40 protein-coding genes and 2 pseudogenes (1 of these 42 cut by a window edge) are annotated in these 43,076 nt (G+C 67.2%); 19 read left to right on the plus strand and 23 right to left on the minus strand.

Annotation, left to right across the window (positions count from 1 at the left end):
• The 3 genes in view from AB0L60_RS14925 to AB0L60_RS14935 are tightly spaced (each overlapping or abutting the next) and all read left to right on the plus strand, a layout consistent with a single transcriptional unit that may run on beyond the window.
• On the plus strand, positions 1–49 hold the end of the coding sequence (locus AB0L60_RS14925) for a gamma-glutamylcyclotransferase (protein WP_364612957.1). The gene continues 335 nt to the left of window position 1, outside the view; only the last 49 of its 384 coding nucleotides appear in the window; its start codon lies beyond the left edge, outside the window; the stop codon is at positions 47–49.
• Complete coding sequence (locus AB0L60_RS14930) at positions 46–843, plus strand: TIM barrel protein (protein ID WP_364612960.1); 798 nt, start codon at positions 46–48, stop codon at positions 841–843. Before AB0L60_RS14925 ends, AB0L60_RS14930 begins: the two co-directional genes overlap by 4 nt.
• Positions 840–1,010 carry a hypothetical protein gene (locus AB0L60_RS14935; RefSeq protein ID WP_364612963.1) on the plus strand — a complete coding sequence of 57 codons (171 nt, stop codon included), beginning with the start codon at positions 840–842 and terminating at the stop codon, positions 1,008–1,010. The genes AB0L60_RS14930 and AB0L60_RS14935 overlap by 4 nt, the downstream gene beginning before the upstream one ends.
• A gap of 57 nt (positions 1,011–1,067) precedes the next feature.
• Here the strand turns inward: AB0L60_RS14935 and AB0L60_RS14940 are convergent, their stop codons facing one another.
• Together AB0L60_RS14940 and AB0L60_RS14945 are read right to left on the minus strand one after the other, a co-directional pair.
• A complete protein-coding gene (locus tag AB0L60_RS14940; RefSeq protein WP_364612966.1) occupies positions 1,068–1,358 on the minus strand; it encodes a hypothetical protein in 291 nt (96 codons plus the stop codon).
• Positions 1,359–1,661: 303 nt separating this feature from the next.
• Positions 1,662–2,819, minus strand: coding sequence for a lycopene cyclase family protein (locus AB0L60_RS14945; RefSeq protein ID WP_364612969.1), 1,158 nt, complete (start codon positions 2,817–2,819; stop codon positions 1,662–1,664).
• A gap of 91 nt (positions 2,820–2,910) precedes the next feature.
• Between AB0L60_RS14945 and AB0L60_RS14950 the strand changes: the two genes are divergently transcribed.
• Positions 2,911–3,879, plus strand: coding sequence for a hypothetical protein (locus AB0L60_RS14950; protein WP_364612972.1), 969 nt, complete (start codon positions 2,911–2,913; stop codon positions 3,877–3,879).
• Positions 3,880–3,936: 57 nt separating this feature from the next.
• On the opposite strand, the gene AB0L60_RS14955 is transcribed toward AB0L60_RS14950, so the two are convergent.
• On the minus strand, positions 3,937–4,701 hold the full coding sequence (locus tag AB0L60_RS14955; protein ID WP_364612975.1) for an SDR family oxidoreductase: 765 nt from the start codon (positions 4,699–4,701) through the stop codon (positions 3,937–3,939).
• Positions 4,702–5,799: 1,098 nt separating this feature from the next.
• Between AB0L60_RS14955 and AB0L60_RS14960 the strand changes: the two genes are divergently transcribed.
• From AB0L60_RS14960 to AB0L60_RS14985, 6 genes are all read left to right on the plus strand, one after another.
• Complete coding sequence (locus AB0L60_RS14960; protein WP_364612978.1) at positions 5,800–8,703, plus strand: BTAD domain-containing putative transcriptional regulator; 2,904 nt, start codon at positions 5,800–5,802, stop codon at positions 8,701–8,703.
• Between the two features lie 53 nt (positions 8,704–8,756).
• A complete protein-coding gene (locus AB0L60_RS14965; protein ID WP_364612981.1) occupies positions 8,757–10,193 on the plus strand; it encodes an FAD-binding oxidoreductase in 1,437 nt (478 codons plus the stop codon).
• 120 nt (positions 10,194–10,313) lie between these two features.
• Positions 10,314–10,463 (plus strand): hypothetical protein, encoded by a 150-nt coding sequence (locus AB0L60_RS14970; RefSeq protein WP_364612984.1) that lies wholly within the window; start codon positions 10,314–10,316, stop codon positions 10,461–10,463.
• Between the two features lie 141 nt (positions 10,464–10,604).
• Positions 10,605–11,192, plus strand: a complete 588-nt coding sequence (locus AB0L60_RS14975; protein ID WP_364612987.1) for a TetR/AcrR family transcriptional regulator — start codon at positions 10,605–10,607, stop codon at positions 11,190–11,192.
• 40 nt (positions 11,193–11,232) lie between these two features.
• A complete protein-coding gene (locus AB0L60_RS14980; protein WP_364612990.1) occupies positions 11,233–12,123 on the plus strand; it encodes an alpha/beta hydrolase in 891 nt (296 codons plus the stop codon).
• 347 nt (positions 12,124–12,470) lie between these two features.
• Positions 12,471–13,391: a class I SAM-dependent methyltransferase gene (locus tag AB0L60_RS14985; protein WP_364612993.1), complete on the plus strand. Its 921-nt coding sequence runs from the start codon at positions 12,471–12,473 to the stop codon at positions 13,389–13,391.
• Positions 13,392–13,559: 168 nt separating this feature from the next.
• Here the strand turns inward: AB0L60_RS14985 and AB0L60_RS14990 are convergent, their stop codons facing one another.
• Positions 13,560–14,423, minus strand: coding sequence for an Lrp/AsnC family transcriptional regulator (locus AB0L60_RS14990; RefSeq protein WP_364612996.1), 864 nt, complete (start codon positions 14,421–14,423; stop codon positions 13,560–13,562).
• A gap of 120 nt (positions 14,424–14,543) precedes the next feature.
• Entirely contained in the window at positions 14,544–14,858 is a 315-nt protein-coding gene (locus tag AB0L60_RS14995) for a DUF1330 domain-containing protein (RefSeq protein ID WP_364612999.1), read from the minus strand.
• 72 nt (positions 14,859–14,930) lie between these two features.
• On the opposite strand from AB0L60_RS14995, the gene AB0L60_RS15000 reads away from it, so the two are divergent.
• Entirely contained in the window at positions 14,931–15,653 is a 723-nt protein-coding gene (locus tag AB0L60_RS15000) for a TetR/AcrR family transcriptional regulator (protein WP_364613002.1), read from the plus strand.
• 177 nt (positions 15,654–15,830) lie between these two features.
• On the opposite strand, the pseudogene AB0L60_RS15005 reads toward AB0L60_RS15000, so the two are convergent.
• Positions 15,831–16,079 (minus strand): annotated as a pseudogene (locus tag AB0L60_RS15005) (hypothetical protein); the annotation flags it as partial.
• Positions 16,080–16,585: 506 nt separating this feature from the next.
• Here AB0L60_RS15005 and AB0L60_RS15010 point away from each other — a divergent pair.
• Positions 16,586–16,978 (plus strand): response regulator, encoded by a 393-nt coding sequence (locus tag AB0L60_RS15010; protein WP_364613114.1) that lies wholly within the window; start codon positions 16,586–16,588, stop codon positions 16,976–16,978.
• A 181-nt stretch (positions 16,979–17,159) separates the two neighbouring features.
• Here the strand turns inward: AB0L60_RS15010 and AB0L60_RS15015 are convergent, their stop codons facing one another.
• Both AB0L60_RS15015 and AB0L60_RS15020 read right to left on the minus strand, forming a co-directional pair.
• Positions 17,160–17,366 (minus strand): hypothetical protein, encoded by a 207-nt coding sequence (locus tag AB0L60_RS15015; protein ID WP_364613005.1) that lies wholly within the window; start codon positions 17,364–17,366, stop codon positions 17,160–17,162.
• 311 nt (positions 17,367–17,677) lie between these two features.
• Entirely contained in the window at positions 17,678–18,817 is a 1,140-nt protein-coding gene (locus AB0L60_RS15020; protein ID WP_364613008.1) for a lipase family protein, read from the minus strand.
• 708 nt (positions 18,818–19,525) lie between these two features.
• On the opposite strand from AB0L60_RS15020, the gene AB0L60_RS15025 reads away from it, so the two are divergent.
• Positions 19,526–20,974: an alpha/beta hydrolase gene (locus tag AB0L60_RS15025; RefSeq protein WP_364613011.1), complete on the plus strand. Its 1,449-nt coding sequence runs from the start codon at positions 19,526–19,528 to the stop codon at positions 20,972–20,974.
• Positions 20,975–21,172: 198 nt separating this feature from the next.
• Complete coding sequence (locus tag AB0L60_RS15030) at positions 21,173–21,910, plus strand: SDR family oxidoreductase (protein WP_364613014.1); 738 nt, start codon at positions 21,173–21,175, stop codon at positions 21,908–21,910.
• A 94-nt stretch (positions 21,911–22,004) separates the two neighbouring features.
• Here the strand turns inward: AB0L60_RS15030 and AB0L60_RS15035 are convergent, their stop codons facing one another.
• On the minus strand, positions 22,005–22,553 hold the full coding sequence (locus AB0L60_RS15035) for a DUF4240 domain-containing protein (protein WP_364613017.1): 549 nt from the start codon (positions 22,551–22,553) through the stop codon (positions 22,005–22,007).
• On the opposite strand from AB0L60_RS15035, the gene AB0L60_RS15040 reads away from it, so the two are divergent.
• Complete coding sequence (locus tag AB0L60_RS15040) at positions 22,446–22,784, plus strand: hypothetical protein (protein WP_364613120.1); 339 nt, start codon at positions 22,446–22,448, stop codon at positions 22,782–22,784. The two genes, AB0L60_RS15035 and AB0L60_RS15040, sit on opposite strands and share 108 nt — an antisense overlap.
• A gap of 126 nt (positions 22,785–22,910) precedes the next feature.
• On the opposite strand, the gene AB0L60_RS15045 is transcribed toward AB0L60_RS15040, so the two are convergent.
• The 11 genes from AB0L60_RS15045 to AB0L60_RS15095 all read right to left on the minus strand — a co-directional run bounded on the left by AB0L60_RS15045 (position 22,911) and on the right by AB0L60_RS15095 (position 33,390).
• The gene (locus AB0L60_RS15045; protein ID WP_364613020.1) at positions 22,911–23,291 is read right to left on the minus strand and encodes an SLOG family protein; all 381 of its coding nucleotides are present in this window, start codon (positions 23,289–23,291) and stop codon (positions 22,911–22,913) included.
• 135 nt (positions 23,292–23,426) lie between these two features.
• Positions 23,427–23,570, minus strand: coding sequence for a hypothetical protein (locus AB0L60_RS15050; protein ID WP_364613023.1), 144 nt, complete (start codon positions 23,568–23,570; stop codon positions 23,427–23,429).
• An 11-nt stretch (positions 23,571–23,581) separates the two neighbouring features.
• Positions 23,582–24,706, minus strand: coding sequence for an MSMEG_0565 family glycosyltransferase (locus AB0L60_RS15055; RefSeq protein ID WP_364613026.1), 1,125 nt, complete (start codon positions 24,704–24,706; stop codon positions 23,582–23,584).
• Entirely contained in the window at positions 24,706–25,557 is an 852-nt protein-coding gene (locus tag AB0L60_RS15060) for a carbon-nitrogen hydrolase family protein (RefSeq protein WP_364613028.1), read from the minus strand. Before AB0L60_RS15060 ends, AB0L60_RS15055 begins: the two co-directional genes overlap by 1 nt.
• Positions 25,558–25,567: 10 nt before the next feature.
• Positions 25,568–26,839, minus strand: coding sequence for an MSMEG_0569 family flavin-dependent oxidoreductase (locus AB0L60_RS15065; protein WP_364613031.1), 1,272 nt, complete (start codon positions 26,837–26,839; stop codon positions 25,568–25,570).
• Positions 26,836–27,156 (minus strand): MSMEG_0570 family nitrogen starvation response protein, encoded by a 321-nt coding sequence (locus AB0L60_RS15070; RefSeq protein ID WP_364613034.1) that lies wholly within the window; start codon positions 27,154–27,156, stop codon positions 26,836–26,838. The genes AB0L60_RS15065 and AB0L60_RS15070 overlap by 4 nt, the downstream gene beginning before the upstream one ends.
• Positions 27,149–28,072: a carbon-nitrogen hydrolase family protein gene (locus AB0L60_RS15075; protein ID WP_364613037.1), complete on the minus strand. Its 924-nt coding sequence runs from the start codon at positions 28,070–28,072 to the stop codon at positions 27,149–27,151. The genes AB0L60_RS15070 and AB0L60_RS15075 overlap by 8 nt, the downstream gene beginning before the upstream one ends.
• Entirely contained in the window at positions 28,069–29,535 is a 1,467-nt protein-coding gene (locus AB0L60_RS15080) for an MSMEG_0567/sll0787 family protein (RefSeq protein WP_364613040.1), read from the minus strand. Before AB0L60_RS15080 ends, AB0L60_RS15075 begins: the two co-directional genes overlap by 4 nt.
• 1 nt (position 29,536) lies before the next feature.
• Positions 29,537–30,595: an MSMEG_0568 family radical SAM protein gene (locus AB0L60_RS15085; RefSeq protein WP_364613043.1), complete on the minus strand. Its 1,059-nt coding sequence runs from the start codon at positions 30,593–30,595 to the stop codon at positions 29,537–29,539.
• Between the two features lie 10 nt (positions 30,596–30,605).
• Positions 30,606–31,151 (minus strand): MSMEG_0572/Sll0783 family nitrogen starvation response protein, encoded by a 546-nt coding sequence (locus tag AB0L60_RS15090; protein ID WP_364613046.1) that lies wholly within the window; start codon positions 31,149–31,151, stop codon positions 30,606–30,608.
• Between the two features lie 826 nt (positions 31,152–31,977).
• Positions 31,978–33,390, minus strand: a complete 1,413-nt coding sequence (locus tag AB0L60_RS15095) for a wax ester/triacylglycerol synthase family O-acyltransferase (RefSeq protein WP_364613049.1) — start codon at positions 33,388–33,390, stop codon at positions 31,978–31,980.
• A 649-nt stretch (positions 33,391–34,039) separates the two neighbouring features.
• On the opposite strand from AB0L60_RS15095, the gene AB0L60_RS15100 reads away from it, so the two are divergent.
• Entirely contained in the window at positions 34,040–34,348 is a 309-nt protein-coding gene (locus AB0L60_RS15100) for a hypothetical protein (protein WP_364613052.1), read from the plus strand.
• An 82-nt stretch (positions 34,349–34,430) separates the two neighbouring features.
• Here the strand turns inward: AB0L60_RS15100 and AB0L60_RS15105 are convergent.
• A pseudogene (locus tag AB0L60_RS15105) lies at positions 34,431–34,700 on the minus strand (elongation factor Ts); the annotation flags it as partial.
• Positions 34,701–34,971: 271 nt separating this feature from the next.
• Here AB0L60_RS15105 and AB0L60_RS15110 point away from each other — a divergent pair.
• Together AB0L60_RS15110 and AB0L60_RS15115 are read left to right on the plus strand one after the other, a co-directional pair.
• Entirely contained in the window at positions 34,972–35,247 is a 276-nt protein-coding gene (locus tag AB0L60_RS15110) for a hypothetical protein (protein WP_364613055.1), read from the plus strand.
• A gap of 119 nt (positions 35,248–35,366) precedes the next feature.
• Positions 35,367–39,749, plus strand: a complete 4,383-nt coding sequence (locus AB0L60_RS15115) for a cation-translocating P-type ATPase (RefSeq protein ID WP_364613058.1) — start codon at positions 35,367–35,369, stop codon at positions 39,747–39,749.
• Positions 39,750–40,413: 664 nt separating this feature from the next.
• On the opposite strand, the gene AB0L60_RS15120 is transcribed toward AB0L60_RS15115, so the two are convergent.
• Both AB0L60_RS15120 and AB0L60_RS15125 read right to left on the minus strand, forming a co-directional pair.
• Entirely contained in the window at positions 40,414–40,668 is a 255-nt protein-coding gene (locus AB0L60_RS15120) for a hypothetical protein (RefSeq protein WP_364613061.1), read from the minus strand.
• Between the two features lie 379 nt (positions 40,669–41,047).
• Entirely contained in the window at positions 41,048–41,362 is a 315-nt protein-coding gene (locus tag AB0L60_RS15125; protein ID WP_364613117.1) for an STAS domain-containing protein, read from the minus strand.
• 1,365 nt (positions 41,363–42,727) lie between these two features.
• Here AB0L60_RS15125 and AB0L60_RS15130 point away from each other — a divergent pair.
• Positions 42,728–42,907: a hypothetical protein gene (locus AB0L60_RS15130; protein WP_364613064.1), complete on the plus strand. Its 180-nt coding sequence runs from the start codon at positions 42,728–42,730 to the stop codon at positions 42,905–42,907.
• The last annotated feature ends 169 nt before the right edge of the window (positions 42,908–43,076 follow it).

Here is a 43,076-nt window from a genome sequence, read left to right on the forward strand (position 1 = left end):
CACCGATTTCGGTAGCTGGCACACCTACAGGGAGGAAACGACCCGATGAAGTACACCGCCGACGGTGCTCTGCGGAAGTTCGACGTGCACTGCTCGATCCTGTTCACCGATCTGCCGCTGCTCGAGCGTCCGGCGGCGGCGAAGGCCGCCGGGTTCGACGCGGTCGAGTTCTGGTGGCCGTTCGGCGAGAACCCGGTGCCCGGGGACAAGGAGGTCGACGCGTTCGTCTCCGCGGTATCCGACGCCGGGGTGCAGCTGGTCGGGTTGAACTTCATCGACCTGGTGCCCGCCGGGCGGGGACTGGTGTCCGTGCCCGGGCGCGAGGCCGAATTCCGGGACAATATCGACGTCACCGTGGGGATCGCCGAGCGGCTGGGATGCCGGTCGTTGAATGCCCTGTACGGGAACCGGATTCCCGGTGTGGACCCGGCGGTGCAGGACGAGCTGGCGCTGGAGAACCTGCGACTGGCCGCGCGCGCCGCGGCGGGCATCGAGGCGCAGGTGGTGCTCGAGGCACTGAATTCCATCGAGTCGCCGGACTATCCGATCGTCTCGGCGGCGCGCGCCGTACAGGTGATCGATGCGGTCGGCGAACCCAATCTCCGGTTCCTCTGCGACCTCTACCATCTCGCGCGCATGGGGGCGGATCTGTTCGGCGTGATCGCCGAGTACACGCCCCGGATCGGGCACGTGCAGATCGCGGATGCGCCCGCGCGCAGCCGGCCCGGCACCGGAACCCTCGATTTCGAGGCACTCTTCGCCGCCCTGGACGCCGCCGGATACGACGGCTGGATCGGGCTGGAATACCAGGACCCCGACCGTGATTGGAGCTGGATCGAATGAGCGTCGTACTGAGCCGGCCGGGATCGTGGACACCGCAGGGGCACTGTGCGTCGGCGCTGCCGCCGGGCTGGGTGGTGGAGCGGTTCACCGTGCAGCTGCCGGTAGTCGGACGCGCGCGACATCGCCACGAGCGAGTGGGACTGACGGCCACGAGCGAGTGGGGCTGACCCCCGCTTCACGGCCCGGGAGCCGCTGACCGATGAGGGGCCGGCGGCTCCCGTGCTTCACTGCGTCAACGCCCGATCGACGACCGCGGCGTACATCGCTGTCTCCCAGGGCTCCGGCTCGGCACCCAGGAGGATCTCGTCCAGAAGTGGCGCTCGCGCCAGGCTTCCCGCGCCGTAGTGGCCGGAGGCGCGCGCGCTGGCGATGACCGCGTAGATGACGGTGGCATACACCTCGGACCGCTCCGCGAGCACGACACCGTCCTTCGCCTCGAAACGCCGCAATCGATCCTCGACCGCGTCTATCACATCCTGCAGCGCTCGAATCTCGATGTCACTCTGGTCGTCCACGTCCCACCCCATTCGGTCTGCGGTGCGATTCACCGAAAAGAAATGTCCTGGCCTGCAATTTGATCGGGCAGATTGTGATCGGGCATTCGGCGTGTGCTTTCTGCGCGGCGAGCGCATCAGAAACGGTCATCCTCGGCAGTGCACGGTGACTGGATCGTGGAAGGTCGAACATCGTTGGAACCTCCCCTATTCGGGATTGCGACCCCACCAGCAGACCATCAGCGACTGCTTTGGACCGGCAATTCGGGAGAATTCGTGTAGATCAATACCGAACGCGCTCCCGATAACCGTCGACCTACTGCGCTACGCGGGGCCCTCAGCGGATACGGGTGTGACTCGGGAGGCGTCGGGTATGTGGCGAGGCGGCCGGGCCACGGCAATGGCGAGTGTGCGCTGTATTCGCCACGGGAGCGCCGCGAACAGTGACATCATGGCGGCGGCGGTGCCGCGGAGGTCGTCGCGGCCGGAGAGGTAGGCGCGCTGGGATTCGACGGGCAGTGCGAAGAAAGCCTCGAAGAAGAGGGGCAGGTCGGCGGGCGGCAGCGCCAGCAGGGCGCGTAATCCGGCCTGGCGCAGCAGGTGCACGGCGCGCGCCGGACCCGGCCAGAGGGGGTCCCCGGCTACGACGGCATCGGCCATCCGCAGGGAGGTCGCGACGCTGTATCCCGTTGCCGGATGGGTGAAAGCGCCCGCGGAGCCGAACGTGCGGGCGTTCGGCCGGCCGCCGTGCACCGGGAACCGGACGCGTTCGACCGGTTCGGTGCCGGTGAGAGTGATTCCCCGGGAACGCAATCGGTGCGTCAGCCGGTCGTGCAGCGTCCGCTGATCCAGCGCCGGGAGCCCGGCCAGGCACGTCTCCTCCAGCAGGACCCGCTCATCGTCCAGTGGCACCGCGTACAGAAACGACCGCGGCGCATCGGTTTCCGCGCCGTTGTCCGCACGCCAGTCCATGAAATACGTCTCCGGCTCCGGCAGGCGGGCCCGGTCCACGATCACCCCGAATGCCGTCTGCTCGGCCAGCCCGGGGGAGCGGGCCACTCCGCGCGCGTCGATGACGCGTCCGGCCGCGAGCACCGAACCCGACGCGAGCCGCACCGACGGCAGATCCAGTCCGTCGTGCCGGTGGCGGGCCGCGGGCGCGATGTCGGTCACGCTGTCCTGCAGGACCCGCGCCCCCGGGACGTCCAGCGAATCCTGTAGGCGCGCGGTATCGAAGACGATGTAGCGGCGATCCAATTCGATGCGGTGCTGCGCCCACACGATCGGGCGGTCGACCGTCGCCCCCGTCGCCGCCGGGGCGATCCACTGCGGCAGCTCATCCGCCCAGGCCGCATAGGTGGCCGTCCATCGCCGCCAGGGGTGCGGATCGACGATCGTGACCGAGAGTCCGTGCGCCAGCGCGCGGTGGGCGAGGGCTCGCCCCGCCGGGCCCGCACCGCAGATGAGGAGATCATCGGTCACCACGTGATTGGATCATGCCGGGTCGCCCGCCTACGCTTCGGGAATGATGCCGGGCCGGGGAGGGCTCGGGCAGGCCGCGAAAGGTGAGCAGATGACGTATCCACCCGCCGGATTCGGCGGCGACCCCACCGTGCACGGGCAGCCGCCGCAGGATCCGGATCCGGCGTGGTGGGACCACCCCGCTCAGCAGACCGGCAGCCAGCAGCAGGCGCCGCAGGCCGGCTGGCCGGGACAGCAGCAGGCCGACCCGGCGGGTTGGCAGCCGACGCAGACGAATTGGATTGGGCAGCAGGGATATCCACAGCAGCCCGGGTATCCGCAGGACGCGGGTTACGCGCAGCAGCCGGGCTTCCAGCAGAGCCCGGGCTTTCCGCAGCAGCCGGGCTTCCCACCGCCGCAGCCGCCGAAGTCGAACACCGGCGTGATCATCGGCGTGGTGCTGGGCGCGATCGTGGTGCTCGCGGTCGCCGTCGGCGCGATCGTCCTGGTCTCGAAGAAGGACGACTCCTCGCAGGCCGACGCCACCACGACGACCACCACGTCGTTCCCCACCAGCGCCCCGGCCACCACCCGCGGTGCGCCCACCACCTCCAAGTCCGCGCCCGGCGGCAGCCGCTTCAGCTACACCGAATACGGCAAGGACTGGAACTTCAAACTGGGCGACGTCGCGCTACAGGCCACCTACGTGTCCGGCCGCGACTACGACTCTTGTGCTCCGATCGAGGAGTCGGGCGCGCTGACCGGCCTCGGGTGCACGCGCGCCTCGGAGATGGCGTGGAAATCCGAGAACGGCGCACTCATGCTGACTCAGCTGGTGCTCACCATGTCCGACGCCGGCAAGGCCTCCAGCGCCGACGGCCAGTTCGATGACCAGGACGTGGTGCTCCCCGACGGCAGCTACATCAAGAACTTCGAAACCGGCAAATGGAAGGACGGCAACGAGGGCAAGTTCCTGGTCATCACCGTCGGCACCGCCACCCCGGCCGTCGACGAGGCGACGGTCGAGAAGTACGTGAAGTACCGCCACAGCGACACCCTGGGCGCGCTCGCCTTCCGCTGAGCACTGCGCCCGGCACCCATTCCTGGTGCCGGGCGCGAGTTTTCGGTGTGGTCGGTGTCAGATGCCGCCGGTGGCCAGCAGGCCGCCATCCACCCGCACGGTCGTGCCGGTGATCCACGACGACTCGTTCGAGGCCAGGAATCCGATCAGCGCCGCCACATCCTCCGGCGACCCCAGCCGCTTCATCGGATAGATGCCCGCCGCGGCCTCCTCGTCGGCCGAGTACAGCGCGTCCGCGAACTTGGTCTTGATCACGCCCGGCGCCACCGCGTTCACCCGGATCTTCGGACCCAGCTGCCACGACAGCTCCTCGGTGAGCCGGATGAGCGCCGCCTTGGACGCTCCGTACGCGGCGATCACGCCGGTCGACCGTAGCCCCGCGACGCTGGCCACATTCACCACCGCGCCCCCGTGCTCACCCATCCACGCCCGGTACGCCTCCTGCACATACCCCAGCGCCGCAACGACATTCACATCGAAGATCTTGCGCACGGCATCCAGATCGGCATCCATCAGCGCCCCGTACACCGGATTGATCCCGGTGTTGTTGATCAGCACATCCAGCGACCCGAACTGCGCCACGGCGGTGGCGACCTGCTCGGCCCGAGCCGCCGCATCGCCCGAATTACCGGCGACCGCGACCACCTTCCCCGGATGCCCCAGCCCGCGCAGCCGCTCGGCCGCCTCCTCCAGCGGGTCCGGCTTCCGAGCCGAAATCACCACGTTGGCGCCTCGCCGCAGCAGCTCCGCAGCCACCGCGAACCCGATACCCCGGCTGGCCCCGGTGACCAGCGCGCTCTTACCCGACAAGTCATCACTCATGTGATGGCACGTTACTCAGTCACGCGTTCGTGCCAGATCTGCCCCATATTGGGGTTCATGCCGTTACACCGGACCGGCCCTGTCCCGAGAGGCCGAACCGGTTTTCGGCACTGCGGATGACAGCCGTCTCGGGCCAGAGGGTGGGGGTGGGGTTCGCGGGTTATGGCAGTCAAGGCTTCGGCAACTGCTGTGGGCGTCGCGCGGACGTAGGTGAACGTGGCACCGCTGTCGCGGCCGGGCTCGCTGTGGCCGGCATACGCGCGGGCGACGGCATGCCCGGACTCCCTCTCGACGAAGGTGAGTGTGGTGTGCCGGATCCAGTGTGCGCTGACCTGTGGGCGGCGGCCCGGGGGAGGTGTTCTCGTACTCTCGCGAACAGGTACTCATTGCGCCGTCGGCCGATCGGTCTTCCGTTGCGGTAGCGCAAGATTCGTCGCGTTGGTGGTTCTCCGCCGCGTCGGGCGATGTGTTCGACAAGCTTGGACATCAGCGTCGGTGATATCGGCTGCCACCGCTCCGTTTCCATTTCGGGGAACCTCATGTGACCGTACGGATCTGGCTGCATGGCGTCGCTGGCACGAGGAACGCAAGTCCGCGATTGTGTCTGGGTCGGCCTCTACGCTCGGTCCAGCAGACCAGTTCGACAACTCAAACTTGCGTTGATAATTGGGAGGGACGGGCAATTGAGCGACGTTCGCGGGCAGGTCACGGAATTGCCGACAAGAACTGACCCTGGATCCCGAAACCTGCTCGCAGACAACTCCTCCACCGCGTCCACCGATCCGGCGCACTGGCCTCCTTCTCTGCGGCCGCCCTTGGCGGGAAGATCACGCGCACGACATCGGACTCAGTGATCTGCGAGTGCAGCGGGATTTCGGTCGATGGCCACGTCGTGGGCCCCTTCCGGCAGTCGATCGTCATGGCGAAGCAGTCCACGATCGTGGACTGCTGCGGCTGCGGCATAGGGCGATCCTCGTATCGGTAGCAGCGGAGACCCCACCTATCAGGTTCGAGACGTCTGGCCGAATCCACGTCGATGCGCGGTGCGGATCCCGCGCCGGGTTAGATTGCTGGGCGAGAGCTGTAGTGAGGTGATCCGTGGGTGACACGCGGGGTGAAGTCGATGACGATGCCGTGCGGCCGCAGGTGCGGTTGCGGGTGCTGGGCGGTCTGGCGGCCACCGTCGCCGGGCGACCGGTCGATCTCGGCGGTGTGCGGCAACGAACATTGCTGGCGGCGTTGATCGCCGCGTTCCCGCGCGAAGTCTCGGCCGATAGGTTGCTGGAGCAGGTGTGGCACGATGCCCCGGATCCGTCGGTGAGTTCCTTGCATTTCGGGATCTCGAAACTACGCGATCGGCTCGAACCCGACCGCCGCCGCGGCGCCGAGGGTGTGATCGCCCGCTGCGGTACCCGCTATCTGCTGGATCTGACTGCGGATCGGATCGATGCGCACCGATTCGCCGAGCAGATCGCGGTCGCCGAGTCCGCCTGCGCAGCGGGTGATCTCGATTCCGGGCTGCGGGCGTACGAGGCGGCGCTCGGCGAATGGCAGGGCGCACCGTACGCGGATGTGGCCGACGCCGATTTCGTGCAGCCCGAGATCGCGCGGCTGGGCGCGCTGGAACTGCGGGCGCGCAAGGCACTGGTGGAATTGCGACTCGACGCCGGCCTCGTCGATGCTGCATCGGCCGACGCGGAGAATCTGGTGTCCGCGCATCCGCTCGACGAACGCGCCTGGGAGCTGGCGGTGCTGGCCCGCTACCGGGCCGGGCGGCAATCCGATGCCCTTGCGGCCCTGCGGAATATCCGCCGCCTGCTCGACGCCGAGCTCGGCATCGAACCCGGTGCCCGCTTACGCGAACTGGAGACCGCGATCCTGCGCCACGACGAGGATCTGCTGCTCGGTGCCGCGAAGCCGGCGACGGCCGTCTCGCCCGCAATTGCACCGGTCATGCCCATGCCGGCACCCCGCACCCAGTTGATCGGCCGCACAGGCGAACTCGACGACATCGGCCGGGCCGTGCGCACCGCACGGCTGGTGACACTGGTCGGCACCGGCGGCGTCGGCAAGACCCGGCTGGCCCTGGAGACCTGCCGCCGGCTGCCCGCCGGGGACGGCCCGTGGTGGGTCGATCTGGCTCCGATCGAATCCGATGAGCTGGTCACCGCCACGGTGGCCGCGGCCATGCAGGTCCAGGGGGCGAGCTCGCCGGATCGGCTCGCGGACATCCTCGCGGACAGGGAATGCACGCTACTGCTGGACAATTGCGAGCATGTCCTCGACGGAGTCGCGGCCGTGGTGAATGCGCTGTTGAGCCACTGCGCTCGGGTCCGGATCCTGGCCACCAGCAGGGAGCCACTCGAGCTCGACGGTGAGCGCGTCATCGAGGTCTCGCCCCTGGACGAGGCCGACGCCGTCGAGCTGTTCGCCGCCCGGGCCGCCGGTGTGGTCGACGGCTGGGCGCTCGATGAACGGGTGCGCGAACCGGTGCGGCGGATCTGCGCCGACCTCGACGGCATTCCGCTCGCGGTGGAGCTGGCCGCCGCACAGCTGCGGGTGCTGTCCGAACAGCAGATCGCCGACGGCCTCGCCGACCGATTCACCCTGCTGGCCGGGGGCGCGCGTACCGCACCCGCACGCCAGCGCCGGTTGGCCGACACCATCGACTGGAGTTACCGTCTGCTCGATCCCGGCGAGGCGCGGCTGCTGCGTGATATCGCCGTCTTCGCCGGAAGTTTCGATATCGACGCCGCGGCCGCGGTGCACGGTGCGTCCGCACCGATGGCGGTCCTCGAACCGCTGACCGGTCTGGTGCGCCGATCGCTACTGCGAGTTCAGCCCGCGTCGTCGCCGCGGCGCTATCGGATGCTGCAGTCCATCCGCGAATTCGCGCTGGCCCGTTGCGAACCCGACGAGATCGCCCGGGTGCGGGCCGCGCACCGGCGCACCGTGCTGGACCGGTCCCGGACCGCGGCGGCGCATCTGCGCGACGCGCGGTCGGCGCAAATGCTGGACGCGCTGAGCGCCGATATCGCCGAACAGCGCAGTGCGATCGCGTCCGCGTTCGCGGCGGGCGACCCCGGCTATGTGCTGCGGCTGGCGGCGGCCCTGTACTGGTTCTGGTACCGGCGCGGGTTCATCGGCGAAGGCATCGCGGCGATCACGGGCGCACTCGCCGCGACCGCGCCGCCAGGACACGAGGTCGACGGTCCGACATTGTCGGCCGCGCTGGGCGGTCTCGGCGGGCTGTACTACCTGTCGGGTGATCCGGTCCGGGGTGCGGAGGCGACCGAGCGGGCCGCACGGGTCGCGGCCGAGGCCGATGATCGGGCCACGGCCGCGTGGATGCGGTCGTGGACAACGTATTTGCACGCGATCGTCGCGCCCTCGCCCGCGTCGGCGGACGAGGCCCGGGTTGCGGTCGCCGAGACCGGTGCGGCCGGCCGGCCGTGGCAGCTGGCCGAGGCCCTGATGATCGAGGGCATGATCCTGCGCTTCACCGAGCGGCCGGATGCGGCGAGAGACGCACTGCGCGAGGCGGTTTCGGTCGCCGAGCGGTGCGGGCACCGCTGGCCGGTCGCGTCCGCATCGTGGACCCTGGCCCGCTGTGCGATGGACGCCGGCGACGCCGCCGACGCCCGCACGGCATTGCGCACCATGCAGACCGCGCTGGAGCTGGACGGGGATGTCACCTCATGGCTGGTGATGGTGCACACGGCCGCGGCGCTCGCCGCCCGCTGGGGCCGCCCTGCCGACGGCGCCCGCCTGCTCGGGGCGGTGCGGGCGCTGGGAAGGCGGATCGGGTTCCTGCCGGAGGTGATGGATCCGCTGGATGCGCCGCGCGAGGCCGACGCGGTCCGGTCGGCGTTGCCCCCGGCCGATTTCGACGCGGGCCTGGCGGCGGGTGCGAGCATGACGCGCGCCGAGGTGAATGCGCTGGTGAGCGCGATCGGCGTGGCACCCGCCGGTGTTACTGGGCGGGAGCTAAGTTCGCGCTAAGCGCGCCGCGGTCTCCTGGAAATCGATCAGCACCATCGACTTCCAGGAGCCCCATGTCCAGCGTCTTCGATCTGCCCGCACCGACCGCCACCGGGCGGCGGCCGATGCCGAGTTCCGTGCTCGCCGAACGCCTGCGAGCGGCGGTCGCCGGTGAGGTCCACACGCCCGGCCAGGATGGTTACCGGTTGTCGGCGACCGGATTCAATGTCGCGACCGAGCATCGGGCCGCGGCCATCGTGGTGGCCAGCAGCGCCGCCGATGTCGTGGCCGCCGTGAGCATCGCGAACGCGACCGGCTACACGGTCGCGGTGCAGGCCACCGGCCACGGGGCCGCTCCTACGACGCCGGAGAGCATCCTCATCGACACGGCATTGCTGGACGCGGTGTCGATCGATCGGGATCAGCACACCGCGACCGTCGGCGCGGGTGTGCGCTGGCAGCGTGTCCTGGACGCGGCCACCCCGTTCGGCCTCGCCGCGCTCGCCGGATCGTCCACTAGTGTCGGCGTGGTGGGTTACACCCTGGGCGGCGGTCTGGGTCCGATTGCCCGAACCTACGGTTTCGCCGCAGACCACGTCATCGGCATGGAGGTGGTGACCGCGGACGCCACCCTGCGCCGAGTCTCCCCCGATACCGATCCCGAGCTGTTCCGGGCGCTGCTCGGCGGCGGTGCGGCCTTCGGGATCGTCACACAGATGACCTTCCGGCTGTTCCCGATCCGCACCGTGTACGCGGGCGGCCTGACCTACCGGATCGAGGACGCGGCGCAACTGTTGCGGGCCTGGCGGAATTGGATGGCGACCGCGCCGGAGAGCGTGACCAGTTCGGTGGCGATCCTCAATCTGCCTCCGCTGCCAGAGATTCCGGAGCCGCTGCGCGGGGCCACGGTGTTGCACCTACGCTACGCCCATGTCGGCGACCCGGCCGAGGGCGCCGCGCTGCTGGCGCCGCTGCGTCCCGTGGCGGCCCCGTTGCTGGACACGGTCGCCGAAATGCCCTACGCGGCACTGGCTTCCATCCACAACGACCCGGTCGACCCGATGCCGGCAGCCGATCGCTCGACCCTCCTGCGCGAACTGCCCGACGCCGCCATCGATGCGCTGCTGGCGGCTGCCGGGCCTGCGGGCGGCCTGCCGATCACCATGGCCGAGATCCGTGCCCTCGGCGGCGCGCTCGCGCGAGAGTCGCTGGCCCCCACCATGGTCGCGGGCCGGCAGGCGGCCTTCAACCTCCTCACCGTCGGTGTCCTGGCGCCGCCGATCGCAGCGGCGGTTCCCGCGGCGTTGGATACCGTGATCGGCGCCTTGTCCTCGTGGAGTCTCGGTGCGGCGACACCGAACTTCGCCACGGATCCACACGGCCGACCCGCAACCGAAACCATGGCCGCGTGGACCGCTGCTCAGCGCGAGCGCCTGGTCGACGTGCGACGCCGCTACGACCCCGCCGGCCTGTTCGGCCCGGCCGCCCGCTGGAACGCGCCCGAGCACTGAAACCCCGACGCCCGGCGGGGACCTGTCGGCGGCCTGCGGAGGCAACGGCGTGAGCGGACCGCTCTCGGCATTTCTGTGCCTGCGGATCTGCCAGACGGCTCTCGTCTACGTCAAGTCCTGATGGTCCAGGGCATCCTCGCCGACCCCGAATGGGACGGCGTGCTCACCGCCGAGGACGAACGCGTCCTGACCCCACTGTTCTGGTCTCATGTACTGCCCTACGGCGAGGTCGAACTGAATATGAACTCCCGGCTCGCGCTCGGCGGATAGGTAACCACGTGTCCTTTCGGCATGACCACCGACCGATGGACGTCGAGTCTGCGCCCTGTTACGGTACAGAACGTGTCGTTTCGTAATGAGCACTCCCGGGACGCGGCCACTGGGGTGCGTACTGGACGGCCTCGGGATCGAGTGCGCGAGGTCGAGATTCTCGCATGCGTGTTGGAACTGCTTGGCGAGGTCGGTTACGACGCGTTGACGTTCGAGGCGGTCGCGCGTCGTGCCCGGGCGTCGAAGGCGACGCTGTATAGGCGCTGGGAGACCAAGCGTGACATGGTGGTCGCCGCGGTCAAGGCCGGCCCTGCGTCCGGCAACTCCGCCGACGCGGTGGATACCGGCTCCCTGCGGGGAGACTTGATCGCTTTGTGCGAACGGCTCGACACCACTATGCGCTCGGCCGACGCGACAATGAGCTTGATGCTGCTCCAAGCGGGCCTGGAAGACCCCGACTTGTGCCGCCATATCGAAGAGGTGACGGGGCCGACCGGGGCCAAATTGCCGGCATCGGTGATGTCTGGGGCGATCGGCCGTGGAGAGCTACCAGCGGGCGCGAAACCGTTCCCCTACGAGGAGATCGCCGGGTCAGTGCTGCTTCTGCGCAGGCTCAACGGGCTTCCGGCAGGACCTGAATACCTGGCGCACCTGGTCGACACCATCCTGATTCCCGCTCTGCGAGCAAGCGTGAGACCTGAACCGCCGCTGCCGGCCATCTTCTCCTGACGACACATTTCTCAACCCAACCAACGAAAGGTGCGCGCCGATGACGGGCACGACGATCGACGGCTTCGAATACCGACAGCTCCCCGGGGAGGGTAGCGTCCATCTGAATGTCGCCATCGCCGGTGACGGCCACCCCATCGTCTTGTTGCACGGCTTCCCGCAAACTCACCTCATGTGGCGGCATGTCGCACGTGAACTTGCCGAGCGGTACACGGTTATCGTGCCCGACCTTCGTGGCTACGGCGCGAGCGACAAACCCGAGGAAACGACCCCGGACACCTACTCGAAGCGGACCATGGCGCACGACATCGTCGCCATCGCACGCGAAATCGGATACGAACAGTTCAGCCTGATCGGCCATGACCGCGGCGCTTTGGTCGGGGTCCGGGCCGCGCTCGACCACCCGGAGAAGATCACGCACTTGGGGATCCTGGATGTCTTGCCGACCATGGATACCTGGGACGTGCTCCACGGCGTCGATGCAGCGGTCGCCTGGCACCTGTACCTGATGGCGCAACCAAAAGGCTTGCCCGAGAGGATGATCGGAGCTGTCGCCGAAGACTTCTTCAGCTCGTTCCTCGACGCCTGGGACCCCAGCGGAACCACCTTCCCACCACACGTACGCCAGCACTACATCGACAGTTCCACGCGCGCTGTACCGTCCATCGTCGCCGACTACCGCGCCACCGCCGGTATCGACCTCGAGATGGACCGAGCCGACCGAAAAGCGGGCATCCAGTTGGCCATGCCCGTGGGAGTGATCTCCCAGGATTGGGGGGCTCGCCTCGGATTCGACGCAGCTGCCCTGTGGCAGCAATGGGCCCCGACCGCCACTTACAAGCCGATCGATGCCGGCCACTTCATGGCAGAAGAAAAGCCCGTGGATGTCACCGCCTTCATCCAGGAATTGGTACAACACACGCCCGCATGAGTCGACAAGCCTCGAAGAACCTTCGAGGGTTGTCGATGGGCCTCACCATCCACATGGTGCTGCCCTGGCTGCTGGGCCTGGGGTGATCCCGGCCCAGCGGACCTTCTCGCGTGCGTCGGTTGTCGGTGGCCGCACATACTCTGCCGCCCACGGGCGATGCGAGGTCGGTGAAGGAATCGATCGGGTTCGTCGGCACCTCGGCTCGGTTTCGGGTCGAGGAGCAACGGCAAACGAAAGCCACGCTCGGGCCAGAGACCTCTCACAACCCGACACATCGACTTGAAGCTTGAAAAGCGTTATGCCACTTGCCGAATACGCACTGAGCCTGGAGAAGGATGGGACAGAACATGACTTCGACCAGGTACGACGGAGACAGCTGGGACTTGGCATCCAGCGTCGGCTCTACCGCCACCATGGCGGCGGTGGCCCGGGCGATCGCGACCCGCGCCGATGATGCGCTCATCGACGACCCGTTCGCCGAACCACTCGTCCGGGCGGTCGGCATCGACCTGCTCACCCGGCTGGCGGCCGGCGAAGCGGCCCCCGACGAGATGGTGGAGCAGATGTGGATCGACCTGGCCAAGGTGCGTACCCAGTTCTACGACGCGTTCTTCCGCGACGCAACGAACACGGGCATCACGCAGGTCGTAATCCTGGCCGCAGGGCTGGATTCGCGCGCATACCGGTTGTCCTGGCCGACCGGGACCGTGGTGTATGAGGTCGACCAGCCGCAGGTCATCGAATTCAAGACCCGCACGCTGGCCGACTTGGGCGCTGTGCCCACTGCCGACCGTCGAGTGGCTGCGGTCGATCTGCGCGATGATTGGCCCGCCATACTGCGCACCGCCGGATTCGACCCGTCCCGCCCGACCGCGTGGAGTGCCGAAGGACTGCTGGGCTACCTGCCGCCCGAGGCGCAGGATCGCCTGCTGGACACCATCACTCACCTCAGCGCGCCTGGAAGCAGAGTGGCAACCGAGAGCAGGCCCAACCCGCAACAAGGCCAGGAGGACACGACGAAGGAACGCCTGCACCGCATCTCCGAACGCTTCCGTACCGACGGTTTCGATCCCGACATGGCAAGTCTGCGATATTTCGGTGACCGCAACGAAGCGGCTCCCTACCTGACCGACCGCGGCTGGATCCTGAACGGAATCAGCGTCCGAGACCTGCTGGCCGCCAACGACCTTCCGCCTCTGAAGGACGACGACCTGCGGATGGGCGACATGCTCTATGTCAGTGGCACCCTCGACGAGACCACGAAGTAGCAACATACCGCGCTGACCGACCGGCCAACGCGGGGCATCGGAAGATCAACTGGCCGCGCCGATCCAAGGCTGGCGGAGTCCGCTACTGCCGATTTTCGGGCTTGTTCCAGAGCTGCTCGTCTGGTTCGGTCCGCGCCAGTGTCCAGACTCCGGGGTTCTGCCCGATGGTCAGTGTCTGCGACGTCGCGTGGGTGTGGGTTGCGCGAGTCGATCACTGTTCATGAGCGCACCCGCTGGCTTCAGCTGCCGCAGCACCGGCGATATTTCGGCAGTATGGATACCGGTCAGAGCGGCCAGTTCGGTGGTCATGTGCCGGTACAGGTCGTTGGTGTTGCCGAAGGACAGCGTCGCGATCAGGTTGAACGGTCCGGTGATCGCGGCCGCGTAGGTCGTGTTCTCGTGTTCGGCGATGGCCTGCGCGACTGGTTCCAGTTGTGCTGGAGTGACAGTGAGCCACAGCAGTGCCGCGAGCCGGGTGCCCAGTGCGGCGGGGGCAATGTCGAGGTCGAAGTAGAGAAGCCCGGAGGCTTGCAATGCTTCGATGCGACGCATGACTCGTCCTGGACTCAGGCCCGTCGAGCGGGCCAGCATCGCATAGCTTGTTCGTCCGTCGCGGGCAAGGAGATCCAGTAGTGGACGATCGGCGTCCTCGATTCGGGTATCGCCCGGGGTGACGGGCGTGGCGGCCGGATCTGCGAGCCGACGACCACGCGAATCGACCGGACTCGCGCCGACGAAGCGATGCAGAATCATCGACGCCGAGACGTCCAGGACCGGTGCACTCCGCTGCAGTCGTTGCGCCAGAAGGTCTTCGCGCGTGTGCTGGGCACGTGGATGCAGCGAAAACACGACCTCGGCGCCGCCGCCGGCGAGGCTGACCCACGCCGTGTCGTCGCGACGCGCGAGCGCCTCGGCCACTTGCAGCGCTCCCTCGGGATGCCCCGTTTCAGACAGTGGAAAGCTGCGGTGCATAGGTTGTTTCACCGACGAGATAGGTTCCGTATCCCGATACGCGGCCAGTTGGCGCACCATGACGTATCGCCGGGCAACCGTGCTGGAGGTTCTGGATTGCCGAGGCGGGCCCGTTCGGGCCGACGGTTGAAAACATCGGAGTGTCCAACGACGCTCTCGGTCTCGGTATGGAGATGGTCGTCAGGCCGGGAGGGTGAAGCCTTCGGGCGGTGAGCCCTCAACGAACAGCATCTGCACCCGAGCTTTGCCTTCCCGTATCTGCCGGGCTTGCCGGTACTCGGGGGATTCGTACCACTGGTGAACCCGATCCATGTCCGGGAATTCGATGACCAGGATTCGGGGTGAGTCCCAGGTGCCTTCCACAGGTTCGGGTGTGGGGCCCGCGACCAGGTAGCGACCGCCGTGACTGAGGATCGACTTCTGGGCCACGGGGGCATAGGCCCAGCCTGCCTCCTCATCGAGTACCTCGACAGTGACGATGACGTAAGCGGACATCCGACCCCATTCCAGGACACGGCGTGTAGTAATGACACGCATAAGAGTATTGAAACGCTGTATCTTGTCAAGGTGGGTGATGTCGACAACGAGTCCGGTGTGAGTGTGCCGAGCCGCAGGGAGCGGCTGCGTGCGGAGGCCAGTCGGGAGATCATGGCGATCGCGCTACAGCAGATGGCCGACGCAGGGCCCGGGGCGATTTCGCTGCGCGGCATCGCTCGTGAGATGGGAATGACTCCCCGCGCCATATACAGCTATTTCCCCACCCGAGATGACCTGATCACAGCACTGATCAGCGGAATCGGTACATCGCTGGCGGATGCCCTGGATGCTGCCGTCGACGCCGTGCCTGACACCGACCCCAGCGGCAGGCTGGTCGCGTGGGGTCAGGGCCTGAGGGAATGGGCGCTGGCTCACCCGGAAAGTTTCCGGCTCTTCTACGGGCACCCGGTTCCTGGATATCAGCCGCCTGAAGATGGGCCGGTGGACCGGACCGCCCGCCGCGTGTGCAGGGGACTGACCCGATTGGTGGCCGATGTATGGCTCGATGCTCACAGCGGCCAGGTCGAGGAGAACTCCTGGTCCGATCTGCAGCCGGACTATGCCGCGAAGGTCCGGCAAGACCTCCCGGACGTACCCGCCGACGCGGCGGTGCTCGCACTGCGGGTGTGGGGCCGGATGCACGGCTGGGTGGCCTTGGAGGTAGACGGTCATATCGATCCCGTTGCACGCAACTCTGCTGCACTGCACCACGCCGAAATGATCGACCTGGTCAGATCGCTGGGCCTGCCCTGAACCTCGATCCGGAACGACCGCCCGACCGCCTGGGGGCATGCACACCACACGACCGGAGGACGCGGCGACCCACTCGGCCGATGGCCACTGACACCTGCACCGAATGATGATCTTGGTCAACAAGAGGTTCCGGACCGCGCGAAACAACGAAGTTGGCTTGACCGGCGGCGATGGCACTCAGTCCCGGCCCTCGTGTACCAGGTGACACTGACCGCGAGAGGCCTCTGTTTCACAGCAGGGCCCTCGTCGGGTCGTGATCTGCTGGGCCAATTCGACATCTCGCTTGGTCAGCCCGGTGTAATCGTCGGCGAGCGTGATGACCCGCACGTAGACAGCGTCGCCGCGGATGTCGATGTCGGGTCGGCCGTCGTCGGTGCCGGGCAACGCGGCGATGGCCTGCGCCAGTTCGACACCGGCGGCCAGAGAGCCGGTGCGATATCACATGCAGCCCCCATGTACTCGCGACGCCAGTCCTGCAGGCCGGTGGCTCCGAAGAACTCGCCGTCCTCGATCCGATCGTCTGTCATACACGAAATCTATCGGGGCCCTTACCATTTCGCATACGCCCAGCTGCGGAGGAGAGTTCGAGACGAGCGCGACGATCGGGATCGTTGCGGGTGGCGAGTGTGCGGGAACCCGTGCTGCCTCGGCCGGAGCGGGCCCGTTCTCCGAATGCCGGACATCGGCGCGGCGAGCCATGGGATGCCGGAGGAAAGCCCTGGTCATGTGAACGCCATGAAAACAGTTCACAGATTCATTGCTGAAAGATAGCGGGTTGGCATAATTTCGAAGGCACGTCGATCGCGTTGGCGACATTGCGATCACAGGGCCACCCCCATCCAGCTCCATGACGCTGCGGATTCAACGGCCGGTGACCCGTCTACGAAGGATCCACCATGAGCCAATTCCCGCGCTCTGCAACAGAATCCACGATGCCGCCGACCCCTGCGGTTCGGCCGAGCAAGGTCCTCGTCGTCGAGAGCAACCCGGCGATGGCAGAGATCGAGGCACTCGTGCTGGCCAACGCCGGCCACGAGGTGATGTCCGCCCCCGACGCGCAGCGCGCCTTGACCCTGGCTCAGCGATGGAATCCGGATCTGGTGCTGCTCGAGCTGGACCTGCCCGACCTGCCAGGCGCGAACCTGTGCCGACAACTGCGGAAACGTGCACCGATTCCCATCATCGCGGTCTGCCTCGACGGCGATCCCGATGCCATCGATGACGCCTACGCGGCCGGTGCGTGTGACTACCTGCCCAAACCGCTCAGAAACGGTGAACTGCTCGACCACATCCGTGTCCATCTCACAGCACCGCAGGCGGCTTGAAACATCTCCAATTCGGCCGCGGCGCCGTGGCCTGCACCCGTACACGGTAGAAGGCCGCGAGGGCGGGCACCGACATGTCGGTCACGATCGAGGTCCTCCCCGCGATCTTCACCGCCGCCCCCCGCGGTCATCCGCGGGACACCGCATGTGGGTCCATGCCGGAAAACGATGGCCCGACCGTCTACGGGATATGCATCAGCTGTCGAGCAGCACCGAACAGACGGTTGGCGAGCTTGATGACAGGAAGTCCCAGCGGGATCAGCAGGACCGTCGCGCACAACACCGCACCCAGAATCCACACAACGGTCGCGAGCAACCCGACTACCGTGCCGAGCACGGCCGTCACGATCCCCAACACCACATTGAGCAGGCCCTGTATCGCTCGCATGACGACCTCCCTGGTAACCAGTCTGCTCCTGCTCCACGCACTCCGCTCCCCTCTGCCCCTCAGCCAATCCGACGAAGACGATCCATGTCGGTGCGCAGATGCCGCAGGACAGCACCGGAGCGCTCGTCGGGAAGGGTGACATGCGGATGTGGGTCCTTTTGGGACGAAGTACGGGACAGCCGCCGCAGCAGCACAGACAGCGGCGCTGCGCGTTCTCCCTACCGCGACGGCACCGGCGGCGACTCCGAGGTTGAACGTCGTGAAGGTGAGTCCGGCCAACGGCCCGGCGAGGGTACCGGGTGAGCCGGCGCTTACTCCACCACACACCCCGCGGCTTGTGGGGCGCCTGCGAAGCGGTCGGCGAGGAAATTCATGCCGCCGAGTGCTTCGCCCGCGGCGGCTCCGATGTGCGTCGGGAACAGCGAGTGGATCGCGGTGAGGGTGGCGCCCTGCGCGCAGTAGGTATCGACGAGGGCGGTGTAGCCGGCAACGGGGATCTTCTCGTCGGCGACGCTGTGGTACAGGTACAGCGGGGTGTCGGGGGTGGTGCGGCCGAGTTCATTGGGCAGGGCGGCGTTGCGGAAAGCAGGCTGCGCCAACAGGTTCGGGACTGTGGCGAAATCGTCGACGTGGATGTCGGAGTATTCCTGAGACAGATCCGCACCACAGCCGGAGGTGTCCGCGGCGAGCAGCGCGCGGCGGCCCCGGTCGTTCAACAAGTCGGCCAATCGGGAGGCGGGTTCATTGCGGGCCAGCCCGAGCAGGATCAGTATCGCCCCCGCGGCGCTGTCGGCGCGTTGTGCTACGGCCGGGATATCGGTGGGGATTCCGCCGGCGCTGGTGCCGACCAATTGCACGTCTGGCGCGTATTCCCGACGCAACTGTGTGGCCCACAGGGTGGCGAAGGCTCCGCTCGAGTATCCCCAGGCGCCGATTGGGCTCGAGGCATCGATGCCGGCCGGCGAGAACGACCGTGCGGCCCGGATTCCGTCCAGAACTCCACGCCCGGATGTCACGCCGTCGAAGAGCCGGGACTGCGGCCCTTCGTAATCGCTGACCACGACGGCCCATCCCCGCAGCAGTGCGTCCGCGATGAACGGCGCATCCTGCATGGCGCTCGCCATGTCGTTGTCGCTTCCGCCGCGCAGCGTGACCGACGGCGCGCACCGGGCGTCGAGACTGTTCTCGGGTACCTGGTACGACAACACCGGCCGCGGCCCGTTCCAGGGCACCGGTGGCACCAGCACCGTGGTCACGTTCAGCTGCGGATGCTCTTCGGAATCGGTTGTGCGATAACGCAATTGCCATGCAGTCACCGGTACCGGCAGACCGAGCAGTGGGATCGTCCGCGCTCCGAGTACCGCGCCGTTCGGATGTGACGCGAGATCGGGGGGTGCGGCATAGAAGGGATCGTCGCCAGGGGACAGCGAAGCGGCTCGCGCGACCGGCATCGACAATCCTGCCGGCAGCACGATCATGGCGAGTATGAGGGCCGCAAGCCATTGCAGGCCGATCCGCCACCACATCACTGGTTGCCCGGGCGTGCCGCCAACCAGCAGGCCGGGCGTATCGGTTGCCGAATACGCTGTGCGGCAAGCATTTTTTCGATATGTCGACAACATGTGCCGGAATTCCATCACGCCTCCCGCGTCCAACCATCCGACGCGCAGGCACTCGGGGCCCGCACAACCAGTCGTACCAATTCGAGATCTAGGTCACGGTAACATAACGATCCCGCATCTGCAGCTGCAATTTTCCGACGACGGGCGAGGCCGCCCAATGCAGCGGAGAAGGCTCGCCGGACCGAGCGGATGCGAGCGCAGGTACCCGGTCTCGACGCGGCGGGCTATTGCTCGGCATACGCCGCTATCGCGCCGGCCTGTGAGCCGTGCACGTCGCGCGCCCGGCAAAACCAGATGTCAGAGGCGCAACCATGATGTGACCGGGCAAGCATGTGTGACGCTCCCGAGAATTTCTGCCTCGCCAAGCCGGTTTCAGCAAACGGCTGTAGGGTGCTGGTCCGAGACCCCGGAAATGGCTGTACGGCGGAATCAGGGATGCGTACACGGAGGTCGCGGGCAGGAGATGCGATGCCGACAACATGGCTACGATGGCTCGTTCTGGGAGTCATATCGGCAGCTGCATTCGCCACGTTGCCCGTGGGACCGGCAAGCGCCGATCCGGTCGACGACATCCCGGGTGGGCTGGAGTCGTTCTATCACCAGCCGCTGGACTGGACGCCGTGTAACGATGCGGTGCTCGACAGTGCGGGGGCTCAGTGCGCGCGCGTTGTCGTACCGTTCGACTACAACCGACCGGACTCGCGCACGCTGACCGTAGCGATCTCGCGTATCCCGGCCACCGACCCGGCCCGCAGACGCGGGATCATGCTGTCCAACCCCGGCGGTCCCGGCGGTCCGGGCCTGAGCATGATCGCCGACCTGCGGGATCGGCTCACACCGGATGTCCGCGCCCGGTACGACCTGATCGGCATGGACCCGCGTGGGATCGGCCGATCGGACCGAATGAGTTGTGCGCTGCCGCTGCCCAGCATGTTGTTCTCGGCCGGCTTCGACGCCTTCGGCTACGCGCGCGACGCCACCCTGGCCGCCGCGCTCGCGGCTTCCTGCGTAATACCCGATCCCGAGAAGGCTCGGTCCATCACCACCCGCAATACCGCCCGCGACATGGATGTCATCCGCAGCGCATTCGGCGAACGCGAGCTCAACTATTACGGCGACTCCTACGGCACCTACCTGGGCGCGGTGTACACGCAGATGTTCCCTCAGCACAGTGACCGGATCGTGCTGGACAGCGCCATCGACCCGGACCGCTACTGGATCGGCACGTACCAGGACATGGGCGCCGTCAACGAGGCCGGGCTCGACGACTGGGCGATCTGGGCAGCCCGCCACGACGCCGACTACCACTTCGGCAACAGCGGACCGCAGGTCCGAGCCTTTGTCGAGGACATGATCCGACGTGCCGCCACGCATCCGGTCATCGGCAACGGCTATCTCATCGATGAACACACCGTTCCGATGATGCTGCTGTCGCTGTTGTCGAATCCGAAGAAGAACGCCAGCCTCGCCGAGCTTGTGCGGACCCTGGCCGACGCGGTGTCCGGGCTGCCCATCGACATGGAGCAGCTGAAAGCGAAGGTTAGCGGTCCCGTTCCGCTGGATGCCTCGGGCATGGCCGCGGTCCTGTGCGGCGACAAGGCCGCACCCCGGGATCTGGCCTGGTATCGCCGCAATATCGAAAGCGTCCGGGCAACCCAACCGGTGTTCGGCGCGTTCGCCAACAACATCACCGCATGCGCGTTCTGGCCGGACCCGGTCGAGCCACCCACCGCCGTGCACAACCCGACACCAGCCCTGATCCTGCAGGCCACCCGCGACACCCGCACCCCCTACCAGCAGGGCCTTGCATTGCACCAGGACCTGACAGCGTCACGAATGGTCACACTGGCAGACACCCGCGTTCACGGCGTCCTCGGCTCCAACCTGAGCCAGTGCGTGAACGACGTCGTCAATACCTACTTCCGTGACGGCACCCTCCCCGATGCCGACCTCACCTGCCAACGCGACACCAACGATCTCCCCTGACCTGACCCCATGATCTCGGTCCGGGTGATGTGGCCCCTCGGAACTGGTTCGCGCTTTGAGAGTTGAGGCAGAGTGATCATCGTCAGAGCTTCCCCGTTACGTTCACACACCTGGCCCAAGGTATGGCTGCCGACCGACTGCGCTCGTGTGGACTCATCTTCATCGAGGATGGCAGGGTAGGGAGATGGAGAACCACGGATGAGTCGCGGTGTGTTGGTGACAGGGGCTTCGCGGGGGATCGGGCGGGCAATCGCGGTGGCGTTCGCGGAGAACGGTGATCGGGTGGCGGTGCATTATTCGTCCGGGCAGGCCGATGGCGAGGAGACGTTGCGGCGGTTGCCAGGTGATGGACATGTGCTCATCGACGGGGATATCAGTTCGCCGGAGGCGGCCGAGGGGATTGTCGCGGCGGCCGTAGAGGCGCTGGGCACCGTGCATGTGCTCGTCAACAATGCGGCGGTGAATCTGGCGCATCCGCTCGCGAAAACCTCCTATGCCGAATGGCAGCAGACTTGGCGCAAGACTGTGGATGTCAACCTGATCGGTACGGCGAACGTCTCCTATTGTGCTGCCCGTCACATGATCGACAAGGATGTCCCCGGCCGGATCATCAATATCGGCTCCCGTGGCGCGTTCCGAGGTGAACCCGACTACCCCGCCTACGGTGCCACCAAGGCGGGCGTCCACGCCCTCGGCCAATCGCTCGCGGTCTACTTGGCTCCTTACGGAATCGCGGTCGCGTCGGTGGCACCCGGCTTCGTGGCGACCGAACGCGTCGCCCACCGCGTCACCGACGGCGTCCGGGCCCAGAGCCCCTTCGACCGCGTCGCGCAACCCGAGGAAATCGCCTCGGCCGTACGCTATCTCGCCTCCCCGGAAGCCACGTGGAGCTCCGGCGCGGTCCTGAATGTCAACGGAGCGTCGTACCTGCACTGAATCTCACCGCTCATTCGGGTAATCAACAGCAATCGTGTCACGGGACTGTACGAACAACGGCTCCGTCCCTCTTTCGGTGGTGGCGGATAGCGAACTAGGCCAACAGGATTCGGTGGCGGAGTAGCTGGAAGCCGGCCCTGCCATACATCTGCCGCTTGATGAGCTTTGTCTTCGTGTTCACGCCCTCGATCGGGCCGCTGCTGTAGGGAAGGATGAGGCCGGCGACGGCGGCATCGTGGTCTTGATCGAGACCGGTCAAGAAGGGTTCGAGTTCGGGCAGTCGCGCCTCGCGGACCTGTTTCATCCAGCAGCAACCGTCGCCGATCAGGTATGCGGCTGCCCACACGTCCCAGCGGTAAAGGGCGTCATGGATATTGAGGAAGCGGTCCTGGTATTCGAGGATTTCATTCGGGGCGAGGTCCGCCAGGTGATCGACCAACGCTTCGGCGAACGGTGCACGGTCTGTGCCGGCGGCGTCGATGATGCGCCAGAACGAATCGCTGTCCACGAATGACACTGTGTCAGAGTGGCAGCTATGAATGCGAGCATCCGCGGGGTATCGGGTCTGCTGCGTCGGCTGCAGGATGACGGGCAGGACCTCGCGGCCATACATGCCACGGCTGAAGGTTTCTTGGGCCAGCATTATGACGCGCCGTACGAACTATGCCTGGTCCTAGCGGCATTGGTCGAGTGCTCGGCGGATCTGCCGACTGCCGAGGACATTCGGGATGCGATCACGAGCGATCCTCGGTGGGGCAATGCGGCGGACCGGAGTCGACTCGTGGCACAGCTTCGCGAACTCGCCTCGGATGTGTACTCATCCACGCGGGAGGACGCACTGGCGATCCTGAGTGCCCTCGGAACACCGGGTTAACGCCTGACTGCGGACTATTGGCCGAAACCGATTCGATCCTGACCCCCACCCACGACACGACCCGAACCAGACCCACTCGACCGCACACGAAACGGGTCCCGGCAACCACAATCGCCAGGACCGCTTTCAGCGCCCAACGCCCTCGGGCACGATCCCGGACCGGAAGACGCGCGTCGGGATACCAGCTCGTCGCGCCAAATCGGCAGTATGACTGGCACCGGCCGAACCGTCGTGAATGAAGGCCAGGCACACATCGGCGCCCAATCGCACCAGCTCTGCGTTCCGCTGAAAGCCCGCGCGCCGACCGAACTGCTTCCAATCCGCTGGATGCCGTTCGACCTGCCCACCCCAGTGAGTCCAGCACGCCTCACACAGCGCGTCGGCACCGGTCGGACAAGCCCCCGACACGAGAACGGCATCCCGATCCCACACCTCGGCCAACGCATCCCGAATGACGCGCCGGTCCTCCCACGACCGCGAGCCGGTCACCAGAACCCGTCTTCCCACGCCGCGCAGACCTCCCTCGAATCAGCCACTGCCACCTCGCCGCACACTCTGCCAGCAGGCCCCGACACCCCGCACCGACAGCGCCTCACACCCGAATCCCGGGCAAATGCACCGGTCAACTCGAATCACACTGTCCTAGAACACCATCGGCCCCACGGGATCGGCGAAGAGGGGTTTGACAGGTATTTTCGCGCCGGTCTGTTCGACGAGCAATGTGTCCCAGGGGATTCTGGCCCAGTCGACGGACTGGATGTGCGCGAGGTTGGTGGGGATTTCCATGTTCTCTGCGGTCAGCGTTGGGTGGTGAGCATTCGGGGCGGTACTGCTGTGGAATGGGTGCGGTAGAACTCGAGGTGGGATCGGGCCGTTCGGTCCCAGCTGAACAGCGCGGCGAGGGCTTTGCCGTGCTCGGTGCGGCGCGGGTCGGGAACCAACGCTCGCGCGAGTTCCGTGGCCAGCTCGGCGGGAGTGGCCGCGTAGCTGACGGTGTCGCCGAATACCTCGCGCAGCACTGGGAGATCGCGTGCTACGACGGGGATTCCGGTGGCGAGGGCTTCCATGGCGGCCAGTCCGAATCCCTCTTTGGTGGAGAAGAAGGGGAGGAGGGCCGACGCCGCCACGAGTGCGGGGAGTTCGGTGTGGGGGACGGTGCCGAGGATGGTGGGGCGGATGTCGAGTTCGGTTGCGCGAGCATCGAACTGGGCCCGGTAGTCGCGGTAGTCGAAGAGTGTTTCGCCGCCGGCGAAGACGAGGTGCAGGTCCGGATGATCGCGTCGTAGCAGGGCGAACGCCTCGAGCAGGTCGATGCTGCCCTTGCGGGGTTCGATGCCGCCGACGGCCACGATGTACCGTCCGAGTCGGCGTCGCCAGGCGGCGCGAGCATTCGTGGCGTTGGGAGAGTCATCTGCGGCGGCCGCGAAGCGGTCGTATTCGACACCATTGGGAATCACGGTGGGGCGCAGGCCCCATCCGTCCTGGACCTCGGCCGCGACGGCGTCCGACACGCAGATGTGTGCGTAGGGCTCGACGATGGCGCGTTCATGGCAGCGGGCGAGTTCGGGGGTGGTGAAGTTGTCGAGGTGGTGGATGGTGCGGATGCGGCGGTCGACGGCGTTGGCGCTGATGCAGTCCTGTGCGTGCACGATGTCGTAGTCCTCGGGAGTGAACGCCTGCCGCAATGCGTCTATGGAACGCATGATCCGCGTCCCGACCTGTTCGCCGTCGGCACTGGCGAAGGGAACGACGCGAACTGTCACGGAGGAATCCACGGGGCGGAAGAAGGCGGCGTCACCGCCACGTCCGAGCGTCCATACGGTGACATCCGCGCCCAGCCGGGTGAGCGCCTCGGCGAGATTGAGCGTATGCACGACCCCGCCACGGGGTTTGGTGGAGTAGGTGAGAAGTGCGATCCGCATCAGTCGCCGCTCTTTTCGGTCATCAGGTTGTGGTAGGCGTCGACGCGCCGTTCCTCCAGGTGCCGCAGGACGCGCCGGGCTCGCTCGACTTCGGCGTCGATGTCGACGTCCGCCACCGCGAGGCCGCCCTTGGACCAGGTTTTGGCGAGGATGTCACCGCCGGGTCCGACCACTTTGGCCTGGCCGAGGAAGCGCAGGTCGCCGGTGATTCCGGTTTGATTGGACGAGGCGAGCACCACCTGGTTCTCGGCGGCGCGGGCCTGGTCGTACAGGTCGAAGAGGCGGGATTGCCGGTCGTTGGGCATCCGGGAGGCGCGATCGGTGACGCTGGCGGGCCAGGCCGACAGCGCGGCGATGGTGCGGGCACCGTCGAGAGCGAGAGCGCGCGCGGATTCCGGGAACGTCTTGTCGTAGTCGATGAGCATGCCGATCCGGCCGACCGGGGTATCGAAGGCCGCGAAGCGATCTCCGGCCGCGTACGCCAGGTGTTCCCCGGCCGGCTGGTGTACTTTGCGGTGGCGGCCGAGCACCCCGTCGCCGGTGAGGCACACCGCGGCGTTGTAGCGGGCACCGTCCGCGTGTTCGGCATAGCCGACGCAGATCGTCATGTCCCCGGCCAACCGGCACAACAGCCGGAACTCGGGTCCATCGGGGTCGATGGCCTCGGGCCCGGCGGCTGGGTCCGGGTTGCGGAGGTCTCCGATGTAGCCGCCGAGGCTCGCATCGGGCAGCACGAGCAGGTCGACGCCGTCTTGGGTGAGCCGGTCGATGATACCGGCGATCTTGTCCAGGGCGCGGGCGATGTCTGCGCCGAAATGTGCTGCGACGGCGGCTATTCGGGTGACGGCCATGGGTTGCGCCTCAGGCCGCCGCGGTGGTGCGGGCGATGGCGGTGATCTGCCCGGCGAGGTGCTCGGCGTCGCGGGCGATGGCGGCGAAGCGGCCCGAGCCCCAGGTGTGCAGCCAGGGCAGCCCGAGGAAGTACAGCCCGGGCGTGGTCGTGACGCCGCGCTTGTGGCACGGGTGGCCCTCACCGTCGAAGACGCCGACGCGCAGCCACTGGTAGTCGGTGCGGAACCCGACCGACCACACTATCGACGTGATATCGCTTGCCGACAAATCGATTTCGGTGATCTCGTGCTCGGGACGCCACACCGGGCGGTAGCGCGGTTCGGTGGGCGCGTCGATCCCCGCACGGGCGATATGGGCGTCGATGGAGTCCTTGATGCTCTCGGCGACGGCGTCGGCGGCATCGAGGTCCCGCTCCAGCGACGGCTCGAAATGCGCTGTGCCGTCGGCGACATCGACCATCCGGCCGTAGAGCGCCATACCCTCGACCGCGAATTGGCGCAGGTCGATATCGCGGCCGCCGTCTCGACCGGTGACGTAGTGGTTGGTGTTCTCCCGCTTGCCCAGCCCACCGGGCTGATCTTCGATCGGGATGTCGTAGTGGCCCATGTCCTCGAGCCACGCGACGCAATCGCGGCCCCGATAGAAGCGGGCGACGCGGGGCGCGGTCCCGACCGCGAGATGCACCTGCCGACCCTCCAAATGGAGGTCCTCGGCGATCTGTGCTCCCGATTGGCCGGTACCGACGATGAGGACGGCGCCGTCGGGCAGGTCCGCGGAGCTACGGTATTGGGCGGAGTGGAGTTGCCGGATCGAGCTCGGCAACCGCTCGGCGAAGCGAGGCACGGTCGGCGTGTGATAGCCGCCTACTGCGACCACCACCTGATCGGAATGCAGTGGGCCCGATGTTGTCTGGATGTCGAAGCCGCCGTCGACCGCTACCGTGACCGCGGTGACGGCGACGTGTTCGCGAACCGGCGGATCGAAGGTGTCGGCATAGGCGCGGACCCATGCGTGGACCTCATCGCGTTTCATGAAGCCGTGCGGGTCCGGTCCGTTGTAACTGTATCCGGGCAGCACGCACTGCCAGTTGGGAGTGACGAGAGTGAAGTTGTCCCAGCGGGTGTCGCGCCACTCGTGGGCGATGGTGTCGCGTTCGAGGACGACATGGTCGATGCCGCGTGCGGTCAGATGCCAGCTGATGGAGAGCCCGGCCTGTCCGGCGCCGATCACGACGACGTCGCGGTGTTCCACGGCGGTACCCGAGTCTGCCTGGGGGGTCATGGTTTTCCTCCGGTGGTTGCCGCCTCGACCGACGGCGGAGTCATCGACAGGACGCGTACCGTGCCCGGTGATGTCCGGGCCTGTGCTGCGCTTGCTTGGATGGCGTCCAGGGTGTGCATGGCGGAGGTGCAGTAGAAGCCGAACTTCTCGCGCACCCGCTCGGCCGCGGTGTTCAAAGCGCTCGAGACACGGGTCAGGAAGTCGTCGATCGGATAGTCGACGCCGGTGGCCAGATGATCGTGGATCACCAGCGAGGGCGAATAGCAGGACTGGACATTGCCGTCCGGCCAGCGGATGTCGAATGTCATCTCAGGCATGGATCGCCTCCAGTTCTTCGGGCACCGCGGGTTGCCCGACCACGCCGTGGCGGGCGACGACGCTGTGGTAGAGCTCGGGGCGTCGGTCGCGCAGGTTGTACATGCCGCCGCCGCGCGCCAATTCGAGTGCGTGATCGACGTCGACCGTCGCGGTGGCGAGACCGGGTTCGGTACCGGTGGTGGCGAGCACGTCGCCGCCGGGACCGACGATCTTGGCGCTGCACACGAAGCGCAACGAGCCGAACGTCCCGGCCTGGTTCGACGCGACCCACACCACCTGGTTCTCGACTGCGCGAGCGCGGTCGAAGATATCGAAGCGCTGGGTCCAGCGGTCGTCCTCGAGTCGTTCGGTGGTGGCGGTGCGGGCGGTGGGCCAGGCCGAGAGCGAGGTGATGATCTGCGCGCCGTCCAGTGCCAGCGCTCGTGCGGCTTCGGGGAATGCCTTGTCATAGCAGATCTGCATGCCCATGCGGCCGACCGGGGTGTCGAAGGCGCGGTATTCGGATCCGGCAGCGTAGCAAAGGTTTTCGCCGAGGGGCTGATGCACCTTGCGGTAGGAGCCGAGCACCCCGTCGCCGGTGACGGTCGCGGCGGCGTTGTAGCGGAGATCGCCATCGGCTTCGCAAAATCCGAGCGTGACGACGAGTTCACCTGCCATTGCCGCGATGCGGCGCAGTTCCGGGCCGTCGAGGGTGAGAGCCGGCGGCAGACTGCGCAGACGGCGCTGCTTGGCCTCCTCGCTCTCCCCGCCGCCGCCCAGGCTGGGCAGATAGCCGCCGAGGCAGGCCTCGGGCAGCACCAGCAGCCGGCTACCGCGTTCCTGCGCCTGTTCGATCAGTGAGCCGATGGTGGCGTAGCACGCCTCCATGTCGCGGCCGAATTCGGCGGCGGCCACGGAGATCGATAGTTCGGTCATGAGTGTCCCAATCCGGTTACCGCGCTTTCGAGCGCGTGAGTGATTTCTCCGTCAGGCCAGCGCAGCCGCACGCCGGGAGTCGCGCTGAGCACGCCGCACACGGCGGTCGTCGCCGGGCCTACGGGGTTGACGGGGGTGCCGGGGCGATCGGCGGTGAGCATCGCGAAGCCGGGGAAGCAGGTGATCCAGTCGGCCAACTCGGCGCCCGGCGGGCGCGGGATGCGGGCCACATCCAGTTCGACCCCGACACCGCTGGCCTCGGCGAGCATGCCCGCGGTCCCGGCGATGCCGGCCATGCTGACATCCTTCGCGGCCTTCGGACCGGTGTCCGAGACGAACCGGCCCAGTGCCCGCAATTCCGCGCCGCTCCGATGTGACGACGAATCCCATTGTCGCCCGGTATATTCGGGCCGCCAGCCGCCGCCCAGATCAGCGGTGAGCCGGAGCTCGTCGCCGACCTCACCGCCTCCTCCGGGCACCGGCCGGGCGGTACGGCCGAGCGCGGTGACCGACAGCGCCGCCGGGACACCCAACTGGGTGTGGCCACCCAACACCGGCACCTCCCAGACGCGGCTGGCCGCACCCAGGCCCCGGAGCACCCGGGTCAGCAGCGACCGGGTGGGCGCGGCGACCGCGTCGAGAAGGCCGATCGGGTCCGCGCCCATCGCGGCGAGATCGTTGAGGTTGACCAGGGCCGCACACCATCCGGCCCATTCCGGGTCACGTTCGACCATGGACGGCAGGATCGCGTCGCACGCGGCGACCAGGTCGCAGCCCGGTACCGGTGCGCCGTCATCACCTCGGAATCCGGTGCCGCCCAGCGTCATCGGCGCATCGCCCAACTCGCACAGCGCCTGCCCGAGCATTGCCTTGGTGGATCGCGCCAGCCGCTCGATGCGGTCGATCGGCCAGCGCATCCGCACATGCGGCGCACCGGCCACGGTGGTCTCGGCGAGTGCGACCCACCCGAGATGGGTGAACAGCAACTCGTAGCGGGTCTGCACCGTGGCCTCGAACCGCAGCACGTTATGGGTTTCGGCGTACGCGCACGCCGCTCGCACGAGTGCGCCGCCCACACCCCGGGTGCGCCGCCCGCAGTCCACCACCAGGCGACTGCCGGTCCACCACCCGAGATCCTCGGCGGTGGCCGGTGCCAGGCGGACTCCGCCCAGCACGGCACCGTCCGGTGCGAGCGCGACCAGGATCCGGGTCCGGGGGTCATCGTCGATGTCGTCGGTGTCGCTGCCGGCGAACAAGCCCTGCTCGACGACGAAATTCTTTCTGCGCAAGGCGTGATACGCGGCGACCTGCCGGGGCTCGGCGAGCCGGATGAGGAATCCGTCCTCGGGCTCGGCCGGGGCCCTATGTCCGGACAGGACACAGTAATCCGGCGATGTGGCACGCGCCCCGGACAGTTCGTTGAGCCAGGATCGGGGTGCGGCCGTCGGTTCGGTGGTCGTCATCTCAGCCTCCCGCGCTTTGCAGTACGCTGCACGCCCCACAGGCCGCGCATCCGGCCTTCTGGTCCGTGCCGAGCATGCCGGTCCGGCGCAGTTCCGCCGCTACTCGGCGGGTCACGTCCTCGAGGACCGCCGCGGTCGGCGGGCTCGCACCGTCGACGTCGACGGCCAGGGTTCCCGCGAGCGGCCGGAACGGCACCACGAACGGGTACACGCCCATGGCGATGAGTTCCGCCGCACCCGAGACCAATTCGTCCGGGTCTTCGCCCAGACCGACCAGCAGATAGGTGGAGACCTGGTTACGGCCGAATACCCGCACCGCCTCGGCCCAGGCCGCCCGGTACTCCGACAGCGGCACGGTGGACTTTCCCGGCATCCAACGAGCCCGCACTCGATCGTCGAGCGACTCGACATGGATGCCGATCGCATCGGCTCCCGCGTCACGCAGTTCGGTCAGCGTCGCCAGATCGCCGGGCGGCTCGCACTGCACCTGGATCGGAAGGGTCGGCACCGCCTGCTTCACAGCCCGCACACAGCGCGCGAGATGCCTTGCGCCACGGTCTTTTCCGGCCGAGGTGCCGGTGGTCATCACCAGCTGCCGGATACCGTCGAGCCGCACCGCCGCCTCGGCCACCTCGGCGAGCTGATCGGGTCGTTTGACCGCGATGGTGCTGCCCGCCGCGAGCGACGCCTCGATGGAACAGAACCGGCACCGTTGGTCTTCGCCGTAGCGGACGCAGGTCTGCACCACCGTGGTCGCCAGCACGTCCTTGCCGTGCAGTCTGGCGATCTGCTCGTACGCCAGGCCGTCGGCCGTGCGCAGGTCGTAGAAACGGGGTCGGCGCACCGGTTCGACGGTCACGCCGAGATCGGTGCCCTCGTAGAGCAGTCGATCGGCACGAATCGTGTATGGGCTCTCGGGGCGGAGGGGGATGGCAGCGCCGGCACCCCCGAACAGCACATGACCGTCGTCGCTGGGGCCGGCACCGGAACGGCGCTGCACCGGCACATCGACGCGGATGCCCAAGAGTGCGAGATCTACTCGCGTGGATACCTCGGTCATGACGGTCGGCCTACAGCTGGTAGGTGGAGTTGATGATGGCGCCCTTGCGGGCGTAGTGGATCAGCGCGTCCTGCACGTCCAGGGGATGCGCCGGGATCACACCTTCGATGAGGTCCTCCTCGCGGGCACCGTGCAAGGCGAGACCGAACCGGCAGGCGAACACCTTCCCGCCCTCCTTGATGAAGGTGGCGAGGGCCTCGTTGATGTTCTGCTCACCGGGGAACCCGCTGTCGCCGGTGGTCGGAAAGCCGCGGGTGGCAAGGCAGTTGATCGCGCCGGGACCGTAGAAGTAGATGGCGGACTCGAAACCTTTGCGGAGCGCGCGCGTCGCCTGCAGAATGGCCACGAAACTCACCGACGATTCATGGGCGATACCGTGAACCAGCGTGAAATAGGTCTCACCCGCCTCCGCCTGATAATCGGGAAAGATCTTGGTGCCGCCGTAGATACTGGTGCCCTTCGGCAGGGCCGGGTGCGGGATTTCGGCGAGCGATTTCACGATGTTCTCCTCGATCGCCTTATCGATCTCGGAGGTCGATGTGGTGGGTGCCGACATGGTTCGTCTCCTGAGCGTGGTCGGTGTGAATTCGGTGAATGGCAGTGCGCCCGCTGGTTGTCCGGGTGGTCACCGATGGACCAAGTTCACGCTCGGAGTGTTTCCGATTGGTCGCCTGCGGAAAAATTGGAGGTTTCCGGATGTTCACCATCCACGTGTGTGGATCGGATCATGAATCATGCTGTGGCACAACGTAATTAGTTGCGCCTTCAGCGTATCGCCGACTGCGAGGGTTGCTGCGAAGTCGATGCGGTGTAATCGTCGTCCTGGACTTTTCGGTGTTCTGTTAATCGCCTCGACCCAGTACCTCCCTCGATCCGAAACATGGAGGAAACCGCCGCTGGGCGTAGTGATCGCTACTCGCGCCCACCTCGACGAACCATTGACCGTCTGCCCGGAATTGACCGTCCTCGCTCAGCTCGCGCACGAGTTCGTGCAGATCATGGCCAAGCGGCGCGGCGCCGAAAACCGACTGCTGGATCAAGCAGGTTCGTGCGGCCGACCGCGGTCAACGGTGCGGTGGGCCTGGCCGCCGATGCTCCGGCTGGTTCTCGTAGGCCGTGACGAACTCCTCGCTGCGGTCTATCGGCTGTGCTCAAAACTCAAGCCCGAAGGGGGTCGGCAGCTTGCGGACGTCCACGTGATCGTGCGGCGCGTGGTCTCCAGGTGTATGGCGGGCAGTGTGTTGCTCGGTTACCGGCATGTCGTCGGTCATGGCCCCGCCTTCCTCACGTCAGCGTTTGATGTCCGCGCGGGCTACTCCGCCGTGGCCGAGGATTTCGCCGCATGCTCGGTATCCGGACTGGAATGTCCCGGTCGGGCCCAGTCAGGCCTGGAGTTCGGCCAGTGCGTCCTCGAGATTCCGAGCGATTTGCCAGACGTCCGGAACGGTGTCGGGGCAGGCGAGAATTCCGAAGTCGAGGTGTCCGTCGTAGGACATGACAGTGATGTTCAGACAGCCTGACAGCTCGGTGAGCACCGAGACAGGGTGGCTCGAGAGCACGCGAATTCCATTGAGGTACAACGGTATCTGTGGACCCGGCACGTTCGAGACGAGCAGGTTGACCAGGGGAAGAGTGGACGCGGCCGCGCGCATCACAGCTCGGGTGGGCATGCCATGCAGCAGTGGTGTCAGCAGTGTGGTGACCTCGTGCAGCAGGTTCGATGACTGGGTGCGGAATCGCTGTTTGGCGACAAGCAGATTGTCCCGCAACAGTTTCACTCGATGACGTGGGTCGGTCTCGGAGATCGGCAACGTGGTGAGCATGAGTGAAAACTGGTTTCCTGCGGTACCGAACTGCTCGGGCGTGCGCACCGATACGGGTATGGCGGCCAGCAGCGGTCGGTCGGTGGCGAAGCCGCGGTCGCGCATCCAGGTCCGCAACGCGGTGGTGCACAAGGCCATCACGACATCGTTGACCGTCCCATCGACGCTGTTCTTGATAGTTTTCACCGCATCGAGGGGCAGCGATGTGTAGGCGACGCTACGGGCGCTGGTGAGGGGACCGTTGAACGGTACGTCGGGGTGCTTGGTGCGTAGATCATCGGCGGAACGCAGCAGCGTCGGCACGGCGCGCAGGGCGGCGCGGAATCGGGTAGCCGGTCGAGTGAGCGCGTTCGGGAGGCTGCGCGCGAGCATTTCAACGGTCGATGGTGTCCGGCCGCGACGTACCTCCAGAGTCGACGGCAGTGTGGCGGAGGGTGTTTCGCAGATATCGAATATTGCTGCCATGACCTCGGCGGCGGAGACGCCGTCGATCACCGCGTGGTGCACCTTCGTATAGACGGCCTGCCGCCCGCCCGAGAGTCCGGACACGAGGTGGCATTCCCACAGCGGACGCGACCTGTCGAGCGGCTGACCATGGCGGCGCGCGACGTAGTCGGCGAGTTCTCGATCATCCGCACCATCCGGCAGCCGGATATCCCGGACGTGGTATTTCAGGTCGATCTCCGCACAGTCCTCCCAGTACGGCAGGTCCAATCCGAACGGGACCGTGCGCACCCGGCGGCGTAGCGGCGCGACGAGGGGCAGCCGCTCTGCGAAAAGCCGTCGCAGTGCTTCGGAATCGAGCGGTCCATTCGTTGCTGATGCGGAGTCGAGCAGCGTAATCGCGCCAATATGCAGTGGCGTAGTCGAAGTTTCGGTATCGAGCAGGTGCAGATCGAGCGAATCGAGCTGTCTCACATCGCCAATGGCGCGTGCGGTCGAGATGGCGGCAGGGGTGTGCTGGTGGCCCACGGAGTCCTCCTGGGTCGTGTTGGTGCCGGACGCGGCCCGCCGGCGGATAGGGCATGCCGACAGCTCACAGCGTCGATCCCGGACGTCTGGTGATTTCCGTGCATCGCGGCACGGAGCGCGACACCGCGTTGGCGCTGACAGGCTCGAACGGTGAAACCCTCGATCTGGAGGGGTTGAATCCGAGTGTAGTGTCAGCTGACACGTCACGGTCTTGATCGATCGTTACGTCTCGTTAATTGTGTGCGAACAGTAAACACTGATCGCACGTCCAAGAACTCTGGTTCGCAAGGTCATACGCGGAGTGCGGCCATCGTTCGGCTACCGGCGAGCGGTCGGAACGAGGGTCTCCCTGGAAACGCACTGCGGCTAGCCTGACGGCACTCGAATGTGGATGGCTCCGAGTAGCCTGCGGCCGTATATATATCAGACTTTAGCTCCATCTCCGGTGCGTTGTAGTGCTTCCCATGCCTGGGTGATAATGGCGCGCGCCATGTGGCCGCCCGTAGTTGGATTCGAAGACGATGCGGTTGGCGCCGAGCTGGTGGGCGAGCAGGCATCCCTGTCTGGGTGGGGCCCTGGAAGCTCTGCCCAAGGAACCGTGGGCGCTCAATCCCGTTGCAAACGAAGCTATTTCACGTATCTTCGGCGCGTGAACACCAAGAACCGCACGGTCCGAGCAGGATTCGCTGCTCTCGCCCTCGCGGCGGGCCTCGTCGCCGTCGCGGGGCCGGCCGCAGCCGAAATACCCCTCACACCCGCCACCGCGGATCCGATCTGGGGCGCGACCACCGGTCCCATTCCGACCGGTAGTGCCGTCGCCGCCGGCCAAGGCAGCTCCCAGGCCGGACTGCCGAACCTCGCCGGTCCGCTGCTCGCCGCGCCCGCCGACCTCCTCAACGTCCTGCTCGGCGGCGCACGCCCCTGCACCCTGTCCGCCACCTGCAACGGGATCGGATAGCACCTCCGCCACCGCAAGACGAGAAAGGTCCTTCGCTCCTCGGAATCCCATGGGCGAAGGGCCTTTTCGATGCTTCAGGTGATCAGGCCCGGCCGGCCTCGAAGCGGGTCACGGTGACGCCGGGCGCCTCCAGCTGCTGTTTGACGGTCTTCTTGGAGTCGGTGACCGACGGCTGCTCCAGCAGGACGACGTCCTTGCAGAAGCCGTTGACGCGACCCTCGACGATCTTCGGGAGCGCGCCCTCCGGCTTGCCCTCTTCGCCGGCGGTGGCCTCGGCGATCTCGCGCTCCTTGGCGACGAGTTCGGCCGGGGCGTCCTCGCGGGTCAGGTCCTTGGGCTCGAGGGCCGCGATCGGTCACGGTGCTGAAACCGCTCTGCCGCGCGAATCCCGCATCAGTACACACGTTGGACTGAGTTACCAGGACTCTCGCCACCCACGGCGCTCGATCGGTCGGTGGCCTGTTCCGGCGGGATGCGCTCATGCGCTATCCGGCACATGCTCGAAGCCGGATCCATGCAGCCCGCTTGTTCGCCAGCGTGCCGTGCGCCGCGCTCATGGGTGTACCTGACGTCGTTTCGTCGTGGAGGCGTCGGGTACGTCTGGTCTGTGAGGTGACTGATTCATGAGCACGGAAAGGGAACCGTCCTCTTCGGCGGCATCGACGCTGCATTGCCGGGGTGACACCGTGAAATCGACCGTGAGCCATCTGCCTGGTGAAACGGCGGTCGAGGAGGCGTTGGCGGGGTTGGGGCAGGCATCGACGACACCGCGCACGGCAAAGAAAACCACGGTGAGGGAGACCGAACCCGTCAACCTGGCGACGAACCCCCGCACGGTCGACTTCGACCACGATCGGCTGGCAGCTCGGCGAGGTGAGCGATGGTCCCAGGTCTGCTGATCAGGCTGCCCGAGATGGGGTTCGACCTCGCGCTGGCGGCGCCGGCCGGAGTGTTTCGCCGGGTTCTTCCGACAGCTGGTGCCTCGATCCGGGTGGCCGCCGGTGCGGTGAATGTTGGTGTGCGCACGGCTGTGCGTGCCGAGGCGTCGGTCTCGGCGACCGCTGTCCGTGTCGGGCGGGTCGGTGTGAACGCGGCGACGCCGGGTCGGGGGTACTGGCGGGCCGGATCGCGGGTGCAGCTGCCGTTGCGGCCCGCTGCGGGGGCCACGGTGCGTGGCATGGAGACGGCAGCCGGACGGGTGGCGACCGCCCTGGCAAAACGCCCGGACGTCCTGGTCGCGTATTGGGATGGCGGGCTGGCCCGGCTGGTCGTGCAGATGACCCAGGACGCGGTCACCGAGCAGGTGGTGGATCGCGCCACCGAGCTCGCGGCCGGGCAGAAGCTGGAACGTCCGGACGAGGATGTTCTCGAGCCCGCTCACCCCGGTCACACCGGAGGCGTCCGGTCCGGGGCGCTCGCCCTGGCCTGCGACGCGGTGGGTGTCACCACGGCGTTGGCCGCCCGGACGGTGCGGCTGCACAGCGCGCCGCCTCTGATCACTGCCGGGGTGACGCTACTGCGCGAGGATCCGCGCATACGGAGGATGCTGCGGCGTCGTCTGGGACGCTCGGCCACCGACCTGGTGTTGGCCGCGGCCAACGCCGCAGTGCAAGCCATCGGTCAGTCGCCCACCGCCCTGGCACTGGATGCTGCGCTGCGGGCTAGCCAGTTGGCCGAGGCCGTCGCCAGGGCTGCCGCCTTCGACGCTGCGCACGACACGGTCTGCGCACCGGAGCGACTGAGCCTTGCCGGCCGGCAGGCCGCCCGGCCGCCGCTGCGTCGGTATCCGGGCGAATGGTTCCGGGAGCAGGCGGTCACCGGAACCGTATCCGGTGCGGCCGCAGCGCTGCTGGTCACCCGCGATGTGCAGGAGGCGGCGGAGGCGCTACTGGCCGGGAACCCGAAGGCTGCCCGGTACGGCCCGGCGGTCTTCGCCGCGACCTTGTATACCGAGCTGGCCCGCGAAGGCGTCCTGGTGCGCAACCTCGACCGGCTGAGGCAACTGGAGCTGGTCGACACCGTAGTGCTGCACCCGCAGGCGCTGCGAAGCACCCGGCGGACGGTGCTGGATGTGAACACGAACGTTCCCGACTGGGAACACGACAGGTTGTGGCAGGCCGCCACGGCGGCGTTGAAGAAGTCGGGTGGGGAGCTCGATTTGCGGCCGGTACCCGACCAGGGCCGGTTCGCCGAGACCGGTTTGATGATTGCCTCCGATCGCGGCAGAGATATCGGCTCTGTCCTCGTCGGCTGGGAGATCGACCCGCTGGCCGAGGCCGCGCTGGACGCGGCCCGCCGGGCCGGACTGTACGTCGTGGTTCAGGACGATGGCACGCTCGGCGATTTCGGTGCGCTGGCCGACGAACTCGTGGGCGCGGAACGGCCGTTGGCCGATGTGGTGCGGGAGCTGCAGGGCAGTGGACGGGTCGTTCTCACGGTGGCTCATGTTCCCGTCGGCGAGGCCGGGACGCAGCAGCAACTGGGTCCGGAGGGCGGCGATGTGCTGGCAGGCCTGATGAGCAGTGACATCGCTGTCTCGCTCACCGACGAGCGCAGCGCGGTGGTGTGGGGTGCGGACGCCCTGTTGCTGCACGGCCTCGCCGGGGCGTGGCGGATCCTGGCGGCGATCCCCGCCGCGCGCACAGTCGCGAACCACGCCAGGATCTTCACCGAGGCGGGCGCGGCGCTCGCCGGGCTGATGGTGGTGACCCGGGGTGCCCGCTCCAAACGCGTCACCTTCCCGTTCGGCGTTCGACTCTCTCCGGTGAATGCGGCTGCCGCCGCCTCGCTCGTCTCTGGCTGGCGTGCCGCCGTACAGGTCAGTACCGACCGCGCACCACACCCGCCGCCGCGGATTCCGTGGCACTCTCTGCAGCCCCAGGAGGCGATGGCCCGGTTGCGAGTCGTCCGTGCCACTGAGCCGGCCGCGCTGGTTGACCCTCGCACTATCGTGCGCCGGGTCGCGCGCCTGCCGGTGTTCGCTCCGGCGCGGCTGACGATCGGCCTGGTCAGCGCGATCCGCTCGGAACTGCACGATCCGCTCACACCGTTGCTCCTGGTCGGCGCGACGGCGTCGGCCCTGTTGGGGTCCACTGTGGACGCGCTGATGGTGCTCGGCGCTTTGGGTGTTACCGCTCTGATCGGTGGGGTGCAGCGGTTTCGGGCCGAGCGTGCGCTGTCCGGGCTGAAGCGGGAGCAGCGTCGGCAAGCCCGCAGAGTGGCTGACTTCGGCCAGGGCGAAACCCGCACGATCGCAGCGGAAAAGCTGACTCCCGGTGAGGTGATCGAGCTCTACACCGGCGACGTGGTACCGGCCGATGCCCGACTGCTGGCCGCCGACGATCTGGAGGTCGACGAGTCCTCGCTGACCGGTGAGTCGCTGCCGACCCCCAAGCACGTGGACGCCACGCCCCAGGTACCGGTGGCCGACCGCCACTGCATGACGTACCAGGGCACCACGGTGGTCGCCGGTCACGGCCGTGCCGTCGTGGTGGGAATCGGAGACCAGACTGAGACCGGCCGTGCCGAGCATCTGGCCTCCCGCACCCCGTCGGCGCCCGGCGTGCAGGCCCGGCTGCACAAGCTGACCAGCGCCGTGCTTCCGTTCACCCTGCTCGGCGGTGCGGCCGTGACCGGCTTGTCGCTGCTGCGCGGTCGGCCGGTGCGCGAAGCTGTCCGGGGCGGGCTGGCAGTCGCGGTGGCTGCCGTCCCGGAGGGCCTGCCGCTGGTCGCGACAGTCGCGCAACTGGCCGCGGCCCGACGCCTCAGCCGTATCGGCATCCTGGTCCGCACCCCGCGCGCCCTGGAGGCGCTCGGCCGGATGGACACCATCTGTTTCGACAAGACCGGCACGCTCACCGAGAACCGCCTGCATGTGGTGCGCCTGGCCACCCCGGACGGGGTCGAGCACCCAGCCGACTCCACCGCCGCGACCACCCTGCTCCACGCCGCCGCGCTGTCCTGCCGCACGCCCGACCACGAGGCAGGCATCCACGCCCACGCCACCGACGAGGCGATCCTCGCTGTGACCCCGCCGGGATCACCGTGGACGCCTGTGGAGGTCCAACCCTTCGAAGCCAGCCGTGGATACGCCGCCGCCGTCGCGACCGATCCGACGGGCGCCCGGATGCTGCTGGCGAAAGGCGCACCGGAAGTCATCCTGCCCGCCTGTGACGACACTGCCGATGGCGCGAAAGCGCAGTCCCTGGCCAGCAGCGGCCTGCGGGTGCTGGCCGTCGCCGGTCGCCGGCTGACGCGCCGGGACGATCCCGCCGATGTGCTCGCACAACCATTGGCCGGCCTGGACCTGCTGGGCTTCCTTGCCCTGGCCGACACCCCGCGCCGCAGCTCCGCACCGCTGGTGACCGATCTGCGCCGGGCGGGCATCCGGCCCGTCATGCTGACCGGCGACCATCCGCAGACCGCCCGCGCGGTCGCGGTGCAGCTCGGCTGGCCAGATGATGTCACGGTGGTCACCGGCGACGAGCTGGCCGCCCAGGACCGGACCGGCCGGGCGCGACTGCTGCGGAACAGCGACGTGGTGGCCCGCGTCGCACCCGAGCAGAAGCTCCACGTGATCGAGGGACTCCGGGAAGCCGGGCGCGTGGTGGCCATGGTCGGCGACGGCGCCAACGACGCCGCCGCCATCCGCACCGCCGACATCGGAGTCGGCATCGCCGTCCACGGCTCGGCGGCAGCGCGGAACGCGGCCGACCTGGTGATCACCAGCGATGAGCTGACCGTGCTGGTCGATGCCGTCGCCGAAGGGCGGGCGCTGTGGCGCAGCGTCGCGGACGCGATCAGCGTGCTGATCGGCGGCAACGCCGGTGAGATCGGCTTCTCCGTGCTCGGCACATTGCTTTCGGGCGCTTCGCCGCTGTCCACCCGCCAGATCCTGCTGGTCAATCTGCTGACCGACATGTTCCCGGCGATGGCGCTCTCGGTCACCCCGAGAGATGAGACAGACCAGGACGAGGACGCCGTCGACAGCGGCCGCGTCGGTATCGCGGAACTCGGCGACCCGCTGACCCGTCAGATCCGCCGCCGCGGGATCACCACGACGCTCGCGGCGACCACGGCCTGGCTGATCGGCACCCTCACTCCTGGCTCGGCGCGTCGAACCAGCACGATGGCGCTGTGCGGGGTCGTCGGTGCTCAGCTCGTCCAGACCGCGACCGGACGACGACGCAGCCCGCTCGTCCTGGTCACGGTCATCGGTTCGGCTGCCGTCCTGGCCGCATTGATCGAGACACCGCTGGTCAGCCAGTTCTTCGGCTGCACCCCGCTCGGCCCGCTCGCCTGGGCCGGCGTCGCCGCCGCAATGGGTGTCGCCGCACTCGGACCACGCCTGAACCCGATGTTGGAACAGCTGGCACGATCGCTCACTCCACAACAGAGCTGACTATCGACACCAAGCCGACGACCCACCACGAGTTCGATGCGCCACACGGATCTCCAGGATCAGGCGTTGTCAGAGTTCGGGCAGAACCCCAGAAATAATGAATCCAGGTTTGACCAGCAGCGATATCTGGTTCGAGCTCCGTTACTACTCACCTGTCGGAGGGTGTTGCCCGCCCCCGGCGTGCGCGTCTAGCGCGCAGGTCCGGACAGGGCGGGCGGGCAACACGCCATATCGGGTGTACTCGGCCTGGGGCCGAACGAGCACCGACATCGGTCGTCTACCCGCTGACGGGCCCGTCAATCACTGGCCCTCGAGCGGACTGCCCAGCCGGGCAGGCGGGCCGTTCATGCCAGGCCGGCAGTGATACCCGGGAGCGGCGGGCACGGCGTCACGATCTTCGCCGATACCCGCGCCCGCTACGCCGCGGACCGGGCCGGGGTGCAGCGCGCGGGGTAGCCGGCACGATCGGTCAGGACCACGCCCATGTCGCCACCATCCGGGCCTGCCGGGGAACCGAATACCCGCTGGCTTCATCACTCGTAGGGTCGTTGCGCCTGCTCACGCCCATCCTTCGGACATCACAATCCGGACATGCGTGCAGGCGCATCGCAACATCGGCGTCCGCGTGCGAGTGTCGGCGCCGGCGGTCGTATCGAACGCTCGACTAGTCCCAATCGAACCAATCGAAGAAGTCGAACGGCAGCAGATGTTTGAACCATCCCGGAGGGATTCCCCAGCCCGGAGGGAAGAAGTGGTGCTTACTGTCCCAGCTGTGGTCCCCGTGCTGATCGACAGGAGCGGGGGTGTAGTTGGTGACCACATCGGCCTGGACCGGCACGGTCACGGCGGTGACCGGAGCCACCGCAATCGCACCGGCGAGGATGGCCCGAGCCACCGTTTGCCTGGTCATTGCGAACATTGCTGATCCTTCTAATGATCCATTCAACTCGATTGCGCCAGGGCTATCCCCGCGCAAAGTGCGCGGAAAATTACTCGGTCGACTGCTACCGAATCAGCGGTGGAAATACGGGCCGATACATCCGCAGCACGGCGAATAGCACAGGCGCGCCACAACCATAACCCCGCCAGATTCTTCCGAGCAATTGATCGATGCCTTCATCTGGGGTTCCCGCGGCAATCGCCGAGAATCCAATGAAGTTCGGGAATATCCCCTGGTAGGAGCTGATCTAGCGGTGGAACCGGCGTGGCGACCGATAACCCTCAGCTGCGGTGGCTTCGATATACGCCCGATTTTCGGCGGCGACCTCGATGCGGTCGAACGCGGCCGCGACCGACGATCATCGTTTTCGGACATCGGCCGGTCGGCGCTGCTCGCAGATGTCGAATTCTGCTGCCAGACCCACCACTTCGAGTACCCGTGTGACGCAGTAGGAGCCATCGATACACATCGCGCAGTGGCGCCGGTCGGCGAAATCGCGGGCCGCGAGCAGGGCGCGTACGCCGGCCACGCCGAAGAAACTCACCGCCCTCATGTCGACGCGGGTCGATTCGCCGGTGTCGAGGCTGTCGAGCAGCGCTGGAACGCAGGCGCGGTCAGAACGTCGATCTCGCCGCAGACGGTGCAGACGTGGGTGTCGTCGAGCGTGGTCGATGCCGAGGAGGTCATGAGGACGGGATCGGTTTGGTGATTCATCACCATCACCTGGTTTCGGGGCGCACCGGGCCTAGACACCGTTCGCGGTCAGCGCCCTGCACAGCCGCGAGTGACCAGGCTTTTTTATGAACCCTGAATGAATGGTATGCCCGTACGCCACCCGCCAAGCCCTTGCGCGATGCGGGCCCGCGGGGACGATAACGACCTCATCATCAGTACGGCCACGATCGGGCACCGACCGGTTGAGAAGGCCGACCTTTCGGTACGCGCCCAGCTGTCGGTGCAGCACACAACACCGACGGTTGAGCCGATACGAGGGTCTCGCCCCATGTGCACTACCGCGATGCTGGAGCGAGACCCTTGTTCATCCGATCTGGTCAGTGGGGGATGCGCTCTCCCCATCCGATCGGTACGTCGTCCGTACCGAGTGCGCCAGGCTGCGCCCGCCGGATCGATCTCGGGGTGTAGACCGACCCCGGGAATCGGCTCGAACCCCGGGAATTGGCTCGGACGTGGCCTGCCGTTGACCTTGAACGCCTACGCTGGCGCAGGTCGGCCCCCTCAGCGGTGGCGCAGACCCCTCGGCATTGCCCTGGGCGTTCGTGGCATTCCTCGCGCGCGGTCGACCTCGGCGTACACCGCCGCCGCGAGTTGAGAATCCAGCCCGCCCCGGTGAGACCGGGCGCCGGGCAAGGGATTTCGGAGGTGCGCCATGACAGCAACCCCACGCGAACCACGCGGCGACAGACCCGTCCGCCGGCCGGGAAAACGGCATTCGACCGCACCCGCCATCACCCGCGATTCCGATGACGATGTGCCGGTAGTGCGCTGGCCGGAGCCGAGTCGGCTCGAATCGTGGTGGAACGCCGTCATGCACCCCGCCGCCGAGCCGCCCACACCCACATGACCAGCACCGGCTCGATCGGCGCACCACGGTAGTTCCCGGCACGGACCTTCCGGCGAATGTTCCACCAGCAGTGCGGGATTCCGGAGCGTCACGCTAATGCGACCATTCGGTATCTTTTCGGGTAGCGGTCGGCGTATGGATGCGCCATCCAGCGCCGATGCTCGCCACGCCCGCGCCGACCGCCGACAATCCCCGGTACGCCTACGAATGGAAGTACGACGGAATCCGCTGCCTGGCATGGATTTCCGACGGCGTGTGCCACATGATCAGCCGTAACGGCAACTCCCCAACCCGGACTTCCCCGAGATCTGCCACGCCGTGGTATCGCCGCCGCGGGGCGCGAGATGACCCTCGACGGTGAACTGGTGGCCCGGACCGTGACGGGGGTGCCGCGGTTCTCCCCTTATCGGGCGCCGGCTGGGCGTGACAAGGCCGAGCCCAGCATTGATCGGGGCGATGCCGGCGTGCCTGTATGTGTTCGATCTGGTGGGTCTCGGCGGCCAGGACCTGCGCACGCTGACCTATCTGGAACGCCGTGAACACCTCGAGCGGCTGGGCCTGCCCCATGGCCCGATCCTGCTCCCGTCGTTGAGCCTCTCCGAAGAAGTGGGCCAGCGCATATATCGCTGCTGGTAGAGACTCTGCTGAGCCCCCACCCGGTGTGGCAGGTTCTAGGGATCGTCGCAACACCTTCGATCGTGAGGGGTTGCGATGATCAGCGAACGGCCCGCCGAGGTCGAGGACCGGGCCGTGCCCGGCCATTGGGAAGGTGACCTGATCATCGGAAAGGATCAGGGATCAGCCA

Source organism: Nocardia sp. NPDC051981, assembly GCF_040680715.1.
Taxonomy (GTDB): domain Bacteria; phylum Actinomycetota; class Actinomycetes; order Mycobacteriales; family Mycobacteriaceae; genus Nocardia.

Excerpts from the sequence above, each read along its gene's own strand:
- AB0L60_RS14930 (WP_364612960.1), top strand. The coding sequence starts at position 46 with ATGAAGTACACCGCCGACGGTGCTCTGCGGAAGTTCGACGTGCACTGC.
- AB0L60_RS14935 (WP_364612963.1), top strand. The coding sequence starts at position 840 with ATGAGCGTCGTACTGAGCCGGCCGGGATCGTGGACACCGCAGGGGCAC.
- AB0L60_RS14950 (WP_364612972.1), top strand. The coding sequence starts at position 2,911 with ATGACGTATCCACCCGCCGGATTCGGCGGCGACCCCACCGTGCACGGG.
- AB0L60_RS14955 (WP_364612975.1), bottom strand. The coding sequence starts at position 4,701 with ATGAGTGATGACTTGTCGGGTAAGAGCGCGCTGGTCACCGGGGCCAGC.
- AB0L60_RS14965 (WP_364612981.1), top strand. The coding sequence starts at position 8,757 with ATGTCCAGCGTCTTCGATCTGCCCGCACCGACCGCCACCGGGCGGCGG.
- AB0L60_RS14970 (WP_364612984.1), top strand. The coding sequence starts at position 10,314 with ATGGTCCAGGGCATCCTCGCCGACCCCGAATGGGACGGCGTGCTCACC.
- AB0L60_RS14980 (WP_364612990.1), top strand. The coding sequence starts at position 11,233 with ATGACGGGCACGACGATCGACGGCTTCGAATACCGACAGCTCCCCGGG.
- AB0L60_RS14985 (WP_364612993.1), top strand. The coding sequence starts at position 12,471 with ATGACTTCGACCAGGTACGACGGAGACAGCTGGGACTTGGCATCCAGC.
- AB0L60_RS14990 (WP_364612996.1), bottom strand. The coding sequence starts at position 14,423 with ATGGTGCGCCAACTGGCCGCGTATCGGGATACGGAACCTATCTCGTCG.
- AB0L60_RS14995 (WP_364612999.1), bottom strand. The coding sequence starts at position 14,858 with ATGTCCGCTTACGTCATCGTCACTGTCGAGGTACTCGATGAGGAGGCA.
- AB0L60_RS15010 (WP_364613114.1), top strand. The coding sequence starts at position 16,586 with ATGCCGCCGACCCCTGCGGTTCGGCCGAGCAAGGTCCTCGTCGTCGAG.
- AB0L60_RS15015 (WP_364613005.1), bottom strand. The coding sequence starts at position 17,366 with ATGCGAGCGATACAGGGCCTGCTCAATGTGGTGTTGGGGATCGTGACG.
- AB0L60_RS15020 (WP_364613008.1), bottom strand. The coding sequence starts at position 18,817 with ATGCCGGTCGCGCGAGCCGCTTCGCTGTCCCCTGGCGACGATCCCTTC.
- AB0L60_RS15030 (WP_364613014.1), top strand. The coding sequence starts at position 21,173 with ATGAGTCGCGGTGTGTTGGTGACAGGGGCTTCGCGGGGGATCGGGCGG.
- AB0L60_RS15040 (WP_364613120.1), top strand. The coding sequence starts at position 22,446 with ATGAATGCGAGCATCCGCGGGGTATCGGGTCTGCTGCGTCGGCTGCAG.
- AB0L60_RS15035 (WP_364613017.1), bottom strand. The coding sequence starts at position 22,553 with ATGCTGGCCCAAGAAACCTTCAGCCGTGGCATGTATGGCCGCGAGGTC.
- AB0L60_RS15050 (WP_364613023.1), bottom strand. The coding sequence starts at position 23,570 with ATGGAAATCCCCACCAACCTCGCGCACATCCAGTCCGTCGACTGGGCC.
- AB0L60_RS15055 (WP_364613026.1), bottom strand. The coding sequence starts at position 24,706 with ATGCGGATCGCACTTCTCACCTACTCCACCAAACCCCGTGGCGGGGTC.
- AB0L60_RS15060 (WP_364613028.1), bottom strand. The coding sequence starts at position 25,557 with ATGGCCGTCACCCGAATAGCCGCCGTCGCAGCACATTTCGGCGCAGAC.
- AB0L60_RS15065 (WP_364613031.1), bottom strand. The coding sequence starts at position 26,839 with ATGACCCCCCAGGCAGACTCGGGTACCGCCGTGGAACACCGCGACGTC.
- AB0L60_RS15070 (WP_364613034.1), bottom strand. The coding sequence starts at position 27,156 with ATGCCTGAGATGACATTCGACATCCGCTGGCCGGACGGCAATGTCCAG.
- AB0L60_RS15075 (WP_364613037.1), bottom strand. The coding sequence starts at position 28,072 with ATGACCGAACTATCGATCTCCGTGGCCGCCGCCGAATTCGGCCGCGAC.
- AB0L60_RS15080 (WP_364613040.1), bottom strand. The coding sequence starts at position 29,535 with ATGACGACCACCGAACCGACGGCCGCACCCCGATCCTGGCTCAACGAA.
- AB0L60_RS15085 (WP_364613043.1), bottom strand. The coding sequence starts at position 30,595 with ATGACCGAGGTATCCACGCGAGTAGATCTCGCACTCTTGGGCATCCGC.
- AB0L60_RS15090 (WP_364613046.1), bottom strand. The coding sequence starts at position 31,151 with ATGTCGGCACCCACCACATCGACCTCCGAGATCGATAAGGCGATCGAG.
- AB0L60_RS15110 (WP_364613055.1), top strand. The coding sequence starts at position 34,972 with ATGAGCACGGAAAGGGAACCGTCCTCTTCGGCGGCATCGACGCTGCAT.
- AB0L60_RS15120 (WP_364613061.1), bottom strand. The coding sequence starts at position 40,668 with ATGTTCGCAATGACCAGGCAAACGGTGGCTCGGGCCATCCTCGCCGGT.
- AB0L60_RS15130 (WP_364613064.1), top strand. The coding sequence starts at position 42,728 with ATGCCGGCGTGCCTGTATGTGTTCGATCTGGTGGGTCTCGGCGGCCAG.